The organism is Streptomyces sp. NPDC056527 (assembly GCF_042794475.1).
Lineage (GTDB): Bacteria > Actinomycetota > Actinomycetes > Streptomycetales > Streptomycetaceae > Streptomyces.
This window is the reverse complement of the sequence record NZ_JBHTTQ010000031.1, coordinates 8880-66550: the sequence shown is the minus strand read 5'-3', so window position 1 is coordinate 66550 and position 57671 is coordinate 8880. Positions and strand designations below refer to the sequence as shown.

The 57671-nt window shown below is 71.6% G+C and carries 45 protein-coding genes (1 of these 45 only partly in view); 26 read left to right on the top strand and 19 right to left on the bottom strand.

What is annotated here, in order from left to right; genetic code table 11:
• Together ACFQ7Q_RS17740 and ACFQ7Q_RS17735 are read left to right on the top strand one after the other, a co-directional pair.
• Nucleotides 1-543, top strand: the 3' end of a protein-coding gene (locus ACFQ7Q_RS17740; RefSeq protein WP_383555727.1) for an ABC transporter ATP-binding protein. Its footprint begins 1257 nt before the window's first position; the window shows 543 of its 1800 coding nt (coding positions 1258-1800); the start codon falls outside the window, past its left edge; its stop codon occupies nucleotides 541-543.
• Complete coding sequence (locus ACFQ7Q_RS17735) at nucleotides 540-2495, top strand: ABC transporter ATP-binding protein (RefSeq protein WP_383555724.1); 1956 nt, start codon at nucleotides 540-542, stop codon at nucleotides 2493-2495. Before ACFQ7Q_RS17740 ends, ACFQ7Q_RS17735 begins: the two co-directional genes overlap by 4 nt.
• A 118-nt stretch (nucleotides 2496-2613) precedes the next feature.
• Here ACFQ7Q_RS17735 and ACFQ7Q_RS17730 read toward each other — a convergent pair whose 3' ends face one another.
• Entirely contained in the window at nucleotides 2614-4092 is a 1479-nt protein-coding gene (locus ACFQ7Q_RS17730; RefSeq protein WP_383555722.1) for an MFS transporter, read from the bottom strand.
• A gap of 124 nt (nucleotides 4093-4216) precedes the next feature.
• Here ACFQ7Q_RS17730 and ACFQ7Q_RS17725 point away from each other — a divergent pair, with 124 nt between their 5' ends.
• From ACFQ7Q_RS17725 to ACFQ7Q_RS17710, 4 genes are all read left to right on the top strand, one after another.
• Nucleotides 4217-5116 carry a TetR/AcrR family transcriptional regulator C-terminal domain-containing protein gene (locus ACFQ7Q_RS17725; protein WP_383555719.1) on the top strand — a complete coding sequence of 300 codons (900 nt, stop codon included), beginning with the start codon at nucleotides 4217-4219 and terminating at the stop codon, nucleotides 5114-5116.
• 203 nt (nucleotides 5117-5319) lie between these two features.
• Nucleotides 5320-7350, top strand: coding sequence for a M4 family metallopeptidase (locus ACFQ7Q_RS17720; RefSeq protein WP_383555716.1), 2031 nt, complete (start codon nucleotides 5320-5322; stop codon nucleotides 7348-7350).
• Between the two features lie 75 nt (nucleotides 7351-7425).
• Nucleotides 7426-8079, top strand: a complete 654-nt coding sequence (locus tag ACFQ7Q_RS17715; RefSeq protein WP_383555714.1) for a response regulator — start codon at nucleotides 7426-7428, stop codon at nucleotides 8077-8079.
• Between the two features lie 87 nt (nucleotides 8080-8166).
• Nucleotides 8167-9897, top strand: coding sequence for a sensor histidine kinase (locus ACFQ7Q_RS17710; RefSeq protein WP_383555713.1), 1731 nt, complete (start codon nucleotides 8167-8169; stop codon nucleotides 9895-9897).
• A gap of 7 nt (nucleotides 9898-9904) precedes the next feature.
• On the opposite strand, the gene ACFQ7Q_RS17705 is transcribed toward ACFQ7Q_RS17710, so the two are convergent.
• The 7 genes from ACFQ7Q_RS17705 to ACFQ7Q_RS17675 form a co-directional block, all read right to left on the bottom strand.
• On the bottom strand, nucleotides 9905-11149 hold the full coding sequence (locus ACFQ7Q_RS17705) for an alginate lyase family protein (protein ID WP_383555711.1): 1245 nt from the start codon (nucleotides 11147-11149) through the stop codon (nucleotides 9905-9907).
• Nucleotides 11150-11278: 129 nt separating this feature from the next.
• The gene (glgP, locus tag ACFQ7Q_RS17700; protein WP_383555709.1) at nucleotides 11279-13879 is read right to left on the bottom strand and encodes an alpha-glucan family phosphorylase; all 2601 of its coding nucleotides are present in this window, start codon (nucleotides 13877-13879) and stop codon (nucleotides 11279-11281) included.
• Between the two features lie 184 nt (nucleotides 13880-14063).
• Complete coding sequence (locus ACFQ7Q_RS17695) at nucleotides 14064-15407, bottom strand: FAD-dependent monooxygenase (RefSeq protein WP_383555707.1); 1344 nt, start codon at nucleotides 15405-15407, stop codon at nucleotides 14064-14066.
• Between the two features lie 11 nt (nucleotides 15408-15418).
• Complete coding sequence (locus ACFQ7Q_RS17690) at nucleotides 15419-16603, bottom strand: monodechloroaminopyrrolnitrin synthase PrnB family protein (RefSeq protein WP_383555705.1); 1185 nt, start codon at nucleotides 16601-16603, stop codon at nucleotides 15419-15421.
• Nucleotides 16604-16697: 94 nt separating this feature from the next.
• Complete coding sequence (locus ACFQ7Q_RS17685) at nucleotides 16698-17015, bottom strand: hypothetical protein (RefSeq protein WP_383555703.1); 318 nt, start codon at nucleotides 17013-17015, stop codon at nucleotides 16698-16700.
• The gene (locus tag ACFQ7Q_RS17680; protein ID WP_383555701.1) at nucleotides 17012-18424 is read right to left on the bottom strand and encodes a 4-hydroxyphenylacetate 3-hydroxylase family protein; all 1413 of its coding nucleotides are present in this window, start codon (nucleotides 18422-18424) and stop codon (nucleotides 17012-17014) included. Before ACFQ7Q_RS17680 ends, ACFQ7Q_RS17685 begins: the two co-directional genes overlap by 4 nt.
• Nucleotides 18425-18645: 221 nt before the next feature.
• The gene (locus ACFQ7Q_RS17675) at nucleotides 18646-19623 is read right to left on the bottom strand and encodes an AraC family transcriptional regulator (protein ID WP_383555698.1); all 978 of its coding nucleotides are present in this window, start codon (nucleotides 19621-19623) and stop codon (nucleotides 18646-18648) included.
• A gap of 116 nt (nucleotides 19624-19739) precedes the next feature.
• Here ACFQ7Q_RS17675 and ACFQ7Q_RS17670 point away from each other — a divergent pair, with 116 nt between their 5' ends.
• The 5 genes from ACFQ7Q_RS17670 to glgB all read left to right on the top strand — a co-directional run bounded on the left by ACFQ7Q_RS17670 (nucleotide 19740) and on the right by glgB (nucleotide 28831).
• On the top strand, nucleotides 19740-20681 hold the full coding sequence (locus ACFQ7Q_RS17670) for an SDR family oxidoreductase (protein WP_383555695.1): 942 nt from the start codon (nucleotides 19740-19742) through the stop codon (nucleotides 20679-20681).
• 371 nt (nucleotides 20682-21052) lie between these two features.
• Nucleotides 21053-23038, top strand: a complete 1986-nt coding sequence (locus ACFQ7Q_RS17665) for an alpha-1,4-glucan--maltose-1-phosphate maltosyltransferase (protein ID WP_383555693.1) — start codon at nucleotides 21053-21055, stop codon at nucleotides 23036-23038.
• On the top strand, nucleotides 23035-24753 hold the full coding sequence (gene treS, locus ACFQ7Q_RS17660) for a maltose alpha-D-glucosyltransferase (protein ID WP_383555690.1): 1719 nt from the start codon (nucleotides 23035-23037) through the stop codon (nucleotides 24751-24753). The genes ACFQ7Q_RS17665 and treS overlap by 4 nt, the downstream gene beginning before the upstream one ends.
• A 265-nt stretch (nucleotides 24754-25018) precedes the next feature.
• A complete protein-coding gene (locus tag ACFQ7Q_RS17655) occupies nucleotides 25019-26371 on the top strand; it encodes a phosphotransferase (RefSeq protein ID WP_383555687.1) in 1353 nt (450 codons plus the stop codon).
• Nucleotides 26372-26551: 180 nt separating this feature from the next.
• Nucleotides 26552-28831, top strand: a complete 2280-nt coding sequence (gene glgB / locus ACFQ7Q_RS17650) for a 1,4-alpha-glucan branching enzyme (RefSeq protein ID WP_383555685.1) — start codon at nucleotides 26552-26554, stop codon at nucleotides 28829-28831.
• Nucleotide 28832: 1 nt separating this feature from the next.
• Here glgB and ACFQ7Q_RS17645 read toward each other — a convergent pair whose 3' ends face one another.
• Nucleotides 28833-31064, bottom strand: coding sequence for a HelD family protein (locus tag ACFQ7Q_RS17645; RefSeq protein WP_383555683.1), 2232 nt, complete (start codon nucleotides 31062-31064; stop codon nucleotides 28833-28835).
• Between the two features lie 132 nt (nucleotides 31065-31196).
• Here ACFQ7Q_RS17645 and ACFQ7Q_RS17640 point away from each other — a divergent pair, with 132 nt between their 5' ends.
• Both ACFQ7Q_RS17640 and thrS read left to right on the top strand, forming a co-directional pair.
• Entirely contained in the window at nucleotides 31197-31751 is a 555-nt protein-coding gene (locus ACFQ7Q_RS17640) for a DUF6817 domain-containing protein (RefSeq protein ID WP_383555681.1), read from the top strand.
• A gap of 191 nt (nucleotides 31752-31942) precedes the next feature.
• The gene (gene thrS, locus ACFQ7Q_RS17635; protein ID WP_383555677.1) at nucleotides 31943-33208 is read left to right on the top strand and encodes a threonine--tRNA ligase; all 1266 of its coding nucleotides are present in this window, start codon (nucleotides 31943-31945) and stop codon (nucleotides 33206-33208) included.
• Here the strand turns inward: thrS and trxA are convergent.
• Both trxA and ACFQ7Q_RS17625 read right to left on the bottom strand, forming a co-directional pair.
• Nucleotides 33205-33540, bottom strand: coding sequence for a thioredoxin (gene trxA / locus ACFQ7Q_RS17630; RefSeq protein ID WP_383555675.1), 336 nt, complete (start codon nucleotides 33538-33540; stop codon nucleotides 33205-33207). The genes thrS and trxA overlap by 4 nt on opposite strands.
• 4 nt (nucleotides 33541-33544) lie before the next feature.
• Nucleotides 33545-33937 (bottom strand): MerR family transcriptional regulator, encoded by a 393-nt coding sequence (locus tag ACFQ7Q_RS17625; RefSeq protein WP_329115735.1) that lies wholly within the window; start codon nucleotides 33935-33937, stop codon nucleotides 33545-33547.
• 82 nt (nucleotides 33938-34019) lie between these two features.
• Between ACFQ7Q_RS17625 and ACFQ7Q_RS17620 the strand changes: the two genes are divergently transcribed.
• Nucleotides 34020-34436 carry a pyridoxamine 5'-phosphate oxidase family protein gene (locus tag ACFQ7Q_RS17620; RefSeq protein WP_383555672.1) on the top strand — a complete coding sequence of 139 codons (417 nt, stop codon included), beginning with the start codon at nucleotides 34020-34022 and terminating at the stop codon, nucleotides 34434-34436.
• Between the two features lie 47 nt (nucleotides 34437-34483).
• Here ACFQ7Q_RS17620 and ACFQ7Q_RS17615 read toward each other — a convergent pair whose 3' ends face one another.
• The gene (locus ACFQ7Q_RS17615; RefSeq protein ID WP_383555669.1) at nucleotides 34484-35068 is read right to left on the bottom strand and encodes an Lrp/AsnC family transcriptional regulator; all 585 of its coding nucleotides are present in this window, start codon (nucleotides 35066-35068) and stop codon (nucleotides 34484-34486) included.
• 44 nt (nucleotides 35069-35112) lie between these two features.
• Between ACFQ7Q_RS17615 and ACFQ7Q_RS17610 the strand changes: the two genes are divergently transcribed.
• From ACFQ7Q_RS17610 to ACFQ7Q_RS17600, 3 genes are all read left to right on the top strand, one after another.
• On the top strand, nucleotides 35113-36030 hold the full coding sequence (locus ACFQ7Q_RS17610) for an NAD-dependent epimerase/dehydratase family protein (protein ID WP_383555666.1): 918 nt from the start codon (nucleotides 35113-35115) through the stop codon (nucleotides 36028-36030).
• Nucleotides 36030-36929 carry an aldo/keto reductase gene (locus ACFQ7Q_RS17605; protein WP_383555663.1) on the top strand — a complete coding sequence of 300 codons (900 nt, stop codon included), beginning with the start codon at nucleotides 36030-36032 and terminating at the stop codon, nucleotides 36927-36929. Before ACFQ7Q_RS17610 ends, ACFQ7Q_RS17605 begins: the two co-directional genes overlap by 1 nt.
• A gap of 98 nt (nucleotides 36930-37027) precedes the next feature.
• Nucleotides 37028-38473 carry a glycoside hydrolase family 16 protein gene (locus ACFQ7Q_RS17600; protein ID WP_383555660.1) on the top strand — a complete coding sequence of 482 codons (1446 nt, stop codon included), beginning with the start codon at nucleotides 37028-37030 and terminating at the stop codon, nucleotides 38471-38473.
• A 132-nt stretch (nucleotides 38474-38605) separates the two neighbouring features.
• Here the strand turns inward: ACFQ7Q_RS17600 and ACFQ7Q_RS17595 are convergent, their stop codons facing one another.
• Nucleotides 38606-39973 carry a cation:dicarboxylate symporter family transporter gene (locus ACFQ7Q_RS17595; protein WP_383555658.1) on the bottom strand — a complete coding sequence of 456 codons (1368 nt, stop codon included), beginning with the start codon at nucleotides 39971-39973 and terminating at the stop codon, nucleotides 38606-38608.
• Between the two features lie 194 nt (nucleotides 39974-40167).
• Here ACFQ7Q_RS17595 and ACFQ7Q_RS17590 point away from each other — a divergent pair, with 194 nt between their 5' ends.
• The 4 genes from ACFQ7Q_RS17590 (at nucleotide 40168) to ACFQ7Q_RS17575 (ending at nucleotide 44287) form a co-directional block, all read left to right on the top strand.
• Complete coding sequence (locus tag ACFQ7Q_RS17590; RefSeq protein WP_383555655.1) at nucleotides 40168-42012, top strand: ATP-binding protein; 1845 nt, start codon at nucleotides 40168-40170, stop codon at nucleotides 42010-42012.
• Nucleotides 42009-42695 (top strand): response regulator, encoded by a 687-nt coding sequence (locus ACFQ7Q_RS17585; RefSeq protein WP_383555653.1) that lies wholly within the window; start codon nucleotides 42009-42011, stop codon nucleotides 42693-42695. Before ACFQ7Q_RS17590 ends, ACFQ7Q_RS17585 begins: the two co-directional genes overlap by 4 nt.
• A 227-nt stretch (nucleotides 42696-42922) precedes the next feature.
• The gene (locus tag ACFQ7Q_RS17580) at nucleotides 42923-43531 is read left to right on the top strand and encodes a helix-turn-helix domain-containing protein (protein WP_383555650.1); all 609 of its coding nucleotides are present in this window, start codon (nucleotides 42923-42925) and stop codon (nucleotides 43529-43531) included.
• 9 nt (nucleotides 43532-43540) lie between these two features.
• Nucleotides 43541-44287, top strand: a complete 747-nt coding sequence (locus ACFQ7Q_RS17575; RefSeq protein WP_383555648.1) for a tyrosine-protein phosphatase — start codon at nucleotides 43541-43543, stop codon at nucleotides 44285-44287.
• A gap of 178 nt (nucleotides 44288-44465) precedes the next feature.
• Here the strand turns inward: ACFQ7Q_RS17575 and ACFQ7Q_RS17570 are convergent, their stop codons facing one another.
• Nucleotides 44466-45482 (bottom strand): helix-turn-helix domain-containing protein, encoded by a 1017-nt coding sequence (locus ACFQ7Q_RS17570; protein ID WP_383555645.1) that lies wholly within the window; start codon nucleotides 45480-45482, stop codon nucleotides 44466-44468.
• A 351-nt stretch (nucleotides 45483-45833) separates the two neighbouring features.
• Complete coding sequence (locus ACFQ7Q_RS17565) at nucleotides 45834-46859, bottom strand: ATP-dependent 6-phosphofructokinase (protein ID WP_383555642.1); 1026 nt, start codon at nucleotides 46857-46859, stop codon at nucleotides 45834-45836.
• Nucleotides 46860-47119: 260 nt separating this feature from the next.
• On the opposite strand from ACFQ7Q_RS17565, the gene pta reads away from it, so the two are divergent.
• The 3 genes from pta to pyk all read left to right on the top strand — a co-directional run bounded on the left by pta (nucleotide 47120) and on the right by pyk (nucleotide 51953).
• On the top strand, nucleotides 47120-49207 hold the full coding sequence (gene pta / locus ACFQ7Q_RS17560) for a phosphate acetyltransferase (protein ID WP_383555639.1): 2088 nt from the start codon (nucleotides 47120-47122) through the stop codon (nucleotides 49205-49207).
• Nucleotides 49204-50448: an acetate kinase gene (locus ACFQ7Q_RS17555; RefSeq protein ID WP_383555636.1), complete on the top strand. Its 1245-nt coding sequence runs from the start codon at nucleotides 49204-49206 to the stop codon at nucleotides 50446-50448. The genes pta and ACFQ7Q_RS17555 overlap by 4 nt, the downstream gene beginning before the upstream one ends.
• A gap of 74 nt (nucleotides 50449-50522) precedes the next feature.
• Nucleotides 50523-51953, top strand: coding sequence for a pyruvate kinase (pyk, locus tag ACFQ7Q_RS17550; protein WP_383555632.1), 1431 nt, complete (start codon nucleotides 50523-50525; stop codon nucleotides 51951-51953).
• Between the two features lie 96 nt (nucleotides 51954-52049).
• Here pyk and ACFQ7Q_RS17545 read toward each other — a convergent pair whose 3' ends face one another.
• From ACFQ7Q_RS17545 to ACFQ7Q_RS17530, 4 genes are all read right to left on the bottom strand, one after another.
• Nucleotides 52050-53351 (bottom strand): hypothetical protein, encoded by a 1302-nt coding sequence (locus ACFQ7Q_RS17545; RefSeq protein ID WP_383555629.1) that lies wholly within the window; start codon nucleotides 53349-53351, stop codon nucleotides 52050-52052.
• Nucleotides 53341-53928 (bottom strand): DUF6114 domain-containing protein, encoded by a 588-nt coding sequence (locus tag ACFQ7Q_RS17540; protein ID WP_383555626.1) that lies wholly within the window; start codon nucleotides 53926-53928, stop codon nucleotides 53341-53343. Before ACFQ7Q_RS17540 ends, ACFQ7Q_RS17545 begins: the two co-directional genes overlap by 11 nt.
• A 106-nt stretch (nucleotides 53929-54034) precedes the next feature.
• Nucleotides 54035-54688: a DUF6230 family protein gene (locus ACFQ7Q_RS17535; RefSeq protein ID WP_383555623.1), complete on the bottom strand. Its 654-nt coding sequence runs from the start codon at nucleotides 54686-54688 to the stop codon at nucleotides 54035-54037.
• Nucleotides 54689-55272: 584 nt separating this feature from the next.
• A complete protein-coding gene (locus tag ACFQ7Q_RS17530; RefSeq protein WP_383555620.1) occupies nucleotides 55273-56247 on the bottom strand; it encodes a tetratricopeptide repeat protein in 975 nt (324 codons plus the stop codon).
• Nucleotides 56248-56501: 254 nt separating this feature from the next.
• Here ACFQ7Q_RS17530 and ACFQ7Q_RS17525 point away from each other — a divergent pair, with 254 nt between their 5' ends.
• Both ACFQ7Q_RS17525 and ACFQ7Q_RS17520 read left to right on the top strand, forming a co-directional pair.
• The gene (locus ACFQ7Q_RS17525; RefSeq protein ID WP_383555617.1) at nucleotides 56502-57131 is read left to right on the top strand and encodes a TetR/AcrR family transcriptional regulator; all 630 of its coding nucleotides are present in this window, start codon (nucleotides 56502-56504) and stop codon (nucleotides 57129-57131) included.
• 10 nt (nucleotides 57132-57141) lie between these two features.
• Entirely contained in the window at nucleotides 57142-57549 is a 408-nt protein-coding gene (locus tag ACFQ7Q_RS17520; protein ID WP_383555614.1) for a PPOX class F420-dependent oxidoreductase, read from the top strand.
• The last annotated feature ends 122 nt before the right edge of the window (nucleotides 57550-57671 follow it).

Below are 57671 nucleotides of genomic sequence, written 5' to 3'. Positions count from 1 at the left end.
GAGGACATCACCCGCATGGAGCGCGAACGGCTGCGCGCGCTGGTGTCGGTGGCCTTCGAGGAGCCGACGCTCTTCTCGGCGAGCGTGGGCGAGAACGTACTGATGGGCACGGGGGCGGGGGCCGGCGAACCGGAGCTGCGGCGTGCGCTGGGAGTGGCCCAGGCCGAGGGGTTCGTGACCGCGCTCCCCGAGGGCGCGGCGACCCAGGTGGGCGAGCAGGGCCTGAGCCTCTCGGGCGGCCAGCGCCAGCGCCTCGCCCTGGCCCGCGCGGTCGTCGGCCGTCCGCGCTTCCTGGTCCTCGACGACCCGCTGTCCGCGCTGGACGTCCACACCGAGGCCCTGGTGGAGGCGGCGCTGCGGGAGGTCCTGCGCGAGACGACCGCGCTGGTCGTGGCGCACCGCCCGTCGACCGTCATGCTCGCGGACCGGGTCGCGCTCCTGTCCGAGGGCCGGATCGCGGCGGTGGGCACCCACCACGAACTGCTGCGGAGCAACGCCGAGTACGCCTGGCTGATGTCGGGCGAGGGGAACGAGGAACGATGACGGATCCCACGACGACATCAGCGACGGACACGGAAGGAACGGCTCCGGGCAAGGCACCCGGGACGCCGACGGCCGCGCCCTCCGGGACGGACGCCGGCCTGACGAAGGCCGGGGCGTCCGGGGACCGACCCGGGGCGTCCGCCGCCGGTGCGCCCCACGGCGATCCCTTCGACCAGGACGATCTGCCCACCGCCCCCGGGGCCACCGGCGCGCTGCTGCGTTCGCTGCTCTCCGCCCACCGCGCGCGCGTGGCCGTCGCCGCGCTCGTGCTCCTGGTCCAGCAGGCCGCCGTGCAGGCCGGTCCGCTGCTCGTCGCGTACGCCATCGACCGCGGCGTGCCCGCCATCCGGGACGGGGACTACGGGCCCGTCGTGGCCGTCGCCGTCGGGTACCTCCTCTGCGCGGCGGCCGCCGGACTCCTCCAGTACGCCTTCGTCCGCGGCGCCGCCCGCGTCAACCAGGACGTGCTGCTCGACCTGCGCGGGCGGATCTTCCGCCACGCCCAGGCGCTCAGCGTGGACTTCCACGAGCGGTACACCTCCGGCCGGCTCATCTCCCGCTCCACCACGGACGTGGAGTCCCTGCGGGAACTGCTCGCCGAGGGGCTCCAGGAGCTGATCGGCGTCGTCCTCGCGTTCGTGTACATCTCGGCGATGCTCCTCTGGCTGGACCTGGGCATCGGCGCGGTGGCCGTCGCCTCCTTCGTACCGCTGTATCTGCTCGTACGGATCTACCAGGGGCGCGCGGCCCTCGTCTTCGCCGAGCGGTCCACCGCCATCGCGGGCGTGATCGTGAAGTTCGCGGAGACGATGAACGGCATCCGGCCGGTACGGGCGTTCCGCAGGGAGCGGGCCAACGACGCCGAGTTCGCCGCGCTCAACCACCGCCATGAGCGCAGCAACGGCGACTCGCTCCTGGAGATGGCCCGCTATGTCGTCGGCTCGCGCCTCGTGGCGAACACGGCCGTGGCCGGCATGTGCCTGTGGGGCGCCTACCGGGTGGCCGGGGGCACCCTGGCGCTCGGCGTGCTGGCGGCGGCGGTGCTGTACATGCGGCGGTTGTACGACCCGATCGACCGGCTCGGCATGTTCCTCAACTCGTACCAGTCGGCGGCCGCGTCGCTCGCCAAGATCGCGGGCCTGCTGGCTCAGGAGCCCGGCGTCCCCGAGGCCGTCTCGCCCAAGGAGCTCCCGGCACGCGGGAGCGGGACGCCCGGGCGCGAAGTCGTCTTCGAGGGGGTGCGGTTCGCGTACCGGACCGGCGGCGAGGTGCTGCCCCGCTTCGACCTCGCGATCCCCGCGGGCCAGACGGTCGCCGTCGTCGGCTCCACGGGCGCGGGCAAGTCGACGCTCGCCAAGCTGCTGGCCCGTTTCTACGATCCGACGGAGGGGCGGGTGCTGCTCGACGGGGTCGACGTCCGGGAGCTCTCGACGCCCGAACTGCGGCGCGGTGTGGTGATGGTGACGCAGGAGGCGTTCCTGTTCTCGGGGACGGTCGCCGAGAACATCGCGATCGGGCGGCCGGACGCGACCCGGGCGGAGATCGAGCAGGCGGCGAAGGCGATCGGCGCGCACGAGTTCATCGCGGGGCTTCCGGACGGGTACGACACGGACGTACGGAAGCGGGGCGGGCGGATCTCGGCGGGCCAGCGGCAGTTGGTCGCTTTCGCCCGCGCGCTCCTCGCGGACCCGGCGGTCCTCATCCTGGACGAGGCGACGAGCTCGCTGGACGTTCCGGGGGAACGGGCGGTGCAGCAGGCGATGGACACGGTGCTCGCCGGTCGGACGGCGGTGGTGATCGCCCACCGGCTGTCGACGGTGGAGATCGCGGACCGCGTCCTGGTGATGGAGCACGGCCGCATCGTCGAGGACGGTCACCCGTCGGAGCTGGTGGGTGGCGAGGGCCGCTTCGCGACCCTCCACCGCGCCTGGCGGGACAGCCTGGTGGGTTGAGGGCCGGGCCTCCGGCCGACCGTGGTGCCCACCCCGCCCCGTCGTGGTCCATCGGCCCTCCCCGGACTCCGTCCGGGGACCCGGGCGGGACGGGTGGGCACGACGGGACGGCGCCCCGTCAGGCCCTGCGCCCCCGCAGCAGCGCCACACACAGCACCGCGGCCAGGAGCATCACCCCCGCCGCCCCGTACGCCGCCCCGTTCAGCGCCGACGTGAACGCCCCGCGCGCCGCGTCCAGCACCTCCCCGGGAAAGGCCATCGCCCCACCCAGCGTCTCCCGCGCCACCGCCGGCGCCGAAGCCGGCATCTCGGCCGTGTAGACCGCGGCTCCGATCGAGCCGAGGATCGCCATCCCGAGCGCCCCACCCAGCTCCGTGCCCGATTCCAGGACCGCCGCCGCCGCGCCCGCCCGCTCCGGCGGGGCCGCGCCGAGCGCGCTCTCGTTGGCGAGGGTCATCGCCGAGACGAGGCCGGAGGCGTACACCGTGGCACCGACGAGGACGACCCACAGCGGAGTGTCGGCGTCGACGAGCGTCAGAGCTGCGAAGCCGACCGCCGAGAGCAGGAACCCGCCGGTCATCACGTACGCCCGGTCCACCCGCCCCGCGAGCATCGCGGCCAGGGGCGCGGCGATCATGACGCCCACCGACGGCGCCAGGCTCCACAGCGCCGCCTCCAACGGGCTCTGGCCGAGGACGGACTGGAGGTACTGGGTGAGGAAGACGGCGAAGCCGACGGTCGCGACCATGGCGAGCAGGTTCACCAGCACCGATCCCCCGTACGCCCGCTTGCGCAGCAGCGCGAGGTCCACCATCGGCTCGGCGAGCCGGCTCTGCCGGCGCAGGAACACCAGGGCGACCAGCAGGCCCGCCGTGACCGCGAGCGCCGGCAGCGGACGCCAGCCGTCCTTGGCGAGCTCCTTGATTCCGTGGATGAGCGGCAGCAGCGCGGCCAGCGACAGCAGCGCGCTGGTCCAGTCGAACCGCCCGCGCGCCGCCGCGCCCGTGGACTCGGAAAGGAGTACGGGTCCGAGGATCAGGAGGAGGAGCATCGCGGGCAGGTTGACGAGGAAGACCGAGCCCCACCAGAAGTGTTCGACGAGCGCGCCGCTGACGACCGGGCCGAGGGAGATGCCGCTCGCCATCACGGTCGTCCAGATCGTGACCGCCTTGGCCCGCTGGGCCTCGTCGCGGAAGAGGGTGCGGATCAGGGCGAGCGTGGACGGCATCAGACAGGCCCCGGCGACCCCGAGCAGCGCACGGGCGGCGATCAGCATGCCCGGACTGTGGGCGTAGGCGGCGGCGACCGACGCGAGACCGAACAGCGCGGCGCCGCCGAGGAGCAGCTTGCGGCGGCCGATGCGGTCCCCGAGCGCCCCCATGGTGATGAGGAGTCCGGCGAGGACGAAGCCGTACATGTCGAGGATCCACAGCTGCGCGGTGGCCCCGGGGTGGAGGTCGGCGCTGATGGAGGGGATGGCGAAGTAGAGGATCGAGACGTCCATGGAGACGAGGAGGAGCGGCAGCATCAGCACGGCGAGCGCCGTCCATTCGCGGCGGCCGGCGAGGACGTTTTCCGTCGGTGTCGTGAGCGTCATGAGGGGAGCGAAGCAGCTGTCTGCGTACGGTGCCGTGCTCGCCCTAGTGCACCCCGCGCACATCCGGCGAAGCGGCAGTTCAGAGGCGCGTACATGCACCGAGGCGCACTAGTACACTGCCGCGATGACCAGTCCGCCGCCCTACCTCGCCATCGCCGCCGCGATACGTCGGCGGATCCTCTCCGGCGAGCTCTCCCCCGGCGATCTGGTCCCGTCCACACGGGCCATCACCCGCGAGTGGGGCGTCGCGATGGCGACGGCGTCCAAGGCTCTGGCGGCGCTGCGCCAGGAAGGTCTCGTCCACCCCGAGCCGGGTGTCGGCACGGTGGTGGCGGCGCCGGCCGCGGCCCGGCCGCCGACGGGCCTCACCCGTGAGCGGATCGTCCGCACGGCCCTCGAACTCGCCGACTCCGAGGGCCTGGCCGCGCTCACGATGCGCCGGCTCGCGACATCGCTGAACACCTCCACGATGGCTCTGTACCGCCATGTCCCGGGCAAGGTCGAGCTGGTGCGGCTGATGACGGACGCGGTGTGCGGGGAGGTGCCGCTCGGGCCGGCGCCGACGGACTGGCGCACCGGCCTGGAGCAAGGTGCGCGTTGGCTGCGCGGGGTGTACGCCCGTCACCGTTGGCTGGCGCAGGCGATGGCCGCGTTCACCCGGCCGGTCGCCGCGCCGAACGCGATGGCGTACATGGAGTGGATCCTCGGGGTGCTGCGGAACACGCCGCTGACCCCCTTCGAGAAGATCCACACCCATCTGCTGCTCTTCGCCTATGTCCAAGGAGTGGCCATGGCGGACGACTTGGAGGAGCAGGCGCGTCAGGACAGCGGGATGTCCGACGGAGAGTGGATGGACCAGAACGAGCCACGGTTCGACGCGATCTCGTCCGGAGGCTCGTATCCCCTGCTCGACGCCGTCACCGCGGGCACCGACTTCGAGTTGGACCTGGAGACGCTCTTCGAATTCGGGCTCCGGAGAACGCTGGACGGCATCGCGGCCATGATCGACGAAACGTCCGGTTAACGAACACGACCTTTCGGGCAGCGGACGATTTCCGGCCAACTTGTTGACGCGCTCCTGACAGGGAGCCTCCACGGCTGCCACTCTCTCCCCCGGCTCTTCGCACCAGAGTTCGCGCTTCACGAGTACGTGCTCCACAGCTCTGTTTGCTCTGCCCGGACCGACCCACCCAGTGGTCCGGTACCCCCCTCGCAAAAGGAGTCTGCGTGAGATCCACGCCCAGCCGTCGCGCCACCGCGACCGGCGCTCTGATCGCTGCCGCGGCCATGATCGCCGTCGGCGTCCAGTCGGGTTCCGCCACCGCGGCGGACGACCAGTGGACCATCGCCCCGAAGGCCCAGGCCGCGGGCCAGGCCAACCCCGGCAAGCTGCCGGCCGACCTGTCCCCCGCCCAGCGCTCCGCGCTGATACGCGCGGCCGACGCCGACAAGGCGGCGACCGCCAAGTCCCTCGGCCTCGGCGCCCAGGAGAAGCTCGTCGTCCGCGACGTCGTCCAGGACCGCGACGGCACGACCCACACGCGCTACGAGCGCACCTACGCCGGACTCCCCGTCCTCGGTGGCGACCTGGTCGTCCAGGAGACCAAGGCCGGCGTGACCCAGGGCGTCACCAAGGCTTCCCGTGCCGAGCTGAAGAACGTCGACACGACCGCCGACGTCGCCCCGGCCGCCGCCGAGAAGCAGGCGCTCGGCGCCGCCGCGGCGGAGGGCTCGAAGAAGACCGCCGCCGAGCGCGCGCCGCGCAAGGTCGTCTGGATGGCGCAGGGTTCGCCCGTCCTCGCGTACGAGACCGTCGTCGGCGGCCTCCAGCACGACGGCACCCCGAACGAGCTGCACGTCGTCACCGACGCCACCACCGGCGCCAAGCTGTACGAGTGGCAGGCCGTCCACACCGGTACCGGCAACACGCAGTACAGCGGCCAGGTGACGCTGGGCACCGCGCCCTCGTACACGCTGACCGACACCGGCCGCGGCAACCACAAGACGTACAACCTCAACCGGGGTACGTCCGGCACCGGAACGCTCTTCTCCGGCTCCGACGACATCTGGGGCGACGGCACCCCGCAGAACGCGGAGACCGCGGGCGCGGACGCGCACTTCGGCGCCGGTGTCACCTGGGACTACTACAAGAACGTGCACGGCCGTTCCGGCATCCGCGGTGACGGCGTCGGCGCGTACTCCCGGGTCCACTACGGCAACGCGTACGTCAACGCCTTCTGGCAGGACTCCTGCTTCTGCATGACGTACGGCGACGGCTCCGGCAACACCAAGCCGCTCACCTCGATCGACGTGGCCGCGCACGAGATGACGCACGGCGTCACCTCCAACACCGCCGGTCTGGTCTACAGCGGTGAGTCCGGCGGTCTGAACGAGGCCACCTCCGACATCTTCGCGGCGGCCGTCGAGTTCTACGCCAACAACACCTCGGACAAGGGCGACTACCTCGTCGGCGAGAAGATCGACATCCGCGGCAACGGCACCCCGCTGCGCTACATGGACAAGCCGAGCAAGGACGGCTCGTCCAAGGACGCCTGGTACTCGGGCATCGGCGGCATCGACGTCCACTACTCCTCGGGCCCGGCGAACCACTGGTTCTACCTGCTCTCCGAGGGCAGCGGCGCGAAGACCATCAACGGCGTGAGCTACGACTCGCCGACCTCCGACGGTCTGCCCGTCACCGGCATCGGCCGTGACAAGGCAGCGCTGATCTGGTTCAAGGCGCTCACCACCAAGTTCAGCTCGAACACCAACTACGCCGGTGCCCGCACCGGTACGGTCGCGGTGGCCACCGAGCTGTACGGCGCCGGCAGCCCCGAGGTCCTGGCCGTCGAGCACGCCTGGGCCGGCATCAACGTGGGCTCGCGCCCCGGCGGGGGCAACCCCAACCCGGGCAAGGTCTTCGAGAACACGGCCGACGTGTCGATCCCCGACAACGGCGCCGCGGTGACCTCCACGGTCAACGTCACCGGCATCACGGGCAACGCGCCCTCCACCCTGAAGGTGGACGTGGACATCGTCCACACCTACCGCGGTGACCTCGTCGTCGACCTCGTCGCCCCCGACGGCTCGGTCTACAACGTGCACAACCGGTCCGGCGGCAGCGCCGACAACCTCGTCCAGACCTACACCGTGAACGCCTCCTCGGAGGTCGCCAACGGCGCCTGGAAGCTCCGCGTCCAGGACAAGGCGGCGATCGACACCGGCTACATCAACAGCTTCAAGCTCACCTTCCCGTAACACCGGGTGAGTGACGGACGCCCGGAGGGCTCGTTCCCTCCGGGCGTCCGCGCGTTCGTGCCTAGGCTGGTGGACATGATCAGGGTGCTGCTCGCGGACGACGAGGCGATGATCCGGGCCGGGGTGAAGGCGATCCTCGCCGCCGACCCGGGGATCGAGGTGGTCGCGGAGGCGGCCGACGGGCGCGAGGCCGTCGAACTCGCCCGACGCCACCTGCCCGACGTGGTCCTCCTCGACATCCGGATGCCGAGGCTCGACGGTCTCGGGGCCGCGGAGGAGCTGCGCCGCGCGGTGCCGGAGGCGGCGGTCGTGATGCTGACGACGTTCTCCGAGGACGAGTACATCGCCCAGGCCCTCGGCTCGGGCGCGGCCGGCTTCCTGCTGAAGTCCGGCGACCCGAGGGAACTGCTCGCGGGGGTACGGGCGGTGGCCGCCGGGGCCGCGTTCCTCTCCCCGCAGGTCACGCGGCGCGTCATCGCGCACCTCCCGACCGGCCGGCTCTCCCGCGCGGCGGAGGCCCGGGAGCGCCTGGAGCCGCTGACGGCACGGGAGCGGGAGGTGGTGGCCCTGGTGGGCGCCGGTCTGTCGAACGGGGAGATCGCGTCCCGGCTGTACGTGGTGGAGGGCACCGTGAAGGCCCACGTGAGCGCGGTCCTCGCCCGCCTCGCCCTGAAGAACCGCGTACAACTGGCGATCCTGGCGTACGAGGCGGGCCTGGTGGAGGGCTGACACCCCTGGAGCCCGTCCCTCTTCCCGGACCCGCGGGCGCTACTTTCGTCAGGGGTCCCTGTCCCGTCCGTCCGGCAAGCTGGGTGGATGCGTCGTGAACGACTTCGGGATCCGCTGCTCGACCTCGGCCTCTGGGGTCTGCTCTGCACGCCCGTGCTGCTGCGGCTCGACCCCAACGACGGCGGCTCATGGGGGCAGGTCGTCACGGGGGTCGTCGTGCTCGGCGTGGCCGTGGCGTGCTGCCGGGCGCTGCCGCTGGTCTCGCTCGCCCTCGCCGTCGCGCTGAGCCTCGCCACCTCCCCGGAGCTGTTCACCGCGCCGTACGTGCTCGCGCTCGTCGTCCTCGGCTATCTCGCCGGACGCCGGCAGCAGCACACCCGCGCCGCGCTGGCCCTGTTCGCCGCGGTCGCGGTGCTCGGCTTCGCGCTCGTCCCGCTCTCGGACGGAAACGTCTCCCAGGGGTTCACCGTCGTCCTGGTCCTCGCCCTGGCCATCGTCGCGCCCTGGCTGACGGGCCGGTACGTGCGCCAGTACGCCCGGCTCGTCCGGACCGGCTGGGAGCTCGCCGCGCGCATGGAACGCGAGCAGGCGGCCGTCGCCGACCGGGAGCGCCTGCGCGAACGCTCCCGGATCGCGGGCGACATGCACGACTCGCTCGGTCACGACCTCGCGCTGATCGCACTGCGCGCCGCCGCGCTGGAGGTCGATCCGGGGCTCGGCGCCCGACAGCAGGCCGCGGCCGGGGAGTTGCGCGTGGCCGCCGCCGACGCGACGGCCCGGCTGCGGGACATCATCGGTGTCCTGCGGACGGGCGACGAGGAGGAGCCGGGCGGCGCTCCGACGACCCCGGTCGGGGAGACGGTCGAGGAGGTCGTGGAGCGGGCGGCCGCGTCCGGGCTCCGGGTGGAGCTGACGGCGACCGGTCCGGGCGGCGGGACACCGCCGATGGTCGACCGGGCGGTCCACCGGCTGGTGGTGGAGTCCCTCACGAACGCGTCCAAGCACGCGCCGGGAGCCCCGATCCGGGTCGCGCTGGAGCGGGCGGACGGCGCGTTGACGGTGTCCGTGTCCAACGGCCCCGTCACCCGGGCGGCCGGCGACCCGCGGAGCCGTCGGAGCCCAGCCGCCGTATCGGGCCGTGCGGGGGCAGGAAGGTCCGGCGCACCGACCGATCCCCGTGCGGGCACGTCCGGCGTCGTCCCCGGCCGTGCCCCCACGGAGCAGGCCGCGCGGGCCGGTGGTCCGTCCGGGCGGGTCGGTGACCGTCCCGCCGGGGCCGTCTCCGGCGGCACCGGGCTCGTCGGGCTCGACGAGCGGGTGCGGCTGGCCGGGGGGCGGCTGAGCCACGGTCAGGACGGGGTCGGCGGGTTCGCCGTCCGGGCGGTGCTGCCGCTGGAGCCCGGTGTCGCGGCGGCAGGACCCCCTGCGAGCACCGGAGCGGCCGCCGCGCCCACCTCCGTACGGGAACGGGACCTGGCCCGGCGGGAGGTGCGGCGCGGGCTCGCGCAGGCGATCTGGATCCCGCTCACGCTGGTCGCCACGCTCGGTCTCGTGATGCTCCTCTTCGGGCTGTGGACGCAGTCCCGGTCCTTCCTGGACCGGGACGACTACGTCTCGCTGCGCGTCGGCGATCCGCTCTCCGCCGACGCCGAACGCCTCCCACCGCACCCGCTGGACGGGCCGCCCGCCGACGCACCGGCGGAGCCGCCCGGCATGGACCGGTGTCTGTACTACCGGGCGACGATGACGGCCGCGGTGCCCGTCTACCGCCTGTGCCTCGTCGACGGGCGGCTCGCCGACAAGGCGCTGGTGGGCTGAGCCGGCGTCAGTTCGGGTTCCCCGCGTGCGTCAGGGTCTCCCAGGAGACGAAGTAGTTGTCCGTGCTCGAGGGCCGGTGCGACTCGGTGTACGTCCGCGTGTTGGTCATGGGGATCCCCATGCGTCCGTTGAGGGCGTTGAAACCGACCTCCGTCACCCGCCCCAGGCCGGGCTTCACCGCGCCGCCGCAGAGCCAGGACGGGATCGCCGTACCGTTCTCGTACTTGGTGTGGAACCCGAGCGCATGCCGCAGCCGTTCGGAGACCTGGGGGTAGAGGTCCGCGCCCTGGATGCGGCTGGTCTCGGCGGTGTGGACGGCGGCGGCGAGGCCCCAGCCGGTGTGGCCGAAGTCCCGGCAGGTCTCCTGGGAGAGTCCGTCGGCGAAGGTGGACTGGCCCTGCCAGTACTTCACGATCTCGTCGCGGGTGTCGATGCCGCTGTTCGGCGGCGGCTTGGGCGTGGCACCGTCGGTGGAGAGATAGATGTACGCGGGAACCCTGCCGAGATAGGTCTTCACGGCCTTGTCGTAGGCCGCCCGGTCCTCCAGGTGGACGGCGATCCCGAGGGCGGCCTCGGTCATGATGAGTTCCCAGTTGCCGTTCTTGGTGGCGGCGCCGTTGATGATCTCGGGGAGATAGACGGTGCGGAGCATGGTCGCGAAGCGGCCGGAGTTCGCCCACCCGCCGGTGTAGGTGTGCTTGATGATCTCGGCGGCCCGCGGCCAGGAGGACCCGGCCCAGCCGGTCTGGAGCGGGGCGTTGGAGTTGGTGTGGTCCTTGATCACGGCCGACCAGGCGTCCATGATCTCGATCGCCTTGCGGGCGTGGCGGTCGTCCCGGGTGATGTACCAGGCGAGCGCCTGGGTGTAGGCGGCGACCGCGTCCTGCCGCTCGTCCGTGCAGCCGTTGTTGGGGTTGGAGGAGGAGCCGCATTCGACGATCGCGCGCGGCTTGGGCGCGCGCGTCAGGGAGGCGTAGGAGCTCGCCGCCATCTGGTCGTAGGCGGCCTTCCAGGGCTGCGCGCCGGCCTGAACCTTCGAGCGTACGAAGTCGAGTTGGGGCCGGGACACGACGACACCGGGGTGGGTGAAGGTCGCGGGGGCGGCCGCCTGAGCGGGGGCGGCCGCCTGAGCCGGGGCGGCCGGGGCCGCCGGGGCCTGTTCGGGCCCGGCGGCGGCCGTCGGCGCGAGTGTGACGGCGACGGCCGCCGCCAGGGCGGTGGCGAGTGCGGGGACCAGGGCTTTGAGGCGCATGTGGGGGAGTGCCTTCCGTTCCTGTATGTGAATGTCGAGCGGGTGAATGAACTCCGCGTCGAGCGTGGAACTTAGAGGTGGCCCCATGGACACGTCAAGACCTTGGTCTGTACCAGCGTGCGTGGCGGCTCAGCGCAGGAGAACGCCCGCCCCCTCCCCCGTCGTCTCCGTCGGCAGGGCCACCAGACCCAGCTCCGCCGGCGAGGCGAGCAACGGATGGGAGGGCAGCACCCGGACCGTGCAGCCGAAGGGGCCGGTACGGTCCAGGACGAGCGAACCCTCGTACGGCACCCGGCCCTCCAGGTCCGGGCCGCCCGCGGGCTTCAGCGCGCACACCCGGGTGTCGACGAGCGCGTCGTCGGGGGTGACCCGCCCGGCGACCGCCTGGACCTCCACGTCGTCCGGGCGCAGTTCGCCGAGCGCCACCCGGACCCGTACCGCCGTCGTCGCGCCGAGCTCCGCGTCGGCCAGGTCCTCGCCGACCTCGCCGATCTCGATGTGGTCGAGGGCGACCTTGGGCCAGGCGCCGCGCACCCTCCCCTTCCAGTCGGCCAGCTCCCGGGCGGTGCGCGCCGGGAGGGCCCGGTGGGCCAGGGCCGCGGGGGCGTACAGCTTCTCCACGTACTCGCGCACCATCCGGTCGGCGAGCACCTTGGGCCCGAGGTCGCCCAGCGTCCTGCGGACCATCTCGGTCCACCGGGCCGGCACCCCGTCCGCGCCCCGGTCGTAGAAGCGCGGGGCGACACGGCGCTCGATCAGCTCGTAGAGCGCGGCCGCCTCCAGATCGTCACGGCGCTCCTCGTCCTGCGCCGCCGCCCCGTCGGCCGTGGGGATCGCCCAGCCGAAGTCGGGCTCGAACCACTCGTCCCACCAGCCGTCCAGGACCGACAGGTTGAGACAGCCGTTCAGGGCGGCCTTCATCCCGCTGGTCCCGCAGGCCTCCAGGGGGCGCAGCGGATTGTTGAGCCAGACGTCACAGCCCGGGTACAGCTTCCGGGCCATGGCCATGCCGTAGTCGGGCAGGAAAACGATCCGGTGCCGGACCCGTGGATCGTCGGCGAACCGCACCAGCTCCTGCACGAGCCGCTTGCCGCCGTGGTCGGCCGGGTGCGCCTTGCCCGCGACGACGAGCTGCACCGGCCGCTCCGGGTGCAGGAGCAGGGCCCGCAGCCGGTCGGGGTCGCGCAGCATCAGCGTGAGCCGCTTGTACGAGGGGACCCGGCGCGCGAAGCCGATCGTGAGCACGTCGGGGTCGAGGACGGAGTCCGTCCAGCCGAGCTCGGTGGCCGCGGCGCCGCGCTGCCGCCAGGAGGCCCGCAGCCGTTCCCGCACCTCGGTCACGAGCTGTTCGCGCAGGGTCCTGCGCAGCTCCCACAGCTCCCCGTCGTCGGCCCCCGGCGTCCAGCGGCCGACCTCGGGAGCGGTCCACGTCGGCGCGTGGACCCCGTTGGTGATCGAGCCGATCGGCACCTCCTGCGGGTCGAAGCCGGGCCACAGACCGGCGAACATCCCGCGGCTGACGGCACCGTGGAGGGTGGAGACGCCGTTGGCTCGCTGCGCGAGCCTCAGGCCCATGGCGGCCATGTTGAAGAGCCCGTGCTCGCCCCCGAGCGGGGTCTCGTCGCCGAGGGCGAGGATGCGGCCCACGTCGACACCGGGCAGCTCTCCGTCCTCGCCGAGGTGGCGGGCGACGAGACCGCGCTCGAAGCGGTCGATGCCGGCGGGGACGGGCGTGTGGGTGGTGAAGACCGTTCCCGCGCGGACGGTCTCCAGGGCCGCGTCGAAGTCGAGTCCCTCGCCCGCCAGTTCGCGGATGCGTTCGAGACCCAGGAAGCCGGCGTGGCCCTCGTTGGTGTGGAACACCTCGGGCGCGGGGGTGCCGGTGAGCCGGCAGTACGTACGGACGGCGCGGACGCCGCCGATGCCGAGAAGCATCTCCTGGAGCAGCCGGTGCTCGCTGCCGCCGCCGTACAGCCGGTCGGTGACCTCGCGTTCGGCGGGCGCGTTCTCCTCGACGTCGGAGTCGAGCATCAGCAGCGGCACCCGGCCGACCTGCGCGGTCCAGATGTGGGCCTGCAGACTGCGGCCGCCGGGCAGGGCGAGGGTGACCCGGGCGGGCGTGCCGTCGTTCTCGCGGAGCAGTGCGACGGGCAGCTCGCCGGGGTCGAGGACGGGGTAGTGCTCCTGTTGCCAGCCCTCACGGGAGAGGGACTGCCGGAAGTAGCCGTGCCGGTAGAGCAGACCGACGCCGACGAGGGGGACGCCGAGGTCGCTCGCGGCCTTGAGGTGGTCGCCGGCCAGGATGCCGAGGCCGCCGGAGTACTGCGGCAGGGCGGCGGTGACTCCGAACTCGGGTGAGAAGTACGCGACGGAGGCGGGCAGCCCGCCGTTCTGCTCCTGGTACCAGCGGGGAGCGTGCAGATAGTGGTCGAGATCCTCGGCGGCGGCATGCAGCCGGGCCAGGAAGTCCTGGTCGGCCGCGAGCACGGCGAGGCGGTCGGCGGAGACGGAGCCGAGCAGCCGAACCGGGTCGACGTCCTCGCCGCACCGGACCCCCGGCCGACCGGCGCGGTCGGCGTCGTCGAAGGAGTCGGTGACGGGGTCGAGGGAGTCGAAGAGTTCACGGGTCGGTTCGTGCCAGGACCAGCGCAGGTTCCGCGCCAGTTCGGTGAGGGGTCGAAGGGTGTCGGGGAGGACGGGACGCACGGTGAATCGACGGATTGCCTTCACGCGTTCCACCTTCGCAGGGGAGTACGGAGCGGAGCGGACGCACCACGCTGTGCAGCCGACTGAGCATCCCCCTGACGGTAGGCCACCTCGCCCTCCCGGACCACGGCGCGCGGGGGTCGCGCGCCGTGGCACGGGCGGTGGCGCGGGGTCGGGGGAGCGCGCGGCGCCAGGGCGGCGCGCGATGTCAGGGCAGCGCGCCGAGCGGCACGGTGTAGGGCGATCCCTGGTTGACGGCGGTCGGTTCGCAGGCACCGGTGGCCGCGTAGCGGGCGGCGATCGCGGCCAGCTCGGCGGCGGGGATCACCTCGTGGATGTCGGTGAACCCGTGCGGGGCCCGCTCGTGCGCCAGATCGATGACGACCTCGGGGCCGAGCCGCCGGTTGGCGAGCTGGAGTGCCGTGGTGGCGGGCCTGCGGTCGCGCTCGTACGCGGCGAGGGCCTCCGCCGGATCGCGGTGGAGGGCGAGGGCGTGGGCGAGGGCCCGGGCGTCGACGACGGACTGGGTGGCGCCGTTGGAGCCGACCGGGTACATCGCGTGGGCCGCGTCGCCGATCAGAGTGGTACGGCCGTGGCTCCACCGGTCGAGGGGCTCGCGGTCGACCATCGGGTACTCGTGGGCGGTGTCGGCGGCCCTCAGCACCTCGGGCACGCTGACGCCGTCGAACTCCCACCCCTCGTAATGGTGCAGGAACGTTTCTACAGGGACGGGACGGTTCCAGTCCCCCCGGCACTCCTCGTCCCTTGCGTCGGCGGGCCGGGCGAGCGCCCAGTTCACGACGACGTCGTTCCCCGACCGGAGCATCGGATAGACCACGGCCTTCTGCCGGTCGTCGCCCGCGATGATCATGAACGAGCCGACGGCACGGGCCGGCATGCGCGAGACACCGCGCCACACCAGCTGCCCGTTCCACGGCGGGCTGCCCTCACCCGGGTTCAGCGCCGCCCTGACGGCCGAGCGGATGCCGTCCGCGCCGACGAGCACATCCGGTTCCAGGGAGGCCCGGCCGCGCCGGGCGCCGTCGCGGTGCTCCAGCTGGACCCGGGGACGGCCGTCGGGCAGCGGCTCCACCCGGGTGACCCGGACCCCGGTGACCAGCGCGGCCGCGCCGAGCCGTTCCCGTACGGCCTCGGCGAGGACCTCCTGGAGGTGGGCACGGTGGATCGAGAGCTGCGGCCATCGGTAGCCGGCGCCGAGCCCGCGCGGCTCGCGGAAGATCAGTCCGCCGGAGCGGTGGTAGTAGCGCAGTTCGCGGGTACGCAGGGCACCGGCTTCGAGGCGCGGGAGCAGCCCGAGCGCGTCGAGCTCGCGGACGGCGGGCGGCAGGAGGTTGAGGCCGGCGCCGACCGAACGGCTCTCCCTGGAGGACTCGACGACGGTGACACGGTCGAATCCGGCGGCATGCAGGGCGAGGGCCGTGGTGAGCCCGGCAATGCCGCCTCCGGCGACGACGACGTGCAGAAGCCCGCTGCCGGGCAGATCGCGCCCGCCGTCCGGCAGGAAGGGCTCGTACGGGCTGCCGTGGATCATCGGGCCCTCCCTCAACACGACGAGCCGTCGGAACGGGGGCCGGACTCTCGATCGGAGCGGTGATCCGCGCGGCCGAGGGCCGCGCGGCCCGAGCGGGCTCCGGTCGCGTGGCGCGCCATCGTCTCGTTGTCCCGCGTCAGGTCGAGGATCGAGCGCAGCAGGGCGATCGGGGCGCCGCCGCTCCCCTCGTCGTAGAGCCGCAGGTCGTCCGCGTACGCCCTGCGGGCGACGCCCAGGTGGCGGGCGCGGAAGGTCTTGAGGATGCGGAGCACCCGGCCGAGGGCCTGCGCGGAGGCGGCGAGCTGCGGGGGCAGCCGCTCGACGTTCTCCCAGCTGACGGCCGCGGAGAGCTTGCTGACGGCGGAGACGCCGCCGGCGTGGAGGGCGTGGAAGTCCCGCCAGGACGGCAGGCTGTACTGGAGGGAGTCCGCGAGGAACGCGTCGTACGTCGGGTTCGAGCGGTCGCACTGCCAGAGCGTCAGATCGACCAGCCAGAGCGGCACCTGGGCGGCGGCGGGTCCGAGGTAGTCGCGTCCCGCGACGTCGATGTCCTCGAAGTAGGGGCGCAGGGTGAGCGCGAAGAACTCCGGGCTGACATGGGCGACCGTGTGGTCGACGGAGTCGACCATCGACTGGAGGTGCCGGGCCATGCGGTCGAGGGCGCCGGCGAACCCCGGGTCGTACGGTTCGAGCCGGGCGAGCCGGGAGCAGGCGTCGAGGGCGGCCACGAGTCCGGGGAAGACCATCCGGACGGCTTCCTGGAGATGGGCCTCCATGGGGTGGCCGGTGTACGTCCGCCGGCGGGGGCCGGACGGGTTCCAGGTCGTGTAGTGGTGCACGGTGTCGCGGGGCACCATGTCGGTGCGGCGGCCGAGGAGTTCGAGCACGGGGAGGACTTCGGGGACGGCGGCCACGGGCTGGATGCCGTGGCGTTTGAGCGAGCCGAGCAGGATGCCGAGGTCGCGCATGGCGGCGAGCGCGTCGATCACGCTCCACTCGGCGGCCAGGTCGGGATCGGGGACGAGGGTGCGCAGGGCGACCGTGAGCGCGGGCCCGTCGGCGTCGCCGTTCATCGCGGGTAACGCGGCGAGGACGGCGTCGGCGCCGAGCGGATCGGCGGCGCGTATGTCGGCTAAGCAGTAGCGAGGGTCGCCGCGTTCTTCGAGTCGGGGAGCGACAAGGTCGTACAGGGCCAACGGACTGCCCCTTCCGGTTCGGGGCGCGTTCGCCTCGGGGGCGCGCGTCGAACGGCCGCGCTCCCCTTCGGCTCACTCGCCGGGGTCTACGTGGTCACCGTGGTTCGGCCACTCGCCCGCGGCGTGGCGGCGCCGGGGTGGGCATGGGCAGGCGCAAGCGTACGGAGATCGACGTGGCGACGGCGGCGAACGCCCCTCCGAGGAGCAGAGCGGCCCGGAAGCCGTCGGTCTGGGCGGCCGCGGTGGCTGATTCGGTGCGGGTGGCGGCGACGGCCACGAGGACGGCGAGGCCGAGGACCGAGCCGAACCGCTGACTCGGGTTGATCGACCCGGAGGCGGGTCCGGTCTCTTCGGCGGCCGCCTCGGCCGAAGCGGACGGCCCGGGTGAATCGCCCGCCCGGGGCGCTGTCACCGGACGGTCCCCAGGTCGTACCCGTCCAGGCAGGCCTGTGCCAGGCCCTCGCAGTGGTCCGCGGCTCCCGCCCAGGTCTGCATGGTCAGATAGACGTGCGGGGCGCCGTGATAGAAGCGCTCGTACTGCTCGTGCCGGCCGGCGAACTCCGAACCGAGCGCGTCCCAGACGAGCTTGAGGAGCTTGATGCGGTCCTCGGCGGGATGTCCCGGCGTACGGAAGTACTGCTGCACGAGTCCCCCCAGCTCGGGGTGGAGCAGGTCGCGGCCGCTCGCCGGGGTCTGGACGAGCGCGCCGCCCGCGAGCAGCTTGATGTCCTGGACGGCCCGGGGGTAGAGCTCGCCGGCCATGATGCGCTGCGCGAAGGAGATGTCCCGCCCGGGCCGCACCCCGCCCCGTCCGCCGTCGACCGGCTCCCACGACGCCTCGGCGGCCAGCACGAAGGCCTTGGCCTGTGCGACCATCCCGAGCAGCCGCCCGATCGCCTGGGTGACGGCCGGCAGCGTGTCCGTGCCGTTCGACCGGGCGATCAGGACCGCGAGTCCGGTGAGGAACTCCAGCTTGGTCCAGAAGCGGGTGGCCGACTGGTGCACGAGGTTCAGATAGGCGGGGGTGTCCCACCAGATCGCCGAGGTGGCCGCGGGGTCGCGATAGGTCAGCACGCGCTCCCACGGCACGAAGACGTCGTCGCAGACGAGCAGCGCGTCGTTCTCGTCGTAGCGGGAGGAGAGCGGCTGGTCGAAGACGGACCGGGACTTCCCTTCGTACGAGACCCGCGAGATGAGCTTGAGCCCGGGTGTGTCCACCCGTAAGGAGAAGGTCAGAGCACGGTCGAAGTCCCCGGCGGCGAGCGGCTCGATGGTCCCGACCAGGATCTCGTCGGCGAAGACGGCGCCGGTGCCGATGGTCTTGGCGCCGCGCACGACGATCCCGTCGGCGCGGTCCTCGACGACCCGCACGCTCTCGCCGGCCGGGTTCGTGAGCGTGAACGCGCAGTGCAGCCCGCCCTCGGCGAGCCGCTGGTGGTACGCGAGCGCGTTCTCGGCCCCGCCGAAACACTCGGTGTCGAACACCTCGGGCACGGCGGCGAACCCTGCGGCGCCGGAGGCCATGTAGTCGGGTGTCCGCCCCAGGAACCCGTAGCTCGCCTCGGCCCACACCTTGTACGCCCCCCGCCGCGCGACCAGATCCTCGTACGCCCGGGGCACGGCGTAGGCGCGGTGCACCCCGCCCTGGACGAGGGCGGGGGCATGGGGCGAGTCATGGGCGAGGTCGAAGAGCCGGGCGAAGGAGGCGGCGGTGGCCCGGAAGGCGGGATGTGTGGTGACGTCCTTGACGCGCTCTCCGTCGAGCCAGACCTCCCGCCCGTCGCGCAGCCCCTCCAGATACTCCTGCCCGGACCTCGTCACGTCAGCACGCCTCTCCTCGCGAACCACGACAGCACCCGTAGGGCGGGCACCGCCCCGAGCCTTCATCGCGGGGACCGTGGGAGGCAATGAACGTCCGTCCAGCGCTCCTTAAGAACCGTCCAGCCAACTCCGGTTCACGCGGGGTTCGGAGAGCCCCGACGAGGATGCCCCCCGTGGTCGGGGGCGGATTCCGGCCCACCGGGAGCCGGGCCGCCCCGCCCTCACGCCGCCCGTTCCGCCCCCGCCCGGTGCTCGCCCGGTGTCACCCCGAACCACTTGCGGAAAGCCAGGTGGAAGCCGACCGCGCTCTGGTAGCCCACCCGTGCCGGGACCGCCGACTGGGGGATCGAGGTCTCCGTGAGGAGGCGGGCCGCTTCCTGCATGCGGCGGCTGGTGAGGTGGCGGGCCGGGGACTCGCCGACCAGGGCGCGGAAGGCGGCCGTGAAAGCGGAGCGGGACATGCCGACCTCCCGGGCGAGGGAGTCGATCGTCCACGGTTCGGCGAAGCGGGTGGCGATCACCACCAGGGCGCGGCTGATCCCGGGGTGGCGGAGCATCGGGAGCGATGTCGGATTGTCGGCCAGTTCGCGCAGGAGCGGGCGCAGGGCGAGGACCAACGCCATCTCGAACGCGCGCAGGGTGATCAGCCGGTCCCCCGGGCCCACGGGGCGGTCGGGTGAGGCCAGCAGGCGGAGGGTGTCGCGGAGCAGCGGTTCGCGGTCGACCTGGGCACCGTCGAGGACGAGCGCCCAGGGAAGCGAGGTGTAGAGGCCGGTCGCCGCGCTGAGGTCGTAGTGCAGTCCGGCGCACAGCAGCCGGCTCTCCGGGCCGGTGCCGTCGATGACGATCTCGCCGGACGTGCCGGGCCGTCGTTCGGGCAGCACGGCCTTGAGCGGTACCCCCTTGCGGTCCGGCCGGTCGGCGAGCCGGTGGGCGGTGCCGGTCGGGAAGACGATCAGGTCGCCGGCGCGCAGCTCCAGCGGGGTCCGGTCCTCCCCCGTGATCCAGCACCCGCCCTCGACGATGTAGTGCAGCACGGCGCAGCTCTGTTCGGCGTCCCCCTCGATGGCCCAGGGCGCGCGGACGTGCCAGCGGCTGTCGAAGACGCCGGTGAGGCGGAGCGGTTGGAGCAGCTCGCTCAGGAGGTCGTCGTGCTCGCCCCCGTGCCGGTCGTCACGGTCGGTTCCCACCATGTCCATGGACGATCCTTCAACTTCCGCCCCGGTTTGTTAATTGAACGGACGAAGCCGCCGCCGCCAGCCTGAGAGAGCCGTCACGGCAACAGCGACAGCCTATCGAAGGGCCTCGACCACACATGTCCAGTGAGATACCGATGCGGGTGGCGGTCGTGGGAGCGACCGGCTTCCAGGGCAGCGCGGTGGCACGTCTGCTCGCCGAGCGGCACCACCGGGTACGCACGCTCACCCGCCGCCCCTCGGGCGACCGCCCGCCCCTGCCCGGTGCCTCCTTCGTCGCCGGTGACCTGGCGCGCGCGGCGGACGTACGGCGGCTCTTCGAGGGGACGACCCATGCCGTGGTGACGTTGCCGCTGGTCTACGAGCCGGAGCGGGTGCGGCTGTACGCCCGCAACATCGCCCTCGCGGCGCTGGACGCCGGTGTCGTGCGCCTGGTCCTCAACGCCAACACCCGTGTCCCGCAGGGCCCGACGACGGTGCCCGCCTTCGAGACCCGGCGGAGCGCCGAGGAGGTGCTGCGCGACAGCGGCGTGCCGCTGGTCGTGGTACGGCCTCCGGTCTATCTGGACAACCTCTTCTCCCCGTGGAACGGCCCGGCCCTCGTCGACGAGGGCGTCCTCGCCTATCCGCTGCCCCCGTCCACGCCGACGGCGTGGCTGTCGCACCGGGACCTGGCGGAGGCCGTGTACGCCGCGCTGACCGTGGACGGCCTCGACGGCCGCACCTTCGACATCGGCGGGACGCACTCGCTGACCGGCGCGGAACTGGCGGCCGCGTTCGGCCGCGGGCTCGGCCGGACGGTGCAGTACGTCCAGCTCCCGCCCGCGGTCTTCCAGCGCGGGCTTGCCCGGCTCCTCGGCCCGGAGACGGCGGCCGGCGTCGCCGGGATCTACCACTACATGGCGACGGGCGCCGACCCGCTGCTGCTCGCGGCCGACGACGGTGTCTCGGCCGAGGTCCTCGCGGTGCGCGCGGCGCCGGTGGACGAGTGGGTGACCCGTCAGCCGTGGCAGGTGTGGGCCGGCGACGCGGAGGAGCAGTCGCCGTCCTCGCAGGGTTGATCGCGACAGCCCGGGCGACGCGATCGAGTCGCCCCTGAGGCGCTCGTCCCGCTCCCGATCAACACGGCGGGTCGACAGGCCCCATCCGTACGCCCGTTCGTGAACCGGCCCCGTCCCACAAGGACGGGGCCGGAAACTTGTGGGTGCCGTGTGCTTGTCCGTACGCCTACGTCCTAGTAGTTAACAAAGCGCCGGATTGGCCACCGGAAGTCGGTGGAAGGCTCCCCCGGTACACCCCCGTAGACCCGCCATCCGAGTGAACGCGGACAGGAGCGGCCATGCCCGCAACCCGCCAGCCGTCGACGGAGCTACAAAGAGCGCACCACCACCCGCACCCCCGTAAACCCTCAGGTGATGCTGTGAATCCGCTCATGGGACGTATTCCCGTACTGGACGTCCGCCCGCTGGTCGACTGCGGCCGCCGCCCCGCGAAGGCGGTGGCCGGTGAGACCTTCCAGGTGACGGCCACCGTCTTCCGCGAGGGCCACGACGCCGTCGCCGCCAACGTCGTGCTGCGTCGCCCGTCAGGACGGCCCGGCCCCTGGATCCCGATGCGCGAACTGGCCCCCGGTACCGACCGGTGGGGGGCCGAGGTCACGCCGGACGTCGAGGGCCAATGGACGTACACGGTCGAAGCGTGGAGCGACCCCCTCGCCACCTGGCGGCATACCGCCAGGATCAAGATCCCGGCGGGGATCGACTCCGAACTCGTCCTCGCCGAGGGCGCCGAGCTCCACGAGCGGGCGGCGAAGGGCGTCCCGAAGAAGGGCGGCGGCCGCGAGGCCGTGCTGGCGGCCGCGGACGCCCTGCGCGACGAGACCCGGTCCGCCGCCGCCCGGCTCGCGGCGGCCCTCGCCCCGCAGGTGACGGAGGCTCTGGACCGGCACCCGCTGCGCGAACTGGTCAGCGCCTCGCCCGCGTTGCGCATCCAGGTGGAGCGCGAGCGGGCGCTGTTCGGGTCCTGGTACGAGTTCTTCCCGCGCTCGGAGGGCGTGCGGAAGGTCCGTGGCAGGACGGTCCCGGGGACCTTCCGTACCGCGGCGGAGCGACTTCCGGCCATTGCCGCGATGGGGTTCGACGTCGTCTATCTCCCGCCCATCCACCCCATCGGCACCACCCACCGCAAGGGCCCCAACAACGCGCTCTCGGCGAGCCCGAACGACGTCGGGGTCCCGTGGGCGATCGGCTCGCCCGAGGGCGGTCACGACACGGTCCACCCGGACCTGGGCACGATCGAGGACTTCGACGCCTTCGTGGCGCGCGCCCGCGAGCTGCGCCTGGAGATCGCGCTGGACTTCGCGCTCCAGTGCTCTCCGGACCACCCGTGGGTGGAGAAGCACCCGGAGTGGTTCCACCACCGCCCGGACGGCTCGATCGCCTACGCCGAGAACCCGCCGAAGAAGTACCAGGACATCTATCCCGTGGCCTTCGACAAGGACATGGACGGCATCGTCGCCGAGACGGTCCGGGTCCTGCGGCACTGGATGGACCACGGCGTACGGATCTTCCGCGTCGACAACCCGCACACGAAGCCGGTGGTGTTCTGGGAGCGGGTGATCGGCGAGATCAACGGGGCCGACCCGGACGTGATCTTCCTGGCCGAGGCGTTCACCCGGCCCGCGATGATGCGCACCCTCGGCGCGATCGGCTTCCAGCAGTCGTACACGTACTTCACCTGGCGCAACACCAAGGCGGAGCTGACGGAGTACCTCACGGAGCTGTCCGGGGACGTGGCGGCCCAGATGCGGCCGAACTTCTTCGTGAACACCCCCGACATCCTGCACGCCTACCTCCAGCAGGGCGGCCGGCCGGCCTTCGAGGTGCGGGCGGTGCTCGCCGCCACCCTCTCGCCCACCTGGGGCGTGTACGCCGGTTACGAGCTCTGCGAGGGCACGCCGGTGCGGGACGGGAGCGAGGAGTACCTCGACTCGGAGAAGTACCAACTACGGCCCCGGGACTGGGAGTCGGCCGAGCGCTCGGGTGCCTCGATCGCCCCGCTCATCACCACGCTCAACCGGGTCAGGCGCCGTCATCCGGCCCTGCGCCGACTGCGGAACCTGACCTTCCACTCGACGGACAACGACGCGGTGATCGCGTACAGCAAGCGTTCGGGCTCGAACACCGTTCTGGTGGTCGCCAACCTCGATCCTCACCACACCCAGGAGGCCACGGTCTCGTTGAACATGCCGGAACTCGGCCTCGACTGGCCCGAGACCGTGCCGGTGCGCGACGAGCTCACCGGAGAGACCTATCACTGGGGCAGGGCCAACTATGTGCGCCTCGAGCCGGGCATCACGCCCGCGCACATCCTCACCCTGCGACCGTCCCCGCAGACCGGAGGGTCACCCACATCATGACTGTCAACGAACCCGTCCCCGACACCTTCGAGGACACGCCCGCCAAGGACCGTGACCCGGACTGGTTCAAGAGGGCCGTGTTCTACGAAGTGCTCGTCAGGTCCTTCCAGGACAGCAACGGCGACGGCGTAGGCGATCTCAAGGGCATCACGTCCAAGCTGGACTATCTGCAGTGGCTGGGCGTCGACTGCCTCTGGCTGCCGCCGTTCTTCAAGTCCCCGCTACGGGACGGCGGCTACGACGTCGCCGACTACACCTCCGTACTGCCGGAGTTCGGCGATCTCGCCGACTTCGTGGAGTTCGTGGACGCGGCGCACCAGCGCGGGATGCGCGTGATCATCGACTTCGTCATGAACCACACGAGCGACCAGCACCCGTGGTTCCTGGAGTCGCGCGCCAACCCCGACGGGCCGTACGGCGACTACTACGTCTGGGCGGACGACGACAAGCAGTTCCCGGACGCCCGGATCATCTTCGTGGACACGGAGACGTCGAACTGGACCTTCGACCCGGTGCGCAAGCAGTACTACTGGCACCGGTTCTTCTCGCACCAGCCGGATCTCAACTACGAGAACCCGGCCGTGCAGGAGGAGATCCTCTCGGCACTGAAGTTCTGGCTGGACCTCGGCATCGACGGCTTCCGGCTGGACGCCGTGCCGTACCTGTACCAGCAGGAGGGGACCAACTGCGAGAACCTCCCCGCCACCCACGCCTTCCTCAAGCAGGTCCGCAAGGAGATCGACGACCACTACCCGGACACGGTGCTGCTCGCCGAGGCGAACCAGTGGCCCGAGGACGTGGTCGACTACTTCGGGGACTTCGCCTCGGGCGGCGACGAGTGCCACATGGCGTTCCACTTCCCCGTGATGCCACGGATCTTCATGGCCGTACGACGCGAGTCGCGCCACCCGGTCTCCGAGATCCTGGCCAAGACACCGGCGATCCCGGCCCACTGCCAGTGGGGCATCTTCCTGCGCAACCACGACGAGCTGACGCTCGAGATGGTCACGGACGAAGAGCGCGACTACATGTACGCGGAGTACGCCAAGGATCCCCGGATGCGGGCCAACATCGGCATCCGGCGGCGCCTGGCCCCGCTGCTCGACAACGACCGCAAGCAGATGGAGCTGTTCACCGCGCTGCTCTTCTCGCTGCCCGGTTCGCCGGTGCTGTACTACGGCGACGAGATCGGGATGGGCGACAACATCTGGCTGGGCGACCGGGACGGGGTGCGGACCCCGATGCAGTGGACCCCGGACCGGAACGCCGGCTTCTCGTCCTGCGACCCGGGCCGGCTCACCCTGCCGGCCATCATGGACCCGGTCCACGGCTACCAGGTCACCAATGTCGAGTCGGGGATGGCCTCACCGTCCTCGCTGCTGCACTGGACGAAGCGGATGATCGAGATCCGTAAGCAGAACCGGGCCTTCGGACTCGGCTCGTACACGGAGCTGCCCTCGTCCAATCCGGCGGTGCTCGCCTTCCTCCGGGAGGACGGCGACGATCTGGTGCTCTGCGTGAACAACTTCTCGCGGTTCGCGCAGCCGACGGAGCTGGACCTGCGGCAGTTCGACGGGATGAGCCCGGTGGAGCTGATCGGCCAGGTGCGGTTCCCGGCGATCGGACAGTGGCCCTACCTGCTCACCCTGGCGGGTCACGGCTTCTACTGGTTCCGTCTGAAGGCACGGTCGGCCACGAGCCGCCCGAACCCCTGACGGACCAAGCGACCGAAGATCTGACCGAAGAACGGCCAACTGCCCGGGGTGGAGCGGGTTTCCCCCGCGCCACCCTGGGCACTGTGTCCCACACACGGTCGATTCAGGTCCATACGGGCCTTCTTGTCGGGCCCGTACGGATCTTCCCCTCCCGACACGTCCCGCACATCCGGACAGTCGAAGCCGCCATCCGGGACACTTTGCGCATTTGAACTCGATTCACACGAACTCGAATCTGCGCCCCCCGGGGAAAGGACGCGATGCCATGCCGGAGACCGCATCCACCACCCGGGCCCCGGCCGCCCTCCTCCCGTCACTCGCTCCCCTGCTCCATGAATGGCTGCCCCGGCAGCGCTGGTTCGCGGGCAAGGGCCGCCGGGTCATCGGATTCACGCTGGAAGCGGCCACCGAGCTGCTGCCGCTGGACGGCGCGGGACCCGGGCTGCTGCACCTGCTCGTACGGGTGGAACAGCCGGGCCGCCCGGCCGGTACGCCCGTCGACTGCTATCAACTGCTCCTGGGCGTACGGACCCAGCTGCCGCCCCGCCTCGCTCCCGCCCTGATCGGGCGGATCCGGCAGGGACCGCTGGCCGGCCGGGCGGTCTACGAAGGGCTGCGCGATCCGCGGCTCGCCGGGCTGCTCTACGAACGGCTGCGCACACCGGGCCGGATCGGCCCGCTCGGCTTCCACCGCACCGTCGACCTGCCGCCCTCGCTCGCGCCCCGGATGCTGGACGCCGAACAGTCCAACTCCTCGCTCGTGTACGGCGATACGTACATCCTGAAGATCTTCCGCCGCGTCAGCCCCGGCGCCAACCCCGACCTGGAGCTGCCGCTCGCGCTCGCGCGCGCCGGCTGCTCGCGGGTGCCGGCGCCGGTGGCCTGGTTCGAGTCGGGCGCCAGCACGCTCGGCGTCCTCCAGCCGTATCTACGGGACTCCCGGGACGGCTGGCGACTCGCCCTCGACGCACTGGCGGACGGACGGGAGTTCACCGACGAGGCGCACGCCCTGGGCCGGGCCACGGCCGAGGTGCACCTCGCGCTGGCGACGGCGCTGCCGACCGAGCGGCTGCACCGGACACAGACGGAGCACCTGGCCGGGGAGATGGACCAGCGGCTGCACGCGGCGGCGCAGGCGGTGCCGGCGCTGCTTCCGTACGTCCCCGGGCTGCGCGCCGTCTTCGCGGCGGCGGGCGGCGCGGTCGGCTCCGGTCTGCTCCAGCGGGTCCACGGCGATCTGCACCTCGGGCAGACGCTGCGGGCGGCGGACGACGGCGGCTGGACGGTGATCGACTTCGAGGGCGAGCCCGCGAAGCCGCTCGCCGAGCGGTGCCGTCCACAGCCGGCGGTCCGCGACGTCGCGGGGATGCTCCGCTCCTTCGACTACGCGGCGCGCACACACCGCCCGTGGAACGCCGAGTGGGCGGCGCGCTGCCGCGACGCCTACTGCACCGGCTACGCCGAGGCGTCGGGCACGGACCCGCGCACGGACCCGGCGCTGCTGCGGGCCTACGAGACGGACAAGGCGGTCTACGAGGTCGTCTACGAGGCCCGCCACCGCCCGGACTGGCTCCCGGTCCCCATGTCCGCGATCGAACGCCTGGCGGGAGCGGAGTGACGAGTCCGGCCCGGAAGATCGCCGCCCCACGCCCGCGACGGCGCCGTCCACCCGCGTGCGGGGTGCCGCGGGGCCCATTCGGCCGAGTGTCCTGTGCGGGGCCCGCGCCGTTGCGGTTGCGTGGGAACCGGCGCATCTCCCCCACCCCATCCTTCGACCCCCCTTGCAGGAGGCATCCCCGTGACCGCCCGATCCGCTCGAAAGACGGCAGTGCCCCCGGCGAAGACGCCCGCGCCCCGGGCGGCCCAGGATCCCGTACGGAAGGTGCGGAAGGCGCCGCCGCTCGACGCGGGGGACCGGGCGCGGCTGCTCGCCGGGGAGCACCACGACCCGCACGCCCATCTCGGCGCCCACGCCGTCCGCGGTGGCATCGCGATCCGGGTCCTGCGCCCGTACGCCCGTGAGGTCGCCGTCCTCGCCAAGGGCAAGCGCACCACCCTGCACGACGAGGGGGACGGCTTCTTCTCCGGGATCCTGCCGCTGCTCCGCAAGGTCCCCGAGTACGAGCTGCGCGTGCGCTACGACGGCGACGAGCTCGCCGTCCACGACCCGTACCGCTTCCTGCCCTCCCTCGGCGACCTCGACCTGCACCTCATCGGCGAGGGCCGGCACGAGGAGCTGTGGAAGGCGCTCGGGTCGCGGATCACGACCCACCAGGGCGTGACCGGCACCCGCTTCACCGTCTGGGCGCCGAACGCCCGCGGCGTCCGTGTCACGGGCGCCTTCAACCACTGGGACGGCACCGGTCTGCCGATGCGCTCCCTCGGCTCGACCGGCGTCTGGGAGCTGTTCGTGCCCGGCATTGGCGAGGGCGCGGTCTACAAGTACGACATCACCCGTCCCGACGGCTCCCACACGCTCCGCGCCGACCCGATGGCCCGCCGCACCGAGTGCCCCCCGAACACCGCCTCGATCGTCACCGACTCGTACCACGAGTGGAGCGACACCCGGTGGATGGCGAGCCGCGGCGCCCGCCCGCACCACGAGGCGCCGCTCTCGGTCTACGAGGTCCATCTGCCCTCCTGGCGCCCGGGTCTGTCGTACCGGCAGCTCGCCGAGCAGCTGCCCGACTACGTCCGCGATCTCGGCTTCACGCACGTGGAGTTCATGGCCGTCGCCGAGCACCCCTTCAGCGGCTCCTGGGGCTACCAGGTCACGGGCTTCTACGCGCCGACCGCCCGCATGGGCACCCCCGACGACTTCAAGTTCCTGATCGACGCCCTGCACCAGGCCGGGATCGGCGTCCTGATGGACTGGGTGCCCGCGCACTTCCCGCGCGACGACTGGGCGCTGGCGGAGTTCGACGGCCGGCCGCTGTACGAGCACGAGGACCCGCGCCGCTCCGCGCACCCCGACTGGGGCACGCTGGAGTTCGACTACGGCCGCAAGGAGGTACGGAACTTCCTGGTCGCCAACGCGGTGTACTGGTGCGAGGAGTTCCACCTCGACGGTCTGCGCGTGGACGCGGTCGCCTCGATGCTCTACCTCGACTACTCGCGCGAGCACGGCGAGTGGCTGCCGAACGAGTTCGGCGGGCGGGAGAACCTGGACGCGGTCGCCTTCCTCCAGGAGATGAACGCGACGGTGTACCGGCGCTGCCCGGGGATCATCACCTTCGCCGAGGAGTCGACGGCCTGGGACGGCGTCACCAGGGCGACGGACCAGGTGGGCCCCGGCGGCTTCGGCGGTCTCGGCTTCGGCATGAAGTGGAACATGGGCTGGATGCACGACTCCCTCGGCTACGTCGAGAAGGAGCCGGTGCACCGCAAGTACCACCACAACGAGATGACCTTCTCGATGGTGTACGCGTACAGCGAGAACTACATCCTGCCGATCTCCCACGACGAGGTCGTGCACGGCAAGCAGGCCCTGGTCTCGAAGATGCCCGGCGACTGGTGGCAGCAGCGCGCCAACCACCGGGCGTACCTCGGCTTCATGTGGGCCCACCCCGGCAAGCAACTCCTCTTCATGGGGCAGGAGTTCGCTCAGGGTGCGGAGTGGTCGGCCGAGCACGGCCCGGACTGGTGGCTGCTCGACCCGTCGTACGGCGCGGAGCCCGACCACCGAGGCGTAAGGGACCTGGTACGCGACCTGAACACGGTCTACGGCGCGACGCCGGCGCTGTGGGAGCGGGACACCGTCCCCGAGGGGTTCCAGTGGGTGGTGGGCGACGCGGCCGAGGACAACGTCTTCGCGTTCCTCCGCTACGACGCCGAGGGCTCGCCGCTGCTCGCGGTCTGCAACTTCTCTCCCGTCGTACGGCACGACTTCCGGCTCGGGGTCCCGGACACGTTCGCGGCCTGGGCGGAGGTGCTGAACACGGACGCGGCCCGGTACGGCGGTGGCGACGTGGTGAGCACCGACCCGGTGAAGACCGAGTCGGTGCCGTCCCACGGCCGTTCGGCCAGCGTGCGGATGACGCTGCCGCCGCTGGCCACGGTCTGGCTCAGGCCTGCCTGACTCAGGCCTGCCTGATGACCCCCAGCCGCTGAGTGGCCCGGGTCAGCGCCACGTACAGGTCGTTGACGCCGTGCGTGGCGCCGGCCCGGATGCCGTCCGGGTCGACGACGAGGACCGTGTCGAACTCCAGGCCCTTGGCCTGGCGCGGGTCGAGGAGGACCACCGGCCGGGTCAGGTCGGGCGTCGGTCCGTACGAGGCCTCCGGAAGCGCGGCCGTCAGCGCCGGGTGGAGCTCCGTCGGGGCGATCACCGCGAGGCGGCCCTCCTGGCGCGCCTCGGCGGCGACCGCGTCGGCGGTCTCCTTCACGGGGTCCTCGACGGTCCGCCGCCAGGGCTCCACCCCGGTGGAGCGGACGGAGCGCGGCGGCTCGAAGCCCGGGTCGGCCTCGCGCCGGACGTCGGCGGCGACGGCCATGATCTCGGCGGGGGTGCGGTAGTTGACGCCGAGCCGTACGAGCTCCCAGCGGTCCTCCACGTACGGCGTGAGGATGTCCTCCCACGAGCCGACGCCCGCCGCGTCCCCGGTCTGGGCCGGGTCGCCGACCAGGGTCATCGAACGGGTCGGGCTGCGGCGCATCAGGAGGCGCCAGGCCATCGCGGAGAGCTCCTGCGCCTCGTCGACGATGATGTGGCCGAAGGCCCAGGTGCGGTCGGCCGCGGCGCGTTCGGCTGCGCTGCGGTGGTCGGCCTCCTCGTGGCGCTCGGCGAACCGCTCGGCGTCGATGATGTCGTGCGCGGCGAGGACCTCGGCGGCGTCCTTGTCCTGCTCCTCCTTGTCCTCGAACTCGTAGGTGCGCGAGGCGTACGAGACGTCGAGGACGCCCTGTGCGTACTGGATCTGCTTCTCCCGCTCGGCCTCGGCCGCGGCCCGGGCGGCCGAGTCGTCCTCGCCGAGGAGTTCGGCGGCCTCGTCGAGGAGCGGGACGTCGGCGGGGGTCCAGGGGCCGTCCTCGCGCCGGATCGCGGCCGCGTCCCCCTCGGCGAGGTGGGTCGGCTCGGCGAGGTAGTCGGCGAGGAAGGACTCGGGGGTGAGGGGCGGCCAGAGGGTGTCGATGGCGGCGTGGACGTCGGCGCTGGCGGCGATGGACTTGGCGAGCAGGGCGATGTCGTCGGGGCCGAGGAAGTTGGGTCCGCCGTAGGGGTCGGCGCCGATGCGGTCGGCGAGCTGCTCGGCGAGTGCGTCGAGGAGGTGGAAGACGAAGTAGGGCCGGGCCAGGTTGTGCGGCAGCCGGGTCTCGCGGGCCTTGTGGCGGGCTTCGAGGGCCATGTCCCAGTCGATGATCAGGTCGCCGTCGTCGTGCGGCACGATCAGGGGCTCTCCGCGCTCGGGGACCTGCTGCCGGTCCCGTACCGCGTGGGCGAGGGCCTCGGCCATGGCGGCGGAGCCCTTGACGGCGGCGGCATGCGGGGTGTCCGTACCGGTGGCGCGGACGCCGGGGAAGAGTTCGCCGGGGGTGGCGAGCAGGACGCCGGTCTCGCCGAGGGAGGGCAGGACGTTGCCGATGTAGCCGAGGAAGGCCGGGTTGGGGCCGACGATGAGGACGGCGCGCCGGGCGAGCTGCTCGCGGTGCGCGTAGAGGAGGTACGCGGCCCGGTGCAGGGCAACGGCGGTCTTGCCGGTGCCGGGGCCGCCCTCGACGACGAGGACGCCGCGGTGCGGGGAGCGGATGATGCGGTCCTGCTCGGCCTGGATGGTCTGCACGATGTCGTGCATCCGTCCGGTGCGGGCGGCGTCGAGCGAGGCGAGCAGCACCTCGTCGGCGTCCCTGTTCTCGTGCCCGGTGCGGGTCCCGTCGGCGAGGTCGAGGACCTCGTCGTGGAGGGCGGTCACGTCGCGGCCGTGGGTGGTGATGTGACGGCGTCGGCTGAGCCCCATGGGCTCGTACCCGGTGGCGAGGTAGAAGGGGCGGGCGGCCTCGGCGCGCCAGTCGACGACGAGCGGCGTGCGGTCCGGGTCGTCCTTCCGGATGCCGATGCGGCCGATGTGGTGGTCGCGTCCGTCCCGGAAGACGAGCCGTCCGAAACAGAGCCCGGTCTCCCCCGCGTTGAAGGCGGCGAGCAGCCCGGACTGCTCGGCGACCATCACGTCACGCTCCAGCCGGCCCTGGTTGCCGACCCACGGCGCCTTCAGCGCCCGGCCGACGTCGGCCTCGGCCCGGTCCCTCAGGTCGTCGAGTCGTGCGTAGAGCTCTGTGATGAATTGCTGCTCATTCCGAAATTCCTCGGTTGACAATTCGACTCCCGGCGCGATACAGTGCGTTTATTGAACTTCTCCGCGTCTTTCGTTGTGCGCAGACACGGAATCCAAGAATATACGCGAGAAACAACCCCGACTGCAATTCTAGTCGGGGTATTTTCATGTCTCATGGGGAGAGACGAAGCCCGCGATCTGTTGATCGCGCAGGGCGCGGACACGCTGAACCACCCGGGCGGCACCCTGCTCGCCCATCTGGACCGGGTCGAGGCCCTGTTGACGGCCTGGGGCGCACGGGACGCCCTCCGGCTCGCCGGCCTGTGCCACGCCTTCTACGGCACGGACGGATTCGCCGAGCAGCTGCTGCCGCTGGAACGCCGCGATGAGCTGGCCGCGGCGATCGGCGCGGAGGCGGAGGAGATCGTGTACTTCTACGCGAGCTGCGCCCGGGAATTCTCGTACCCCGCCGTCGAACGTGAGAACGGACTCTTCCGGGACCGCTTCACCGGCGAGACGTTCGCGCCGACGGCGACGCGGCGGGCGGACTTCGCGGAACTGACCGCCGCGAACGAACTGGACGTGCTGCGCGTGAACCAGGAGCTGCGGTCCCGGCACGGTGGCGCACTGCTCGGACTGTTCACCCGCTGGCGGGGGCTGCTCACCGGACCCGCCTCCGCGGCGGCCCGCGAGGACCTTGTGGGGCTCCGGCCGCGACTCGACGAATAATCCAGTGCGGGCCCGGGGTGGCCCCGCTACCGTCACCCGTATGAAGCGTGCCGCGATCATCACGACGACGCCGGAGAGTGTCCCGGCGCGCTGACCGCTGTCATTACGTCACGAAGCCCCGGGGCCGAGCGCCCCGGGGCTTCGTCGTTCCTCCGGCCGCTCGTCCCGGGCGACCGCCCCAGGAGGACGCCATGCACCAGGACCACCGCAGGCTCGGCCGCGAGCTGGACCTGTTCGACACCGACCCGCTGATCGGCGCGGGGCTGCCGTACTGGCTGCCCGACGGAGCCGTCGTACGGCACACCCTGGAGGAGTACGTCCGGGAGGTGGAGCGACGGGCCGGGTACCGGCACGTGTACTCACCCGTCCTCGGGAAACGGGAGCTGTACGAGATCTCCGGGCACTGGGCCCACTACAGCGACGACATGTTCCCGCCCATGGAACTCGGCGGCGAGCAGGTCGTCCTGCGGCCGAGCCTCTGCCCGCACCACGCGGTGATCTACCGCTCCCGCGCGCACAGCTACCGCGAGCTGCCCCTGCGGATGGCCGAACTCGGCGGCATGTACCGCTCCGAACTATCCGGCGTCCTCGGCGGGTTGACCAGGGTCCGGGCCATCCAGCTGAACGACGCGCACATCTTCTGCACCCTGGACCAGGTCGCCGAGGAGGCCGCGGCGGCACTGGGGCTGATCGGGCGGGCATACGAGGCGATGGGCATCGCGCCGGCCCGGTACCGGCTCTCGCTCCCCGGGCCCGGCGGCAAGTACGTCGCCGCGCCCGCGCTGTGGGAGCGGTCCACCGCGCTCCTGCGCGACGTGCTCGACGCCTCCGGGCTCGCGTACGAGGCCGCCGAGGGCGAGGCCGCGTTCTACGGGCCCAAGATCGACGTGCAGGTCGCGGACGGAGCGGGGCGGGAGTCGACCCTGTCGACCGTGCAGATCGACTTCCACCAGCCCGAGCGCTTCGGTCTGCACTACATCGGGGCGGATGGCGCCAGGCACCGGCCCGTCATGATCCATCGCAGCATCGTGGGCAGCGTGGAACGAGCCGTCGCCCACCTCCTCGAACACCACGCAGGCGCCTTCCCGGCCTGGCTCGCCCCCGTCCAGCTGGTCGTCCTGCCCGTCTCGGAGTCCGAGCGGCCCGCCGCCGACGCACTGGCCGCCCGATGTGCCGAACTCGGCCTGCGAGCCGAGGTCGTGGGCCCGGAGCGGGGCACCCTGGGCGCCCGCGTCCGGGAGGCACGCCTCGTCCCGTACCAGGCGGTCATCGGCGCGAGGGAGGCGGCCGACGGCCTTGTGGCGCTGCGGCTGCGGGACGGCCGTCGGCTCGACCCGCGCCCCTCGGGCGAGATCCTCGAACGGATGAGGGCGCTGGTCGGGGCGCACAGCACCGAGCTGTGGGACAGCCTTCGAAAGGCGTCCCCCGACCGACTCCCCCTGGGCGACGCCTCTTAGACCAGCACGTCTTCGAGCTCCTTCAGGAGGCGGCGCTTCGGGCGGGCACCCACCATCGACTTCACGGGTTCGCCCGCCCGGAACACCATCAGCGTCGGCGTCCCGAGGACTCCGTACCGCACCGCGATCTCCGGGTTCCTGTCCACGTCCAGCTGGACGATCCTCAGCCGGTCCGCCTCCTCCGCGGCGACCGCGCCGAGCACCGGCCCCAGCTGGCGGCAGGGGCCGCACCAGTCCGCGGTGAACTTCACCAGGACGGGCAACTCCGAGCCGAGGACCTCGGCGTCGAAGTCGGCGGCCGTCACCTCGGTGACACCTTCGATCCGGATCATTCCGTCATCCTCCGAGTTCGCACGTGGGTTCCGGGCCGCCGGGCAGTTCCGCCTCGGCCCGCAGCAGCTGCGCGGCGACCTGGGCGCGGACCGCCTGGAGCTGCTCGACGAGTCCGTCCAGCTCCGCGAGCTTGCGCCGGTACACGTCGAGCGAGGCCGGACAGGCGTCCCCCGCCGGGTGACCCGCCCGCAGGCAGTCGACGAACGGCCGGGTCTCCTCCAACTCGAACCCGAAGTCCTGCAGGGTCCTGATCTGCTGGAGGAGCCGCAGGTCGTCCTCGTCGTACGTGCGGTAGCCGTTCTCCGTCCGCCGGGCGGCCAGGAGGCCACGGGACTCGTAGTAGCGCAGAGTCCGCGTGGTCGTCCCGGCCCGCTCGGCCAGCTCGCCGATTCGCATGGGTCGAACGTAAGCCTTGACGCCGACGTCAAGGCAAGCGGACGGGGGCGCGGGTGATGGCGGTCCGTGCTAGGGAGGACTCATGGAGCAGGACGAACTGCTGCGGTTCCTCCGCGGGCACCGGCTCGCCGTCGAGGCGTCCGTGGCCCCGGACGGGTCACCGCAGGCTGCGGTCGTCGGATACGCGGTCACGGACGACCTGGAGATCGTCTTCGACACCGTGGAGACGACCCGTAAGTACGAGAACCTGGTCGCCGACCCGCGGATCGCGCTGGTCATCGGCTGGGGCGAGATCACCGCCCAGATCGAGGGCGTCGCGGACATCCCTCACGGCCCTGAGGGGGAACGGATCCGCGAGTGCTACTTCACGGCGTACCCGGACGGCCGCGACCGCCTCGCGTGGCCGGGAATCACCCACGTGCGGGTACGCCCGCGCTGGGCGCGGTACAGCGACTTCACGTCGGAACCGCCGAGGATCGAGGAAGTGAGGCTGAGGTAGGGGGCGGGACGATCGCCCACACGGGGGTGGGGAGGGCGCGGGGCCGCTCACGCGGGACCGTGTCCCTCCTGCCGGGCCGGGCGCACGTCGTGGTGGGAGCCGTTTCCGTCGACGCCGCCGGGAGGAAGGAGCGGCTTGCGCTCCACGGGGGACGACAGGACGATCGAGGTCGTCGTCCGGCCGAGCGCCGAGGTCCGCTCCAGGATCTCTTCGAGATGGATCGTGTCGGTGACGGCGACCTTGAGGATCCAGCAGTCCTCGCCCACCACGTGGTGGACCTCGCGGATCTCGGGCCGGGCGACGAGCTCCAGCGTCCGCGGGTGCTTGAGCGTGTAGCCGCCGTGCGGGTTGACGCGGATGAAGGCCTGGATGCCGTAGCCGAGCCGCGACGGGGCGACATGGGCTCCGTATCCGGTGATCGCCCCGCAGGCCTCCAGTCGGCGCACCCGCTCGGTGACGGCCGCCGGGCTCAGTCGAACGCGCCGGCCGAGCTCGCTGAGCTTGATGCGGCCGTCGGTCTGGACGAGCTCCAGGATCTGCCGGTCGATGGGGTCGAAGGCGCCTCCCGAGGTTTCGTCGGCGGCGGGGCGCAGATGCCGTGGTTCCTTCGGCGCGGCGGCCTGTACTCCCATGTTTCCCCCTTCAGACAGCGAGCGCACAACGTAACACTTGTCGTATGAACATTCTGATCATCGGCGGGAACCGCTATTTCGGAAAGCGATTGACGGCCCGTCTCCTGAAATCCGGACACGCGGTGACGATTCTGAACCGGGGTTCTTCCCCTATTCCGGACGACCTTCCCTCCGACGCCCCCCATACCGTCACCCACCTCCTCGCCGACCGGAACGACGAGGCCGCTCTGGAATCCGCGCTCGGCGACCGGACTTTCGATGTCGTCGTCGACCAGGTCTGCTACACCCCGCGCCAGGCCGCCATCGCCCGGCGGGTGTTCGGGCCGCGCACGGGGCGCTATGTGATGACGTCGACGGTGGAGGTGTACGAGTACGAGGACTCCGCCACGCCCGTACGGGAGGAGGCGGTCGATCCGCGCACCGTCACCGTCGACCTCGATCTTCCCTGGGACGACGGCGAGTTCCTCGACGCACACTACGGCGAGGGGAAGCGGCAGGCCGAAGCCGTGTTCGCGGCCGAGCCGCCGTTCCCGTACACGGCGGTACGGGTCGCCCATGTGCTGGGCGGCGAGGACGACTTCACCGGACGGGTCGAGCACTACGCGCACCGTGTCAGGGCGGGCGAGCCGATCGCCGTACCGGCGGTGAACCACCCGGCCACCTATGTGTACGTCAAGGAGATAGCCGAATTCCTGGCATGGGCGGTGGAGGCCGAATTCACCGGACCGGTCAACGCCCATTCCCATGGTCCGCTCACCACGGCCGACATCTGCGCCGAGATCGAGAGGCAGGTGGGCGGAAGGACCGTTCTGCAGGAGGTGGAGGTCGGCGAGGTGTCACCGTTCTCCTTCGCCCGCTCGTACGGAATGGACAACTCCCGTGCGACGGCTCTCGGCTTCTCCTTCTCGCATTCCGCGCAGTGGCTGGCACAGGCCCTCTCCGAGACGCTGGGGGCACGCTGATGCGATACCGGACGCTCGGAGACGTGCGCGTCGGCGCGATCGGTCTCGGCGCGATGCCGCTGTCGATCGAGGGCCGCCCCGACGAGGCCCGCGCACTCGCCACCGTCCACGCGGCGCTCGACGCGGGTGTGACGCTGCTCGACACGGCGGATTCGTACCACCCGCCGGACGGCGAGCCGGGCGAGGGCGAGCTACTGGTGGCGCGCGCGCTGGCCACGTACGGGGGTCGTGGCCGGGGCGGGGGCGGTACGGACGAGGTGCTCGTGGCGACGAAGGGGGGTCGAGGGCGGACGGCGGACGGCGACTGGACCGTCGACGGCACGCCCGCCCACCTGCGGCGGGCGGCCGAGGCGTCCGCGCGGCGACTGGGGGTGGAGGCGATCGGGCTGTACCAGCTGCACAAGCCGGACCCGGCCGTCCCGTACGCCGAATCGCTCGGCGCGATACGGGAGTTGCTGGACGCGGGCACGATCCGGCTGGCAGGGATCTCCAATGTGGACGTGGCGCAGATCCGGCTCGCGCGGGAGATCCTGGGGGACCGGCTGGTCTCCGTACAGAACCGGTACTCCCCCGCCGTACGGACCTCCGAGGCGGAGCTGCGGCTCTGCGCGGAGCTCGGTCTGGCCTTCATGCCGTGGAGTCCGCTGGGCGGGATCTCGCGCAGCTCGCTGGACGGAGCGTCGGCCCTGGAGGCGGACCCCGAGTTCGGGGCGTTCCATCGGGTGGCGCGGGCGCGCGGGGTGAGTCCGCAGCGGGTGGCGCTCGCCTGGCTGCTGGCCCGGTCGGAGGCGGTGCTCCCGATCCCGGGGGCGAGCCGGCCGGAGACGGTACGGGACTCGGCGGCAGCCGCCGAACTCGTGCTGGATGCACGTGAGTTGGCCGAGCTGGGCGTTCACTAGCCGAAGGCACCGGACCCATTGACGGGGCCGGTGTCTCCAACTACAAAAGCCTCCTGAGAGCGCTCTCAGGCGCTCGTCCCCCACCGGAGGTGTTCTCCTTGAGCCGCGTCCGACGTACCCCCCTGCTCGCCTCGCTCCTCGCCGCCGCCCTCGCCACGGGCACCCTGCTCGGCCTGAGCGGGGCCGGCACCGCCAGCGGTGCCGTTCCGCCCCCGGCGCCCGGCTGGTCGCTCCAGTGGAGCGACGACTTCGACGGCCCCGACCGCGCCCTGCCGAACGCGGCCGACTGGCAGATCGACACCGGTCACGGCTACCCGGGCGGCCCCGCCAACTGGGGCACCGGAGAGATACAGAACTACACCTCGAGCCCCGACAACCTGCGCCTCGACGGCACCGGCAACCTGCGGATCACCCCGCTCAAGGACGGCGCGGGCAACTGGACCTCGGCCCGGATCGAGACGAAGCGCGCCGACTTCAAGGCCCCCGAGGGCGGGACCCTGCGCATCGAGGGCCGGGTCCAGATGCCGAACGTGACGGGTGACGCGGCCCTCGGCTACTGGCCCGCGTTCTGGGCGCTCGGCGCGCCCTACCGGGGCAACTACTGGAACTGGCCGGCCATCGGCGAGTTCGACATCATGGAGAACGTCAACGGCCTCAACTCCGTCTGGGGCGTGCTGCACTGCGGGGTGAACCCGGGCGGCCCCTGCGGGGAGACCACCGGCATCGGCGCCAGCCGCACCTGCCCCGGCGCGAGCTGCCAGTCGGCCTTCCACACGTACCGCTTCGAGTGGGACCGCTCGGTCTCCCCCAACGAGCTGCGCTGGTACGTGGACGACCAGCTCTTCCACAGCGTGAACGAGACCAGGGTCGGCGCCCAGGCGTGGGCCGACATGACCAGCCACGCGGGCTACTTCATCCTGCTGAACGTGGCGATGGGCGGAGCCTTCCCGGACGCGCTGGCGGGGAAGACGCCGACGGCGGCGACGGTGTCCGGGCGACCGATGCTCGTCGACTACGTCGCGGTCTGGACGAAGGGCGGCGGCACGACCCCGCCGACCACTCCCCCGCCCTCGGGCTCCTCGCAGCTCTACCTTCGGACGGGTTCGGGCGCGGGCGACGCCCAGTCGGCCGCATCCTCCGCGGCCCTGGCCTCGGCGGGCGGCGCCAATCACGACGGCACCCCGGCCAACGCGCAGGTCTTCACCTCGGGCCCGATCACCCGGACGTACAACGGCGGGTCGACGGCGTTCGACCTGTTCGTGGACGCCGGGTCGGTGGTCGCCAACGGGCAGCAGGTACGGGTGAGTTACGACCGTACGGGCGACGGGAGCTGGGAGCGCGTGGAGACGTACCAGTACTTCGCGACGGATCCCGTACCGGGTTACGAGCACTACACCCAGGCGAGGGGGCTGCGGTCGGCGACCGGCAGCCACGGGAACCTGGTGAACGGACGGGTCCGGATCGAGGTGTGGAACGCGATCGGGAACGGGCCGAGCACGGTCGGCGTCGGCAACCAGTCGGTGGTCAGGATCCCGTTCTCGTGACCCCGCGGCCCGCATCCTCGTGACCCTGTCGCCCCAGGTGCGACGAGCAGGACGACCCCGGCCGCGCATGCGGCCGGGGTCACCCCTTCCCCGAGGCCCGGATCCGGCTCAAGGCCCGGGACCCGGGAAGCCTCAGACTCCGGCGCGGGCCTTCTCCACGCCCTCCCCGGGGCCGTCGGCCCGCTGGTCGGGCACGGTGTCCGCCGGGGCGTGGTCGTCGACCAGGGTCTTCTCGTCGAACGGGACCCGGCCGGCCAGGACCTCGGAGACCCGGGCCTTGTCGATCTCCTTGGTCCAGGTGCCGACGAGGACGGTCGCGACCGCGTTGCCCGCGAAGTTCGTCAGGGCGCGGGCCTCGCTCATGAAGCGGTCGATGCCGACGATCAGACCGACGCCGTCGACCAGCTCGGGCCGGTGCGACTGGAGGCCGCCGGCGAGGGTCGCGAGACCGGCGCCGGTGACGCCCGCCGCGCCCTTCGACGCGATGATCATGAAGACCAGCAGGCTGACCTGCTCGGCGAGCGAGAGCGGGTTGCCCATCGCCTCGGCGACGAAGAGCGAGGCCATCGTCAGGTAGATCGCCGTGCCGTCCAGGTTGAAGGAGTAGCCGGTCGGCACGGTGATACCGACGACGGGCTTGCTGACGCCCAGGTGCTCCATCTTGGCGATGAGCCGCGGCAGCGCCGACTCGGAGGACGAGGTGGAGAGGATCAGCAGGAACTCGCGGCCCAGGTACTTCAGCAGCGCGAGGATGTTGACCCCGGCGACCACCCGCAGCAGCGCGCCGAGCACCACGAAGACGAAGAGCGCGCAGGTCACGTAGAAGCCGATCATGATGACCGCGAGCGACTTCAGCGCGTCGACGCCGGTCGCGCCGACGACCGCCGCGATGGCACCGAAGGCGCCGATCGGGGCCGCCCACATGATCATGGCGAGGATGCGGAAGACCAGCCGCTGGATGTGCCCGATGCCGCGCAGGACCGGCTCACCGGTCTTGCCCATCGCCTGGAGCGCGAAGCCCGCGAGGAGGGCGACGAGGAGGGTCTGCAGGACCTCGCCCTCGGTGAAGGCGGAGACCAGGGTCTTGGGGATGATCCCGAGGAGGAAGTCCGCGGTGGACTCGCTCGCCCCGTCGGCCTGCTTGGCGCCGGCCTCGGCGACCTCCTTGGTGAGGTGGAGGCTGGAGCCGGGGTCCAGGATGTTGCCCACGAGAAGGCCGATGGCGAGGGCCACGGTCGACATCACGAGGAAGTACCCGAGCGCGAGTCCGCCGACGGCGCCGACCTTCGCGGCCTTCCGGACCGAGCCGACGCCGAGGACGATCGTGCAGAAGATGATCGGCGAGATCATCATCTTGATCAGGTTCACGAAGCCGGTGCCCAGGGGCTTGAGTTCCACGGCGACGCCCGGCGCCACGAACCCGACCGTGATGCCGAGTACGACGGCGGCGATGACTGCGAGATACAGGTAGTGGGTACGGTCCCGTTGTGCTGCGGCCACGGGGTCCTCCTCGTGCTGATGGGTGTCCACGTCCCGGTGGATCCCAGCGAATATCCATCAGCCTGTGACCCGGGTCACCCTTGCGTTCGTTTCGTTCACGACCGAACCATGTGCGTTCACGACCGACCCTGTGGCGGAGAACGATTCGGGAACGGGATTCCCCGCCGCAAATCCGGCGGGGCACACTTACCGACATGCGCATACCGTTCCCCCGACCCCGCAGCCTCGCCGGCCAGCTCTTCGCGATGCAGGTCGTGCTCGTGGCCGCGATCGTGGCCGGGTGCGCCTTCTTCGCGTACATCACGGACCGCGCCCAGGCCGAGGAGACCGCGACCCGCCAGGTCACCGCGCTGGCGACCGCCGTCGCCGAGTCCCCCTCGGTGGTGGAGGCCGCCGGCTCCACGGACCCGAGCGCGCGCCTCCAGCCGTACGCCGAATCGCTGCGGCAGCACTCAGGCGTCGCCTTCGTGGTGATCATGGCCCCGGACGGCACCCGCTGGACGCATCCGGAGCCGGACCAGATCGGCCGTACGTACCTCGGTCACATCGAGCCGGCCCTGAAGGGGACGACCTTCTCCGAGACCCACTTGGGGACGCTCGGCCGCTCGGTCCGCGCGGTCGCCCCGGTCTTCGACGACGGCCGGGTCGTGGGTCTGGTCAGCGCGGGCATCACGATCGAGAAGATCAGCGAGCAGGTACGGGAGCAGGTGACGGCCCTGCTCGGGATGGCCGGGGCGGCGCTGGCGCTCGGCGGTGTCGGTACGTACGTGATCAACGCGCGGCTGCGGCGGCACACGCACGGCATGAACGCGTCCGAGCTGAGCCGGATGCACGACTACCACGAGGCCGCGCTGCACGCGGTGTCCGAGGGGCTCGTGATGCTGGACGGGCAGCGACGGATCGCACTCATCAACGACGGCGCACGGGAGCTGCTCGGTCTCGACGCCGACGTGGTGGGCCGGTCGGCTGCGGACCTGGGGCTGCCGGTGTCGCTCACGAGCGCGTTGCTGGCCTCGGAGCCGCGGGTGGACGAGCTGCATCTGACGGCCGAGCGCGTGCTCGTGGTCAACACCCGTCCGGTGGTGGGCGGGGAGCGCCGGGGTACGGTCGTCACCCTGCGGGACCGCACGGAACTCCAGGCGCTGTCAGGTGAGTTGACCTCCGAGCGGGGGTTCACACAGGCGCTGCGTTCGCAGGCCCACGAGGCGGCGAACCGTCTGCACACGGTCGTCTCGCTGATCGAACTGGGCCGGGTGGACGAGGCCGTCGGCTTCGCGACGGCCGAACTGGAGCTGGCGCAGGCGCTCACCGACCGGGTGGTCGACGCGGTCGGCGAGCCGGTCCTGGCGGCGCTGCTGCTCGGGAAGGCGGCGCAGGCCAACGAGTCGGGGGTGGAGCTGGTCCTGACCGAGGACAGTCGCATCGACGACGGACTGCTGCCGCCTGCGCTTCCGTCCCGGGACCTCGTCACGATCCTCGGCAACCTGATCGACAACGCGGTCGAGGCGGCGAGCGGTACGCCGCAGGGGCGGGTCACCGTCACGGCCCGCACCCACGGCGGGGAGCTCCTCCTCAGGGTCTCCGACACCGGCCCGGGGATCGACACGGGCGACCCGGACGCGGTCTTCGACCGCGGCTGGTCCACCCGAGGCCCCGGGCGGGGCCTGGGCCTCGCGCTGGTCCGTCAGGCGACGACGCGGGCCGCCGGCACGGTGGTCCTGACCCGGGCCCCGGAGGGCGGCGCGGAGTTCACCGTACGACTGCCGTTGACGGCGGAGGCTGGTGCGGCACTGGCGACGGAGCCCCCGGGGCCGGTGCCTCCGGGCCCGAGCCCGGCCGCGGGATCGACCCCTGCGCCGGCCCTGTCGGCGCCCCCGTCCGCACCCTCGTCCGCGCCGATCACCCCGTCCGCCCCAGCCCTCGCGCCCGACGATGCCCCCGTGCCCGACCATGCCTCGGCCCCCACGCCCGGCTCTTCCGCCCTCGGCTCGGCTTCGGCGACCCCTGCCGGCTCCCCCGGTGCGGAGGTGTCCGCATGAGCCAGGACATCCGCGTACTGGTCGTCGAGGACGACCCCGTCGCCGCCGACGCGCACGCGCTCTACGCCGGGCGGGTGCCCGGGTTCGCCGTCGTCGGGGTCGCGCACTCGCGGGCCGCGGCCGTGCGCGTCCTCGACCGCCTGCCCGTCGACCTGATCCTGCTCGACCTGTACCTCCCCGACGGCCACGGACTGCACCTGCTGCGCTCGCTGCGCGCCGGCGGTCACTCCGCCGACGTCATCGCCGTCACCTCCGCCCGCGATCTCGCGATCGTCCGCGAAGGGGTGTCGCTCGGGGTCGTGCAGTACGTCCTGAAGCCGTTCACCTTCGCGACCCTGCGGGACCGGCTCACCCGGTACGCGGAGTTCCGCGCCACCGCCGGGGAGGCGGCCGGGCAGGACGAGGTGGACCGGGCCCTGGCGACCCTGCGCACGCCGCAGCCCGCCTCGCTGCCCAAGGGGCTGAGCGCCCCCACCCTGGAGGCCGTCACCCGTACCCTCCGGGACTCCCCGGACGGCCTGACGGCGGCCGAGGCCGGGGCGGCCGTCGGGATCTCCCGGATCACCGCGCGCCGCTATCTGGAGCACCTGGTCACGGACGGGCGGGCCGCGCGGGCCCCGCAGTACGGGCAGATCGGCCGGCCGGAACTGCAGTACCGGTGGATCACGACGATCGCCCGCTGAGCCGGACCTTGCCCGACCATCGGACACCACCCACCGGTCACCGAACGCGACGATGATCGATACGGATTGTTACCTGCCGGTTCCGACGTTTCTACGGACTCTGGCCTTGGGTGAACGCACCGTAGCCATTGGTCACGTTCCGCATCTACCGTGTCAGGGTGCAACCCTCCCCTCCCTCCCCACCCTTCAACGCCCTCGCCGCGCGTCGATTGCGCGAAGGCCTCGGTATGGCTCCGGGCCATGTCGCCTACGGCCTCCGCGCGCAGTACGGCCTCGCCGTCACCCCCGACACCGTCATCGCCTGGGAACGCGGCAGGCTCGCCCCGACCTCACAGGAGCTCACCGCGCTCGCCGGCGTCCTCTGGTGCGCCCCCGGCGAGCTGATCGCGGCCGCCACCACCCTGCGCGAGCACCGGATGGCCCGTGGCCTCGCCCCGGACGACCTGGCCCGGCGGGTGGGCCTCGACGCCCCCGGCTATCTGCGGATGGAGGAGTCGGGCCGCTGGCGCGGCAACGAACGCCAGACCGCCGCCCTCGCCCAGACCCTCGGCCTCGGGCCGCGCGCCCTGCTCACCGTGACGGGCAGGAACGACGACCTGGCCCAGCTGCTGCGGGACGCGGCCACGACCCGCTGGCAGGCGTACGTGCGCCCGGTCGTGAAGCTGCTGCCGATACAGAAGCGGACGCTGGAGTTCGCGCTGCAGCGGCTGCACACCGACTACCACGCGAAGATGGCGGCGACGAGCAGCTGGGGCGCCTCGGGCGACAGCGGGGACTCGGGCCGCGCCTACCTCGACGGAATCGTCGAGCGCTTCTGGGAGTTGGTCGGGTCGTAGGGTGTCGCTGTGAGACGACACATCGCCTTCGAGAACCTCCACAACTTCCGTGACCTGGGCGGCTATCGGACCGCCGACGGCGGAACCGTCCGCTGGGACGTCCTCTACCGTTCCGACTCCCTCGCCAAGTTGCGCGGCCCCGACCTGGACAGCTTCCAGGAGCTCGGCGTGGCCGCCGTGATCGACCTGCGCTACCCGTGGGAGATCTCGTCCAAGGGCCGTATGCCGGAGACTCCGGCGACCGAAGGCATCACCTGGCACAACCTGAGCATCGAGCACCGCCCGTACGACCAGGCGGAGATCGACCCGGACATCGACCCGTGGCGCTACCTCGCCGATCGGTTCGCCGAGGTCGCGGCCGACGGGGCGGTGGAGCTGCGCGAGGCTCTGGAGGTGATCGCGTCCGCGGAGGGGCCGCTCGTCTTCCACTGCGCCTCGGGGAAGGACCGTACGGGTCTGCTCGCCGCCGTGGTCCTCTCCCTCCTCGACGTCTCCGACGAGCAGATCCTCGACGACTTCGCACTGACCGAACTGGCCACGGAGCGGCTGATCGCCGACTGGCGCGCCGCCCACCCGGGGCGGGAGCTGCGCTGGCCCGGCTACGGCAGGGCGCCCGCGGAGATCATGCGGCTCTTCCTCGCGGACCTGCGGGCGGAGTACGGCTCGGTGTACGCGTACGTCACCGGGCACGTGGGCCTGGATCCGGCCGTGGTGGAGACTCTCCGCCGGCGCCTGGTGGAGCCGTCGGGCGCCTAGGCCGTTTCCTTCGGATCAGGTGGGCGCCGAGCCTCCAGGTCGTACGGATCAGGTGGGCGCAGAGCCCCCGGGTCGTACGGGCCGGATGGGCGCCGAGCCTCCAGGCCGTACGGACCGAGAGGGCGCCGAGCCTTCATCGCCCGGCGCCGGAGCACCCCGCTGGTCCACCGCCGGCCGGCTAGGTACGGCGGTCGAAGCTGAAGAGCTGGCCCCGGGCGTCCGGGCGGCAGGGTGCCTGGGCGAGCTTCGCCCACTCCGCCGTGCGGTCGCCCGTCACGGTCACGCAGGAGCCGGCCGTCGCCGAGTCCACGGGGACGATGCGGTAGCCCGTGGCGGGACTGCCGTGGGGCTCCAGGCGAAACCTTTCGACACGGGTCGGGTCGCCGCACTCCGAGTCCTCGAACGCGGCGTCCGCGACACGGCCGCCGGTGGGGATGCCGGAGCAGCCGGGGCCGTAGTCGGGGTGGTCGGAGACGATCCGCCAGGTGCCGGCGCCGAGATCCATGAGGGAGTAGCGCGGGACGTCGGCGCCCTCGCACGTCCGCTGGTGGATCTGGCCGCTGCGGCCGCCCCGTCGCTCGTTCAGGCAGAGGTCCGAGCCGATCACCCGTATCCGTACGTCCCCGGCGGCGGGCGCGATCGGGGTGCCGGCCGCCGCGCCGCCGGCGTCGCCGTCGCCGTCCTGGACGAGGGCGAAGACCACGCTGACCGCGGCGAGGACGAGACCGGTGACGGCGACGACCCCGACGAGTGTCCGGTACGTGCGCGACCGGGGGTGTGGAAGCTCGGCGGCCGGATCGGGATCGGGCGCGGTGGGCCACAGGGTGGAGGTCGCGTCCTCCGCGGAGGGCTCGCCGTCCGCTGCGGGGGCGTCGGTCCCGGAGGGCTCGTACACGCCCCGCGCGGCGAGCTCCTTGCGGACCGTCTGCCAGCCCTCCAGGGCTCCGGGGTCCACTCCGCAGGCGCGGACGAAGGTGGTCAGGAGCTCCTCGCGGGGGACGGTCGAGCGCGCGAGCATGTTGGCCACGGTCGAGCGGGGCAGGACGTCGCCGACGGCGGCGGCGCGGGCCGACAGCTCGCGGTAGGTCAGTCCGGACCGGTCCTTGAGCGCCTGGAGCTGCGCGATGAACGAGGCGGCGTCGGTGGCCTCTCGCGGGTCGGGCGCGCTGCGCCCGCCGGCGTAACCCTCGGTCATGCGTGCTCCCCGCCCCTCCCCCGGACAGGGTTGGGACATGTCCGGGACAGCCTCAAGCCTTGTTGATCGAGCCGTTCGACTCAAGAGTGGAAATAGGCAATTCCGGTCCGGGCCGGAATCGTCACGGGGGAAGCACGGGGGACAACGGGGGAACACGAAGGGCCCCGATCGTCCACGGGGGGGCGATCGGGGCCCTTCGACGTCCGAAGGGCGTCGGACGGGTGCCGGTACGGCGTCCGGACATCAGGACGGCGTCGGGACGAAGTCGGGACCGAGGTCCCGGCCGGTCGGGTCGGAAGACCGGCTCTCGGGAGACCCGGCCCCGGGGGCCGACACCCGGGAGACCGGCTCTCAGAAGACCGACTCGGCCTCGGACATCCGGTCCTCCGGGACGGTCTTCAGCTGCGTCACGGCCTCGGCCAGCGGCACCATCTCGACGCTCGTGCCGCGCAGCGCCGTCATCTTCCCGAACTCGCCCCGGTGCGCGGCCTCCACCGCGTGCCAGCCGAAGCGGGTCGCGAGCACCCGGTCGTACGCCGTCGGCGTGCCGCCGCGCTGGACGTGCCCGAGAATGACTGGCCGCGCCTCCTTGCCGAGACGACGCTCCAGCTCGACCGCGAGCCGGTTGCCGATGCCCTGGAAGCGCTCGTGGCCGTACTGGTCGATCTCGCCCTTCTTGTACTCCATGGAGCCCTCGGCGGGGTGGGCGCCTTCGGCGACGCAGATGACGGCGAACTTCTTGCCGCGGGCGAAGCGCTCCTCGACCATCTTGACGAGGTCGTCGACCTGGAAGGGGCGTTCGGGCAGGCAGATGCCGTGCGCGCCGCCGGCCATGCCGGACTCCAGCGCGATCCAGCCGGCGTGCCGGCCCATCACCTCGACGACCATCACGCGCTGGTGGGACTCGGCGGTGGTCTTGAGACGGTCTATGGCCTCCGTCGCCACGCCCACGGCGGTGTCGAAGCCGAAGGTGCGGTCGGTGGAGGAGATGTCGTTGTCGATCGTCTTCGGGACGCCCACCACGGGCATTCCGGCGTCGGCGAGCATCCGGGCGGCGGTCAGTGTGCCCTCGCCGCCGATCGGGATGAGCACGTCGATGCCGTGCAGCTTCGCCAACTCCTGTGCGGACTCGGCGGCTTCGGCCAGCCGGTTGCGCTCCAGGCGGGCGGAGCCGAGGATGGTGCCGCCGCGGGCGAGGATGCCGCTCACCGCGTTGAGATCGAGGGGCCGGTAGTGCCCGTCGAGGAGACCCTTGAACCCGTCCTCGAAGCCGATGACTTCGTCGCCGTGGCCGGTCAGGGCCCGGTGCACGACCGACCGGATCACTGCGTTCAAGCCGGGACAGTCGCCGCCTGCGGTGAGAACTCCGATGCGCATCGTGCCGTGTCTCCTGCTCGGTGAGTGGTACATGTGAGCTCTGTCGATTCTCCCACGCCCTGCAGTGCCCCCGCGCTCCCTGCTACTCCGCGGCACGGCCCCCTGGGGCCTTTCGTCCCCTTGTTGCAGGCCCTTCGCCCGGCGGGCGTCCTACCCACGCCCAGAGGTATTGTCAAGAGGGCATTGCCACCCTTGCGGGGTTTTTTGAACACACTCGGTTGACGAGACCGGGCGGACAGGACTGGACAGGAGACCACGGCGTGACGCGCAGCGTGTACGTGACCGGGATCGACCGCGGGGACGGCCGGCAGGTCGTCGAGCTGGGAGTCATGGAGCTCCTGACCCGCCAGGTGGACCGGGTGGGGGTGTTCCGGCCCCTGGTGCACGACGGCCCCGACCGTCTCTTCGATCTTCTGCGGGCCCGGTACCGGCTCTCCCAGGACGCGTCGACCGTCTACGGCATGGACTACCACGAGGCCTCCGCGCTCCAGGCCGAGCAGGGCACCGACGAGCTGGTCTCCCGGCTCGTCGACCGCTTCCACACGGTGGCCCGCGACTACGAAGTCGTACTCGTTCTGGGTACGGACTACTCGGCCACCCAGCTCCCCGACGAGTTGGCGCTCAACGCGCGTCTCGCCAACGAGTTCGGCGCCTCCGTGATACCGGTCGTCGGCGGCAAGGGCCAGCCCGCCGAATCCGTACGGGCGGAGACGCGCAACGCCTTCCGGGCGTACGACGGGCTCGGCTGCGACGTCCTCGCGATGGTCGTCAACCGGGTGGCGGGCGAGGACCGCGAGGCCATCGCCGAACGGCTCACGGCCCGGCTTCCCGTGCCCTGTTACGTGCTGCCCGACGATGCCTCGCTCGCCGCTCCCACCGTCGCCCAGATCGCCCACACGCTCGGCGCCTCGGTCGTGCTGGGCGACGACTCGGGCCTGGCCCGCAACGCCCTGGACTTCGTCTTCGGCGGCGCGATGCTGCCGAACTTCCTCAACGCCCTGACCCCCGGCTGCATGGTGGTCACCCCCGGGGACCGCGCCGACCTGGTGGTGGGCGCCCTCGCGGCCCACTCCGCCGGCACCCCGCCCATCGCCGGCGTCCTGCTCACCCTCAACGAGCGGCCCAGCGAGGAGATCCTGACCCTGGCCCACCGCCTCGCGCCCGGCACCCCGGTGCTTTCGGTCCCCGGCAACAGCTTCACCACGGCGACCGAACTGTTCTCCGTCGAGGGGAAGTTGAACGCCGCCACGCCCCGCAAGGCCGAGACGGCTCTCGGGCTCTTCGAGCGGCACGTGGACACCGCCGATCTACTGAAGCGGATCTCGGTGGCGCGCACCGGCCGGGTCACCCCGATGATGTTCGAGCACGACCTCCTGGAGCAGGCCCGCGCCGACCGCCGCCGCGTGGTCCTGCCCGAGGGCACCGAGGAGCGCGTACTGCGCGCCGCCGACGTCCTGCTGCGCCGTGACGTCTGCGACCTGACGCTGCTCGGCGACGTCGAGACCATCCGCAAGAGGGCCGCCGATCTCGGCATCGACCTCTCCTCCCCGTCGACCCAGCTGATCGACCCGCAGACCTCGGAGCTGCGCGACTCGTTCGCGGAGAAGTACGCCGAGCTGCGGGCCCACAAGGGCGTGACGGTGGAGCTGGCGTACGACGTCGTCTCCGACGTGAACTACTTCGGGACGCTGATGGTGCAGGAGGGCCTCGCCGACGGCATGGTCTCCGGTTCGGTGCACTCCACCGCCGCGACGATCCGCCCGGCCTTCGAGATCATCAAGACGAAGCCGGACGCCTCGATCGTCTCCTCGGTCTTCTTCATGTGCCTGGCCGACAAGGTGCTGGTGTACGGCGACTGCGCGGTCAACCCGGACCCGAACGCCGAGCAGCTCGCGGACATCGCCGTGCAGTCGGCGGCCACCGCGGCGCGCTTCGGCGTCGAGCCGCGGATCGCGATGCTGTCGTACTCCACCGGCACCTCGGGCTCGGGCGCGGACGTCGACAAGGTCCGCGAGGCGACGAAGCTGGTACGGGAGTCGCGCCCGGAGCTGCGGATCGAGGGGCCCATCCAGTACGACGCGGCCGTCGAGCCGTCCGTCGCCGCGACGAAGCTGCCGGGTTCGGAGGTGGCCGGGCAGGCGACCGTACTGATCTTCCCGGACCTCAACACCGGTAACAACACCTACAAGGCGGTGCAGCGTTCGGCCGGCGCCGTGGCCGTGGGCCCGGTGCTGCAGGGCCTGCGCAAGCCGGTGAACGACCTCTCGCGCGGCGCGCTCGTCAGCGACATCGTCAACACGGTCGCCATCACGGCGATCCAGTCCCAGGCTCAGGAGCTCCCCGCATGACCGGCACCGCCTCCGCCACGCGCGTTCTCGTCCTCAACTCCGGCTCCTCGTCGGTGAAGTACCAGCTCCTCGACATGAAGGGGCACTCCCGGCTCGCGGTCGGTCTGGTGGAGCGGATCGGCGAGGAGACCTCGCGTCTGGTCCACACGCCGCTGCAGGGAGGCGGCGGGGTCAAGCGCGAGAAGGTCGCTCCGATCGTCGATCACGCTGCCGCGCTGAAGGCGGTGGCCGAGGAGCTGGCGGCGGACGGGCTCGGTCTGGACTCCCCCGAACTGGCGGCGATCGGGCACCGGGTGGTGCACGGCGGGCTGCGGTTCACCGCCCCGACCGTGATCGACGACGAGGTGCTCGCCGAGATCGAGCGGCTCGTCCCGGTCGCGCCGCTGCACAACCCGGCGAACCTCACCGGCATCCGTACGGCGATGGCGCTGCGTCCCGACCTTCCGCAGGTCGCGGTCTTCGACACCGCCTTCCACACGACGATGCCGGAGTCGGCGGCCCGGTACGCGATCGACGTGGAGACCGCGGACGCGCACCGGATCCGGCGGTACGGCTTCCACGGCACCTCCCATGCCTATGTCTCGCGCGAGACGGCGAGGCTGCTCGGCAAGGCGCCCGAGGAGGTGAACGTGATCGTGCTGCACCTGGGCAACGGGGCTTCCGCCTCGGCCGTCCGGGGCGGGCGGTGCGTGGACACCTCGATGGGGCTGACGCCGCTGGAGGGCCTGGTCATGGGGACCCGTTCGGGCGACATCGACCCGGCGGTGACGTTCCACCTCAAGCGGGTGGCGGGGATGGACGAGAACGAGATCGACGTCCTGCTCAACAAGAAGTCGGGCCTGGTCGGACTCTGCGGCGACAACGACATGCGGGAGATCCGCCGCCGGATCGACGAGGGCGACGAGCGGGCCGCGCTCGCGTTCGACATCTACATCCACCGGCTGAAGAAGTACATCGGGGCGTACTACGCGGTACTCGGGAGGGTGGACGCGGTGGCGTTCACGGCGGGTGTCGGCGAGAACGCGGCTCCGGTGCGGGAAGCTGCGATCGCCGGTCTGGAGGAGCTGGGTCTGACGGTGGACGCCGATCTGAACGCCGTGCGGTCCGACGAGGCACGGATCGTCTCGCCGGAGTACGCGCGGGTGGCGGTGGCGGTGGTGCCGACGGACGAGGAGCTGGAGATCGCCCGTCAGGCCTTCGCTCTGGTGTGCGGGGAGCCGCTCGGAGGAGTGAACGCCTGAGCACCCTCGCGCCCATTTGTACTTTCCACCAGACGGAATATTCCGCAGCGAAACAAACCGATAGGATCCGCCTCATGCGCCGTTCCAAAATCGTCTGCACGCTGGGCCCCGCCGTCGACTCGTATGAGCAGCTGAAGGCTCTCATCGAGGCCGGTATGAACGTGGCCCGATTCAACATGAGCCACGGGACCCAGGCAGAGCACCAGGAGCGGTACGACCGTCTCCGCAGGGCGGTGGCGGACACCGGCCGCGCCGTGGGCGTGCTCGCCGACCTCCAGGGCCCCAAGATCCGTCTGGAGACCTTCGCGGAGGGTCCCGTCGAGCTGGTGCGCGGTGACGAGTTCACCATCACCACCGAGGACGTCCCCGGTGACAAGTCCATCTGCGGCACCACGTACAAGGGTCTGCCTGGTGACGTCTCCAAGGGCGACCAGGTCCTGATCAACGACGGCAACGTCGAGCTGCGCGTGGTCGAGGTCGAGGGCTCGCGGGTCAAGACCGTGGTCATCGAGGGCGGTGTCATCTCCGACCACAAGGGCATCAACCTGCCCGGTGCGGCGGTCAACGTCCCGGCCCTGTCCGAGAAGGACGTCGAGGACCTCCGCTTCGCCCTCCGCATGGGCTGCGACATGGTCGCCCTCTCCTTCGTCCGCAACGCCGACGACGTCAAGGACGTCCACAAGGTGATGGACGAGGAGGGCCGCCGGGTCCCGGTCATCGCCAAGGTGGAGAAGCCGCAGGCGGTGGAGAACATGGCGGACGTGGTCGCCGCCTTCGACGCCGTCATGGTGGCCCGCGGCGACCTCGCCGTGGAGTACCCGCTGGAGAAGGTCCCGATGGTGCAGAAGCGCCTCGTGGAGATGTGCCGTCGCAACGCCAAGCCGGTCATCGTCGCCACCCAGATGATGGAGTCGATGATCACCAACTCCCGCCCCACGCGCGCCGAGGCCTCCGACGTGGCCAACGCGATCCTGGACGGCGCGGACGCGGTCATGCTCTCGGCCGAGTCCTCCGTGGGCGCCTACCCGATCGAGACCGTGAAGACGATGTCGAAGATCGTCGCCGCGGCCGAGGAGGAGCTGCTCTCCAAGGGCCTGCAGCCGCTCGTGCCGGGCAAGAAGCCGCGCACGCAGGGCGGTTCGGTGGCCCGTGCGGCCTGCGAGATCGCGGACTTCCTGGGCGGCAAGGCGCTGATCGCCTTCACCCAGTCCGGCGACACCGCGCGCCGCCTCTCGCGCTACCGCACGATCCAGCCGATCCTGGCCTTCACCACGGACGAGTCCACCCGCAACCAGCTCACGCTGAGCTGGGGCGTGGAGTCCTTCCTCGTCCCGTTCGTGGAGACCACGGACGCGATGGTCGACATCGTCGACGCGGAGCTGCTGAAGCTCCAGCGCTACGGCGAGGGCGACACCATGGTCATCACGGCCGGCTCGCCCCCCGGCGTCCCGGGCACCACGAACATGGTCCGGGTGCACCACCTGGGCGGCGCAGAGCACGCGTGACACGCGCCGCCGGCCTCCTGGCATGACGAGGGCCCCCGTCCGGATCGGACGGGGGCCCTCGTCATGTGCGGCTCCCTGACGGGCTCTGTCACACGATCAGTTGGGCTCGACCGTGTTGCGCAGACCGGGGACGGTGAGCGTGCCGCCGAACTGACCGGCCTGGGTGACCTCGACGTCCGTGAAGATCGCGAACGGCACGTCGAGCGGCGGCGGGGTCTCCGGGCTGAAGGTGACCGGGATGATGCCGAAGAGGTTGCCCTTCAGCTTCTCCGTGTACATGGTCACCGTGCCGTTGCTCATGGTCGACGTGGAGCCCTTGTCGGACCGCACGTGCCCGGTGTAGCCCTTCGAGTGGACGGTGCGCTGGTGCAGGTCCTTGATGTCCACGCCGTCCTTCGCGGTGAACTTCAGGACCTTCTTGACCTTGCCACTGCCCGTCTTCACCTCGACGATGCCGTGGTACTTGAGGCCCTTCAGCGTGAGCCTCGTGCTGTTCAGGATCCACGGCTCGTCCGGGAGCAGCGGGACGCCCGGCTCCAGCTCCGCCGCCGCGAGCGCCTCGGGGTCGGGCTCGGGGCACGGGAAGCGCGGCTTGGCGCCCTCGGGTATGTCCTCGTCCTTCTTGGCGTCGAGGCCCTTGGCGTCTTCCGGCAGCTCCTCGACCTCGGCGCCGACCTTGGCGGCGGCCTCCTCGATCGCGGCCTTGGTCTTGTCGACGGGGGTCTCGGCCTGGGTGTCGGCCTTGTCCGCCGTGTCGGCCTTGTTCGCCGTGTCCGTCTTCGGAGCCGTCGTCGCCGGCTTCTCGCTCGCCGGAGCGGTCGGCGTCGGCGTGGTCGACGGCGTGGCCGTCGGCTCCGCGTCGGGCCCGTCGAACAGGTCCTTGATCTTGTCGCCGATTCCCAGCGGGTCGAGCGGGTTGACGCTCTTCGTCGCGGTGGGTGCGGGGGCCGGGGCCTGCTGCGCGTCGGCGTTCTGCTGCGTGGCGGCGCCCTGCTCCGTGCCGGCCGTCGCCGAGGGGCTGGACGTCGGCTTGGGCGACTCCTGCTCCTTGGTCTCCTCCGGCTTCGGCGAGGCGGACGCGCTCGCGGTCGGCTTCGGGCTCTCGGTCGCGGCGGGCTTCGTCGACTCCTCGGCCACCGGCTCGTCCGAGCGGGTCACGCACGGACCGGGTGCGAAGGGGATGTCCTTCTCGTCGGCGAGGGCGAGCTTGGGCGCCATGCCCATGCCCATGAGGACCGCGGTCGGCATGGCCGCCAGGGCCATCGCCTTGCCCGCGGGACCCTGGATCTTGTTCAGCAGGGACTTGCGGGGAGCCGCGTGCCGCGGACCCCTTCCTGCCAGAGTGGCGCCGTCCGCAGCCGTCGCCGACTGCGGCGACTGTGTTTCGTCACCCCGCACTGTTCCTCCCGCCGTTGGCGTCGATCGTCGTTTCGGTCGCCTGCGCGTCCTCCGCGGCACGCTGCTCCGGGACCGGGGCCTTCTCGAAGGCGACCGCCTGGGTCTCCTCCCGGGCCTCGGCTCCGTCCTGCTGACCGTCGTTCTCGTGCTCGCCCTGCAGGGCTTCCGCCTCGGCCGTCTCCTCCACCGGGACGCCGGGCGCCCAGGCGATCGACATCCCGCCGCCGATCAGGGAGAGCAGGAATCCGACGACGAGGCCGCCGAAGTTCGACACCGGGATGGAGACGAGCCCCAGCACGATGGCGGCGACGCCCGCGAACACCCGGACGATGGGCTGGAACCACATCGTCAGACCGAGCGTGATGAGCAGGACGCCGATGATCAGCGCACCGGCTCCGGCCGTGGTGGCGATGGCGATCGTCATGTTGCCGAGTCGCATGTCGCCGTACGGGAGATACGCGATCGGTACGCCACCGAGGATCGTGAGCAGGCCCGCCCAGAAGGGGCGCTCGCCCCGCCAGGTACGGAAACGGTTCTCGCTCGGGACTCCGCGGGAAGCAGTGGACTCGGCGCTCATGGAAAACAGCTCCCTGGAAGCGGTGTTGCGTAAGAAAGGTGGTGAACGGCGGTACGGACCGGAGCGGGCAGGGCCGTACGGAACGACCCCACCCGCCGGGTGCGTACTACTCGGTGAAGCACTCCTTGGGAGCGCCCGTGTGCAGCTTCAGCTTGAGGTCGGGAAGCTTGAAGGTGGCGGCGGTCGTCGCCCACGCCTTCTGCTTCACGTCCATCAGCTTGGCCGACTCGGCGCGCTGCGAGAAGCCGTACGGGTTGGCCGTGGTGCCGGGCTGGATGCCGGGCTTGCCGTCGGCCTTCGGGAGCTTGCCCGCGGCCACACCGATGTCGATGTTGCCGAACTCGGCGTCCGCGTCGAGCGACGAGACATCGAGGTAGATGTCCTTCGCGTACACGGGGTTCTTCGCGTCCGTACCGGCCCGCAGCTCCAGCGAGACGTTGCCGAGGAACGGCACGTTCGGCGTCACGACGGACTGGCACATGTTGGTGATCCAGGCCTCGGAGAAGCCAGAGACACCGACCGGCTGAGCGAACGGCTTGCCCTCGAGGTCCTTGCCCGAGACGACGTTGCCGTACTGGACGAAGTCCTTACCGACAAGGCTGTCGGCCTTAACCTTGAACTCCTGGCCGGAGATGCTGAAGGACGCGGCAAGCGCACCCTGAGCCAGGCCGACACCGATCGCGGCCGTCGCGGCCACACTCGGCACCATGACAACGGCGAACCGCTTCCATCTGGTCCCGCCACGAACCTGGGACTTCATGAGAATCCTCCTTCTCGGACGTACATCTCCGGATGGGCCCAGGGCCCGTCCTGGGATGGGAGAAGCGCTACGTCCTCGGGAAGGAGCGCCGAACATCGGGCGCGACCCGCGTCCGATTCACCGGCGATCACCCCCGAGCGACAACCACTGGCCACGCCTTGCGCGCAACCTCCTTGGACAGGCCCCGCCGGTGAAGGCAGGAACCCCCCTGTCCACGGTCGGCGCCACTGTCGCCGACCCACTCGGTGGGGACCCTCGCCGCGAACCCGGTTGGTTGCCGGGCTGGTGCGGTTTCGGACCGAGCGTCGCCGATCGTGGTCCATTACGGGCCGGGGCACAAGGGGGTTCGTTACCGGCTAGTAACGGGTGGATAACCACGCCACGACAGGGCGATGTCGCCCGGCCACACAGGGTGCAGTTCACCGGGGCCGTACATCAGGATGTTGAGGATGAAAGCCGGACAGAATGCCGGGTTCGATTTACTGCAAGTAACAGCGGCCGCGTTTACCAAGTTTTGGTAAAGCGCGGCCGCGAAATGTCACCGTGTCGCCAAATCGGCGCGATTCCGCGCGCCTGGAACGTGCCTAGAACAGCACCCGCGCGAGGGCCTGACGGGCCGCCGTGACCCGCGGGTCCTCGGGACCGATGACCTCGAAGAGCTCGAGCAGCCGCAGTCGCGCCGCGTCACGGTCGTCACCGGCAGTGAGCCGGACGGCGTCCACGAGCCGGCCGAAGGCGTCCTCGACGTGACCGCCCACCAGATCGAGATCCGCGGCGGCGATCTGCGCGGTGACGTCGGCCGGATTGTCGGCGGCGTTCTTGCGCACCGCCTGCGGGTCCATGTCCTGCACCCGGGCGAGCAGCTCGGCCTGGGCCAGGCCCAGCTTGGCCTCCGGGTGGCCGGGGTCGTCGGCGAGCACGTTCTTGTACGCCTGGACGGCGCCGGCCAGGTCACCGGCGTCGAGCGCCGACATCGCCGCCTCCAGCAGCGCGTCGTACGGACCGGCGGGCACCGGGGCCTGCGCGGCCTCGCCGAAGGCGTCGGCGTCCGGGTCGACGACGATGCCCGTGAGGCCGAAGCGCTCCTCGCCGACCTGGATCAGCTGGTCCAGGGTCTGCCGGATCTGGGCCTCGGGCGCCGCGCCCTGGAAGAGCGGCAGCGCCTGACCGGCGACCACCGCGAAAACGGCCGGAATTCCCTGGATGCCGAACTGCTGCATCAGCATCTGGTTGGCGTCGACGTCGACCTTCGCGAGGAGGAAGCGTCCGTTGTACTCGACGGCCAGCCGCTCCAGGAGCGGGCCGAGCTGCTTGCAGGGCTCGCACCACTCGGCCCAGAAGTCGATGACGACCGGAACCTCGGCGGAGCGCTGGAGGACATCACGCTCGAAGCCGGCCTCGTCGACATCGATCACCAGGGCAGAGGGGGAGACCGCCGCCACGCCACCCTGCCGGGCGGACTCGGCACGCGCCTGCTCCGCCTTCGCCTTGGCCTCTCCGGCCGCCTTCACCGCGGCGAGGTCGACGACGCCGCTCATGGACATGTTTCTGGGCTGCATGAGTACATCCTCCCCCTTCCGCGCGCGTGACCGGTACGTCATGGCTGAACCGTGCACCGGAGTGCACGGTTCGCGTTCTGTTTGCACCGGGTCCCCACCTGGTGCGTGTGGTTTGTCGCTCGGGCTGCTCAGAGCCTTTCGCTACGGGTCGTAGCGTAACTGTCCGGCCCGGCCCACGGCCAGATCTCCTCGGTGAACTGGCTCACATCACGCGCCTCTGGCGCAATACCTACCGGCGGGTATGGTCGATCTCCATGTGTAGCCGCACCAGTTCCCGCAGCCGTACCGGACGCCCCCGCAGCGTCGCGGCCGATGCCGCGATCCTCGAGGCGACCCGTGCCGCCCTGGTCGAACTGGGCTGGTCCAAGTTGACGATGGGCGATGTGGCCGGCCGGGCCGGGGTCGCCAAGACCACCCTGTACCGGCGCTGGGCGAGCAAGAACGAGCTGGTCGTGGACGCCGTCGCCGTCCTCTTCGACGAACTCGAACTCCCGGACCTCGGTTCCCTCCAGGCCGACATCGAGAACGTGGTGCTGCAGTTCGCCGCACTGCTCCAGCGGCCGGAGACCAAGACGGCGCTGATGGCGGTGGTGGCGGAGTCGACGCGCGACGAGCCGCTGCGCGAGCGCATCCGCAGCTCCATCGTCGACCGGCAGAAGCGGCTGGTTCTGGAGGGTCGCCAGCGCGCCCAGGCCCGCGGCGAACTCCCCACCGACCGGGACCCGGTGTCGATCGACGACACCGACGACCTGATCTTCGACGTGATCGCGGGCGCCGTGGTCCACCGCGCCCTGGTGAGCGCGGAACCGGTCGACGCGGCCTGGGTCCAGCGCTTCACCGCACTCCTGATCGGCGGCCTGGGCGCGGCGGCGGCCACACCCTAGGGTGACGGTCGTGACGATCACTCTGAACAGCGCCGTGCGCGCGCTTCTGGACGACATCAACCCGGCGATCCTGGGCACCGTCCATCCCGACGGCTCTCCGCAGACCTCGGTGGTCTGGGTGGCCAGGGACGGTGACGAGCTGGTGATCTCCAGCCAGGACGGCCGCCGCAAGATCAAGAACATCCGGGCCGATCCGCGGGTCAGCCTGATCGTGTACGACCGCAAGGACCCCCAGCTGTACGCCGAGATACGCGGCACGGCCACGGTCACCGAGGACGTGGGCCGGGCCGTCGCGGTCGCGATCGAGGAGCGCTACGAGGGTCCGGGCGCCGGCCAGGAGTACCTCGACCTGCCGCCGGAGGTGGTGCGGGTGGTCGTGCGGATCACGCCGACGAAGGTCGTCGGCACGGCCGCGTAGCGGCCGAAGCGGAAGGGGGGGGTCGGGGCGTACCCGACCCCCCCCGCACGGAACGCGAGTAACCCCGGGGGGGCCGGGAGATTGCCCACAACACGCCGAGCACGGCGGAGAAAGAGCCCAGG

Bases quoted from the DNA above. Each gene is read 5' to 3' on its own strand.
- ACFQ7Q_RS17625 (WP_329115735.1), bottom strand. From the start codon at position 33,937: ATGCGAATCGGCGAGCTGGCCGAGCGGGCCGGGACGACCACGCGGACT.
- ACFQ7Q_RS17605 (WP_383555663.1), top strand. From the start codon at position 36,030: ATGCGATACCGGACGCTCGGAGACGTGCGCGTCGGCGCGATCGGTCTC.
- ACFQ7Q_RS17725 (WP_383555719.1), top strand. From the start codon at position 4,217: ATGACCAGTCCGCCGCCCTACCTCGCCATCGCCGCCGCGATACGTCGG.
- ACFQ7Q_RS17705 (WP_383555711.1), bottom strand. From the start codon at position 11,149: ATGCGCCTCAAAGCCCTGGTCCCCGCACTCGCCACCGCCCTGGCGGCG.
- ACFQ7Q_RS17570 (WP_383555645.1), bottom strand. From the start codon at position 45,482: ATGACCGAGGGTTACGCCGGCGGGCGCAGCGCGCCCGACCCGCGAGAG.
- ACFQ7Q_RS17535 (WP_383555623.1), bottom strand. From the start codon at position 54,688: ATGAAGTCCCAGGTTCGTGGCGGGACCAGATGGAAGCGGTTCGCCGTT.
- ACFQ7Q_RS17695 (WP_383555707.1), bottom strand. From the start codon at position 15,407: ATGATCCACGGCAGCCCGTACGAGCCCTTCCTGCCGGACGGCGGGCGC.
- treS (WP_383555690.1), top strand. From the start codon at position 23,035: ATGACTGTCAACGAACCCGTCCCCGACACCTTCGAGGACACGCCCGCC.
- ACFQ7Q_RS17565 (WP_383555642.1), bottom strand. From the start codon at position 46,859: ATGCGCATCGGAGTTCTCACCGCAGGCGGCGACTGTCCCGGCTTGAAC.
- ACFQ7Q_RS17555 (WP_383555636.1), top strand. From the start codon at position 49,204: ATGACCGGCACCGCCTCCGCCACGCGCGTTCTCGTCCTCAACTCCGGC.
- ACFQ7Q_RS17530 (WP_383555620.1), bottom strand. From the start codon at position 56,247: ATGCAGCCCAGAAACATGTCCATGAGCGGCGTCGTCGACCTCGCCGCG.
- ACFQ7Q_RS17540 (WP_383555626.1), bottom strand. From the start codon at position 53,928: ATGAGCGCCGAGTCCACTGCTTCCCGCGGAGTCCCGAGCGAGAACCGT.
- ACFQ7Q_RS17585 (WP_383555653.1), top strand. From the start codon at position 42,009: ATGAGCCAGGACATCCGCGTACTGGTCGTCGAGGACGACCCCGTCGCC.
- ACFQ7Q_RS17640 (WP_383555681.1), top strand. From the start codon at position 31,197: ATGGGGAGAGACGAAGCCCGCGATCTGTTGATCGCGCAGGGCGCGGAC.
- ACFQ7Q_RS17735 (WP_383555724.1), top strand. From the start codon at position 540: ATGACGGATCCCACGACGACATCAGCGACGGACACGGAAGGAACGGCT.
- ACFQ7Q_RS17715 (WP_383555714.1), top strand. From the start codon at position 7,426: ATGATCAGGGTGCTGCTCGCGGACGACGAGGCGATGATCCGGGCCGGG.
- ACFQ7Q_RS17730 (WP_383555722.1), bottom strand. From the start codon at position 4,092: ATGACGCTCACGACACCGACGGAAAACGTCCTCGCCGGCCGCCGCGAA.
- ACFQ7Q_RS17620 (WP_383555672.1), top strand. From the start codon at position 34,020: ATGGAGCAGGACGAACTGCTGCGGTTCCTCCGCGGGCACCGGCTCGCC.
- trxA (WP_383555675.1), bottom strand. From the start codon at position 33,540: ATGATCCGGATCGAAGGTGTCACCGAGGTGACGGCCGCCGACTTCGAC.
- ACFQ7Q_RS17615 (WP_383555669.1), bottom strand. From the start codon at position 35,068: ATGGGAGTACAGGCCGCCGCGCCGAAGGAACCACGGCATCTGCGCCCC.
- ACFQ7Q_RS17665 (WP_383555693.1), top strand. From the start codon at position 21,053: ATGGGACGTATTCCCGTACTGGACGTCCGCCCGCTGGTCGACTGCGGC.
- ACFQ7Q_RS17580 (WP_383555650.1), top strand. From the start codon at position 42,923: ATGGCTCCGGGCCATGTCGCCTACGGCCTCCGCGCGCAGTACGGCCTC.
- ACFQ7Q_RS17675 (WP_383555698.1), bottom strand. From the start codon at position 19,623: ATGGACATGGTGGGAACCGACCGTGACGACCGGCACGGGGGCGAGCAC.
- ACFQ7Q_RS17670 (WP_383555695.1), top strand. From the start codon at position 19,740: ATGTCCAGTGAGATACCGATGCGGGTGGCGGTCGTGGGAGCGACCGGC.
- thrS (WP_383555677.1), top strand. From the start codon at position 31,943: ATGCACCAGGACCACCGCAGGCTCGGCCGCGAGCTGGACCTGTTCGAC.
- pyk (WP_383555632.1), top strand. From the start codon at position 50,523: ATGCGCCGTTCCAAAATCGTCTGCACGCTGGGCCCCGCCGTCGACTCG.
- ACFQ7Q_RS17525 (WP_383555617.1), top strand. From the start codon at position 56,502: ATGTGTAGCCGCACCAGTTCCCGCAGCCGTACCGGACGCCCCCGCAGC.
- ACFQ7Q_RS17610 (WP_383555666.1), top strand. From the start codon at position 35,113: ATGAACATTCTGATCATCGGCGGGAACCGCTATTTCGGAAAGCGATTG.
- ACFQ7Q_RS17710 (WP_383555713.1), top strand. From the start codon at position 8,167: ATGCGTCGTGAACGACTTCGGGATCCGCTGCTCGACCTCGGCCTCTGG.
- ACFQ7Q_RS17655 (WP_383555687.1), top strand. From the start codon at position 25,019: ATGCCGGAGACCGCATCCACCACCCGGGCCCCGGCCGCCCTCCTCCCG.
- ACFQ7Q_RS17590 (WP_383555655.1), top strand. From the start codon at position 40,168: ATGCGCATACCGTTCCCCCGACCCCGCAGCCTCGCCGGCCAGCTCTTC.